Source organism: Streptomyces sp. NPDC030798 (assembly GCF_055572275.1).
This window is the reverse complement of the sequence record NZ_JBVIDR010000009.1, coordinates 204,138-260,557: the sequence shown is the minus strand read 5'-3', so window position 1 is coordinate 260,557 and position 56,420 is coordinate 204,138. Positions and strand designations below refer to the sequence as shown.

At 73.0% G+C, this 56,420-nt stretch carries 51 protein-coding genes and 1 riboswitch (2 of these 52 cut by a window edge); of the genes, 19 read left to right on the top strand and 32 right to left on the bottom strand.

The features are described from left to right. A protein-coding gene (locus ACZ404_RS22220; protein ID WP_468442431.1) for an FG-GAP-like repeat-containing protein crosses the window boundary here: on the top strand, window positions 1–1,214 show its 3' end. It extends 1,459 nt beyond the left edge of the window; 1,214 of the gene's 2,673 nt are visible here — the last part of the coding sequence; its start codon lies off the left edge, out of view; its stop codon occupies window positions 1,212–1,214. 63 nt (window positions 1,215–1,277) lie between these two features. Here the strand turns inward: ACZ404_RS22220 and ACZ404_RS22215 are convergent, their stop codons facing one another. The 4 genes from ACZ404_RS22215 to ACZ404_RS22200 form a co-directional block, all read right to left on the bottom strand. Beyond that, entirely contained in the window at window positions 1,278–1,664 is a 387-nt protein-coding gene (locus ACZ404_RS22215; RefSeq protein ID WP_468442647.1) for a hypothetical protein, read from the bottom strand. Window positions 1,665–1,810: 146 nt separating this feature from the next. Beyond that, window positions 1,811–2,377, bottom strand: a complete 567-nt coding sequence (locus tag ACZ404_RS22210; RefSeq protein WP_468442429.1) for a hypothetical protein — start codon at window positions 2,375–2,377, stop codon at window positions 1,811–1,813. An 89-nt stretch (window positions 2,378–2,466) separates the two neighbouring features. Then, window positions 2,467–3,141 (bottom strand): DUF4328 domain-containing protein, encoded by a 675-nt coding sequence (locus ACZ404_RS22205; protein WP_468442427.1) that lies wholly within the window; start codon window positions 3,139–3,141, stop codon window positions 2,467–2,469. A 60-nt stretch (window positions 3,142–3,201) separates the two neighbouring features. Then, a complete protein-coding gene (locus ACZ404_RS22200; RefSeq protein ID WP_468442425.1) occupies window positions 3,202–4,863 on the bottom strand; it encodes a beta-N-acetylhexosaminidase in 1,662 nt (553 codons plus the stop codon). A gap of 154 nt (window positions 4,864–5,017) precedes the next feature. On the opposite strand from ACZ404_RS22200, the gene ACZ404_RS22195 reads away from it, so the two are divergent. The 9 genes from ACZ404_RS22195 (at window position 5,018) to ACZ404_RS22155 (ending at window position 11,474) form a co-directional block, all read left to right on the top strand. Next, window positions 5,018–5,605 carry a 2-oxo-4-hydroxy-4-carboxy-5-ureidoimidazoline decarboxylase gene (locus ACZ404_RS22195; RefSeq protein ID WP_468442423.1) on the top strand — a complete coding sequence of 196 codons (588 nt, stop codon included), beginning with the start codon at window positions 5,018–5,020 and terminating at the stop codon, window positions 5,603–5,605. 157 nt (window positions 5,606–5,762) lie between these two features. After that, window positions 5,763–6,143, top strand: coding sequence for a succinate dehydrogenase, cytochrome b556 subunit (gene sdhC / locus ACZ404_RS22190; RefSeq protein ID WP_468442421.1), 381 nt, complete (start codon window positions 5,763–5,765; stop codon window positions 6,141–6,143). A gap of 5 nt (window positions 6,144–6,148) precedes the next feature. After that, window positions 6,149–6,631, top strand: coding sequence for a succinate dehydrogenase hydrophobic membrane anchor subunit (locus tag ACZ404_RS22185; protein ID WP_468442419.1), 483 nt, complete (start codon window positions 6,149–6,151; stop codon window positions 6,629–6,631). A gap of 19 nt (window positions 6,632–6,650) precedes the next feature. After that, window positions 6,651–8,405: a succinate dehydrogenase flavoprotein subunit gene (gene sdhA, locus ACZ404_RS22180; protein WP_468442417.1), complete on the top strand. Its 1,755-nt coding sequence runs from the start codon at window positions 6,651–6,653 to the stop codon at window positions 8,403–8,405. Beyond that, the gene (locus ACZ404_RS22175; RefSeq protein WP_468442415.1) at window positions 8,405–9,184 is read left to right on the top strand and encodes a succinate dehydrogenase iron-sulfur subunit; all 780 of its coding nucleotides are present in this window, start codon (window positions 8,405–8,407) and stop codon (window positions 9,182–9,184) included. The genes sdhA and ACZ404_RS22175 overlap by 1 nt, the downstream gene beginning before the upstream one ends. 125 nt (window positions 9,185–9,309) lie before the next feature. Beyond that, window positions 9,310–9,720, top strand: a complete 411-nt coding sequence (locus ACZ404_RS22170; protein ID WP_468442413.1) for a VOC family protein — start codon at window positions 9,310–9,312, stop codon at window positions 9,718–9,720. A gap of 88 nt (window positions 9,721–9,808) precedes the next feature. Beyond that, on the top strand, window positions 9,809–10,216 hold the full coding sequence (locus ACZ404_RS22165; RefSeq protein ID WP_468442411.1) for a hypothetical protein: 408 nt from the start codon (window positions 9,809–9,811) through the stop codon (window positions 10,214–10,216). Then, window positions 10,213–10,722: a thiol-disulfide oxidoreductase DCC family protein gene (locus tag ACZ404_RS22160; RefSeq protein ID WP_468442409.1), complete on the top strand. Its 510-nt coding sequence runs from the start codon at window positions 10,213–10,215 to the stop codon at window positions 10,720–10,722. The genes ACZ404_RS22165 and ACZ404_RS22160 overlap by 4 nt, the downstream gene beginning before the upstream one ends. Before the next feature lie 11 nt (window positions 10,723–10,733). After that, on the top strand, window positions 10,734–11,474 hold the full coding sequence (locus ACZ404_RS22155; protein WP_468442407.1) for a TetR/AcrR family transcriptional regulator: 741 nt from the start codon (window positions 10,734–10,736) through the stop codon (window positions 11,472–11,474). Between the two features lie 31 nt (window positions 11,475–11,505). Here the strand turns inward: ACZ404_RS22155 and ACZ404_RS22150 are convergent, their stop codons facing one another. The 3 genes from ACZ404_RS22150 to ACZ404_RS22140 form a co-directional block, all read right to left on the bottom strand. Then, a complete protein-coding gene (locus ACZ404_RS22150; RefSeq protein WP_468442405.1) occupies window positions 11,506–13,065 on the bottom strand; it encodes an ABC transporter substrate-binding protein in 1,560 nt (519 codons plus the stop codon). 200 nt (window positions 13,066–13,265) lie between these two features. Then, the gene (locus ACZ404_RS22145; protein ID WP_468442403.1) at window positions 13,266–14,720 is read right to left on the bottom strand and encodes a metallophosphoesterase; all 1,455 of its coding nucleotides are present in this window, start codon (window positions 14,718–14,720) and stop codon (window positions 13,266–13,268) included. Between the two features lie 15 nt (window positions 14,721–14,735). Further along, the gene (locus tag ACZ404_RS22140) at window positions 14,736–14,975 is read right to left on the bottom strand and encodes an SCO4848 family membrane protein (protein WP_468442401.1); all 240 of its coding nucleotides are present in this window, start codon (window positions 14,973–14,975) and stop codon (window positions 14,736–14,738) included. 88 nt (window positions 14,976–15,063) lie between these two features. Here ACZ404_RS22140 and ACZ404_RS22135 point away from each other — a divergent pair, with 88 nt between their 5' ends. Beyond that, window positions 15,064–16,320 (top strand): D-alanyl-D-alanine carboxypeptidase family protein, encoded by a 1,257-nt coding sequence (locus tag ACZ404_RS22135; RefSeq protein ID WP_468442399.1) that lies wholly within the window; start codon window positions 15,064–15,066, stop codon window positions 16,318–16,320. Here ACZ404_RS22135 and ACZ404_RS22130 read toward each other — a convergent pair. Beyond that, entirely contained in the window at window positions 16,268–17,191 is a 924-nt protein-coding gene (locus ACZ404_RS22130; RefSeq protein ID WP_468442397.1) for a YihY/virulence factor BrkB family protein, read from the bottom strand. The genes ACZ404_RS22135 and ACZ404_RS22130 overlap by 53 nt on opposite strands. An 85-nt stretch (window positions 17,192–17,276) precedes the next feature. Between ACZ404_RS22130 and ACZ404_RS22125 the strand changes: the two genes are divergently transcribed. Beyond that, window positions 17,277–18,032, top strand: coding sequence for a decaprenylphospho-beta-D-erythro-pentofuranosid-2-ulose 2-reductase (locus tag ACZ404_RS22125; protein WP_468442395.1), 756 nt, complete (start codon window positions 17,277–17,279; stop codon window positions 18,030–18,032). Window positions 18,033–18,036: 4 nt separating this feature from the next. Here the strand turns inward: ACZ404_RS22125 and ACZ404_RS22120 are convergent, their stop codons facing one another. The 3 genes from ACZ404_RS22120 to ACZ404_RS22110 all read right to left on the bottom strand — a co-directional run bounded on the left by ACZ404_RS22120 (window position 18,037) and on the right by ACZ404_RS22110 (window position 21,917). Further along, on the bottom strand, window positions 18,037–18,615 hold the full coding sequence (locus tag ACZ404_RS22120; protein ID WP_468442393.1) for a 2'-5' RNA ligase family protein: 579 nt from the start codon (window positions 18,613–18,615) through the stop codon (window positions 18,037–18,039). Between the two features lie 150 nt (window positions 18,616–18,765). Further along, the gene (trpS, locus tag ACZ404_RS22115) at window positions 18,766–19,779 is read right to left on the bottom strand and encodes a tryptophan--tRNA ligase (RefSeq protein ID WP_468442391.1); all 1,014 of its coding nucleotides are present in this window, start codon (window positions 19,777–19,779) and stop codon (window positions 18,766–18,768) included. A 689-nt stretch (window positions 19,780–20,468) separates the two neighbouring features. Continuing rightward, entirely contained in the window at window positions 20,469–21,917 is a 1,449-nt protein-coding gene (locus ACZ404_RS22110; RefSeq protein WP_468442389.1) for a glycine hydroxymethyltransferase, read from the bottom strand. Window positions 21,918–21,950: 33 nt separating this feature from the next. After that, window positions 21,951–22,040, bottom strand: a riboswitch (ZMP/ZTP riboswitch). A 223-nt stretch (window positions 22,041–22,263) separates the two neighbouring features. Between ACZ404_RS22110 and ACZ404_RS22105 the strand changes: the two genes are divergently transcribed. Then, window positions 22,264–23,088 carry a DMT family transporter gene (locus ACZ404_RS22105; RefSeq protein ID WP_468442645.1) on the top strand — a complete coding sequence of 275 codons (825 nt, stop codon included), beginning with the start codon at window positions 22,264–22,266 and terminating at the stop codon, window positions 23,086–23,088. Window positions 23,089–23,121: 33 nt separating this feature from the next. Here ACZ404_RS22105 and pdxR read toward each other — a convergent pair whose 3' ends face one another. Beyond that, complete coding sequence (gene pdxR / locus ACZ404_RS22100; RefSeq protein ID WP_468442387.1) at window positions 23,122–24,687, bottom strand: MocR-like pyridoxine biosynthesis transcription factor PdxR; 1,566 nt, start codon at window positions 24,685–24,687, stop codon at window positions 23,122–23,124. Between the two features lie 47 nt (window positions 24,688–24,734). On the opposite strand from pdxR, the gene ACZ404_RS22095 reads away from it, so the two are divergent. Genes ACZ404_RS22095 through ACZ404_RS22085 form a run of 3 tightly spaced genes read left to right on the top strand, consistent with a single transcriptional unit; the run spans window position 24,735 to window position 26,391 of the window. Then, window positions 24,735–25,235, top strand: a complete 501-nt coding sequence (locus tag ACZ404_RS22095) for a carboxymuconolactone decarboxylase family protein (RefSeq protein ID WP_468442385.1) — start codon at window positions 24,735–24,737, stop codon at window positions 25,233–25,235. An 11-nt stretch (window positions 25,236–25,246) separates the two neighbouring features. Next, window positions 25,247–25,675, top strand: coding sequence for a carboxymuconolactone decarboxylase family protein (locus ACZ404_RS22090; protein ID WP_468442643.1), 429 nt, complete (start codon window positions 25,247–25,249; stop codon window positions 25,673–25,675). Continuing rightward, entirely contained in the window at window positions 25,672–26,391 is a 720-nt protein-coding gene (locus tag ACZ404_RS22085; protein ID WP_468442383.1) for an isocitrate lyase/PEP mutase family protein, read from the top strand. The genes ACZ404_RS22090 and ACZ404_RS22085 overlap by 4 nt, the downstream gene beginning before the upstream one ends. A 6-nt stretch (window positions 26,392–26,397) precedes the next feature. On the opposite strand, the gene ACZ404_RS22080 is transcribed toward ACZ404_RS22085, so the two are convergent. From ACZ404_RS22080 to ACZ404_RS22035, 10 genes are all read right to left on the bottom strand, one after another. After that, the gene (locus ACZ404_RS22080) at window positions 26,398–27,345 is read right to left on the bottom strand and encodes an ABC transporter substrate-binding protein (protein ID WP_468442381.1); all 948 of its coding nucleotides are present in this window, start codon (window positions 27,343–27,345) and stop codon (window positions 26,398–26,400) included. Between the two features lies 1 nt (window position 27,346). Then, entirely contained in the window at window positions 27,347–29,302 is a 1,956-nt protein-coding gene (locus tag ACZ404_RS22075) for an ABC transporter permease (RefSeq protein WP_468442380.1), read from the bottom strand. Then, window positions 29,302–30,555: a quaternary amine ABC transporter ATP-binding protein gene (locus tag ACZ404_RS22070; protein ID WP_468442379.1), complete on the bottom strand. Its 1,254-nt coding sequence runs from the start codon at window positions 30,553–30,555 to the stop codon at window positions 29,302–29,304. Before ACZ404_RS22070 ends, ACZ404_RS22075 begins: the two co-directional genes overlap by 1 nt. Next, window positions 30,552–32,084, bottom strand: a complete 1,533-nt coding sequence (locus ACZ404_RS22065; RefSeq protein ID WP_468442377.1) for a GMC family oxidoreductase — start codon at window positions 32,082–32,084, stop codon at window positions 30,552–30,554. The genes ACZ404_RS22070 and ACZ404_RS22065 overlap by 4 nt, the downstream gene beginning before the upstream one ends. Before the next feature lie 164 nt (window positions 32,085–32,248). Then, window positions 32,249–33,769, bottom strand: a complete 1,521-nt coding sequence (locus ACZ404_RS22060; RefSeq protein WP_468442375.1) for an aldehyde dehydrogenase family protein — start codon at window positions 33,767–33,769, stop codon at window positions 32,249–32,251. Window positions 33,770–34,036: 267 nt separating this feature from the next. Further along, window positions 34,037–35,035 carry a hypothetical protein gene (locus ACZ404_RS22055; protein ID WP_468442373.1) on the bottom strand — a complete coding sequence of 333 codons (999 nt, stop codon included), beginning with the start codon at window positions 35,033–35,035 and terminating at the stop codon, window positions 34,037–34,039. A 137-nt stretch (window positions 35,036–35,172) separates the two neighbouring features. Further along, window positions 35,173–36,162, bottom strand: coding sequence for a malate dehydrogenase (locus ACZ404_RS22050; protein WP_468442371.1), 990 nt, complete (start codon window positions 36,160–36,162; stop codon window positions 35,173–35,175). 366 nt (window positions 36,163–36,528) lie between these two features. Continuing rightward, window positions 36,529–37,716, bottom strand: a complete 1,188-nt coding sequence (locus tag ACZ404_RS22045; RefSeq protein ID WP_468442369.1) for a helix-turn-helix domain-containing protein — start codon at window positions 37,714–37,716, stop codon at window positions 36,529–36,531. Window positions 37,717–38,157: 441 nt separating this feature from the next. Then, entirely contained in the window at window positions 38,158–38,634 is a 477-nt protein-coding gene (locus ACZ404_RS22040; protein WP_468442367.1) for a DUF3017 domain-containing protein, read from the bottom strand. Continuing rightward, window positions 38,624–39,478, bottom strand: a complete 855-nt coding sequence (locus tag ACZ404_RS22035; RefSeq protein WP_468442365.1) for a bifunctional methylenetetrahydrofolate dehydrogenase/methenyltetrahydrofolate cyclohydrolase — start codon at window positions 39,476–39,478, stop codon at window positions 38,624–38,626. The genes ACZ404_RS22040 and ACZ404_RS22035 overlap by 11 nt, the downstream gene beginning before the upstream one ends. 263 nt (window positions 39,479–39,741) lie before the next feature. Here ACZ404_RS22035 and ACZ404_RS22030 point away from each other — a divergent pair, with 263 nt between their 5' ends. After that, window positions 39,742–40,335: an RDD family protein gene (locus tag ACZ404_RS22030; RefSeq protein ID WP_468442363.1), complete on the top strand. Its 594-nt coding sequence runs from the start codon at window positions 39,742–39,744 to the stop codon at window positions 40,333–40,335. Window positions 40,336–40,465: 130 nt separating this feature from the next. On the opposite strand, the gene purH is transcribed toward ACZ404_RS22030, so the two are convergent. Further along, window positions 40,466–42,067, bottom strand: coding sequence for a bifunctional phosphoribosylaminoimidazolecarboxamide formyltransferase/IMP cyclohydrolase (gene purH / locus ACZ404_RS22025; protein ID WP_468442361.1), 1,602 nt, complete (start codon window positions 42,065–42,067; stop codon window positions 40,466–40,468). Next, window positions 42,064–42,702: a phosphoribosylglycinamide formyltransferase gene (gene purN / locus ACZ404_RS22020; RefSeq protein WP_468442359.1), complete on the bottom strand. Its 639-nt coding sequence runs from the start codon at window positions 42,700–42,702 to the stop codon at window positions 42,064–42,066. The genes purH and purN overlap by 4 nt, the downstream gene beginning before the upstream one ends. 287 nt (window positions 42,703–42,989) lie before the next feature. On the opposite strand from purN, the gene ACZ404_RS22015 reads away from it, so the two are divergent. After that, a complete protein-coding gene (locus ACZ404_RS22015) occupies window positions 42,990–43,865 on the top strand; it encodes a hypothetical protein (protein ID WP_468442357.1) in 876 nt (291 codons plus the stop codon). Between the two features lie 15 nt (window positions 43,866–43,880). On the opposite strand, the gene ACZ404_RS22010 is transcribed toward ACZ404_RS22015, so the two are convergent. Then, window positions 43,881–45,569, bottom strand: a complete 1,689-nt coding sequence (locus ACZ404_RS22010) for a cell division protein PerM (RefSeq protein WP_468442641.1) — start codon at window positions 45,567–45,569, stop codon at window positions 43,881–43,883. Between the two features lie 116 nt (window positions 45,570–45,685). Here ACZ404_RS22010 and ACZ404_RS22005 point away from each other — a divergent pair, with 116 nt between their 5' ends. After that, window positions 45,686–46,549, top strand: coding sequence for an RNA polymerase sigma factor (locus tag ACZ404_RS22005; protein WP_468442355.1), 864 nt, complete (start codon window positions 45,686–45,688; stop codon window positions 46,547–46,549). Between the two features lie 83 nt (window positions 46,550–46,632). Here the strand turns inward: ACZ404_RS22005 and sucD are convergent, their stop codons facing one another. The 7 genes from sucD to ACZ404_RS21970 form a co-directional block, all read right to left on the bottom strand. Then, entirely contained in the window at window positions 46,633–47,517 is an 885-nt protein-coding gene (gene sucD, locus ACZ404_RS22000; RefSeq protein WP_468442353.1) for a succinate--CoA ligase subunit alpha, read from the bottom strand. 28 nt (window positions 47,518–47,545) lie between these two features. Next, entirely contained in the window at window positions 47,546–48,727 is a 1,182-nt protein-coding gene (gene sucC / locus ACZ404_RS21995; RefSeq protein WP_468442351.1) for an ADP-forming succinate--CoA ligase subunit beta, read from the bottom strand. A 447-nt stretch (window positions 48,728–49,174) separates the two neighbouring features. Beyond that, the gene (locus ACZ404_RS21990) at window positions 49,175–51,298 is read right to left on the bottom strand and encodes a hypothetical protein (protein ID WP_468442349.1); all 2,124 of its coding nucleotides are present in this window, start codon (window positions 51,296–51,298) and stop codon (window positions 49,175–49,177) included. A 134-nt stretch (window positions 51,299–51,432) separates the two neighbouring features. After that, a complete protein-coding gene (locus ACZ404_RS21985; RefSeq protein WP_468442347.1) occupies window positions 51,433–52,278 on the bottom strand; it encodes a hypothetical protein in 846 nt (281 codons plus the stop codon). A 130-nt stretch (window positions 52,279–52,408) separates the two neighbouring features. Then, on the bottom strand, window positions 52,409–53,629 hold the full coding sequence (locus ACZ404_RS21980) for a VWA domain-containing protein (RefSeq protein WP_468442639.1): 1,221 nt from the start codon (window positions 53,627–53,629) through the stop codon (window positions 52,409–52,411). Window positions 53,630–53,640: 11 nt separating this feature from the next. After that, window positions 53,641–56,067, bottom strand: a complete 2,427-nt coding sequence (locus ACZ404_RS21975) for a DUF5682 family protein (RefSeq protein WP_468442345.1) — start codon at window positions 56,065–56,067, stop codon at window positions 53,641–53,643. Beyond that, window positions 56,064–56,420, bottom strand: partial view of an ATP-binding protein gene (locus ACZ404_RS21970; protein WP_468442343.1) — the final stretch only. It continues 762 nt past the right edge of the window; 357 of the gene's 1,119 nt are visible here — the last part of the coding sequence; its start codon lies beyond the right edge, outside the window — the gene reads right to left on this strand; its stop codon occupies window positions 56,064–56,066. The genes ACZ404_RS21975 and ACZ404_RS21970 overlap by 4 nt, the downstream gene beginning before the upstream one ends.

The following is a 56,420-nucleotide window of genomic DNA, read 5'->3' as shown; positions in this document are numbered from 1 at the left end:
TCGACGGGCCGGTGAGCGCGAAGAAGGTGACGCTCACCCAGAGCAGCCCGGGCGTGCCCGGTTCCAACGAGTCCGGTGACCAGTTCGGTGCCGCGACCGCCTGGGGCGACGTCAACGGCGACGGCTACGCCGACCTCGCGATCGGCGCGCCCGGCGAGGACGACACCAGCGGCCACGCCGACCGGGGCGCGGTGACGGTCCTGTACGGGCCGGGCCTGGACTCCGGGTACTCGTACACCACGTCCGGCAGCGTGACGGCGACCGGCGCCAAGCTCGGCTCGGCGGTCGCGGTCGGCGACTTCGACGGCGACGGCAGGGCGGACGTCTTCTCGGCCGGTACCGGCCGCGGCGGCAACTGGAACGCGCGGCTGACCGGCGGCGCCACCACCTCCGGCACGCTGACCTCGTCCACCGGTTCCGTGGCCCACCTGGACGCGGCGACCGGTGACTTCAACCGGGACGGCTACACCGACGTGGCCCTGAACTACCGGGACAGCGGCGGCATCGGGCGCGTCGTGCGGTTCGCGGGCTCGGCGAGCGGGCTGACCAAGGCGGGCGTCATCTCGGTCAAGGGCGGCCGGTCGGTGGCCGCGGGCGACTTCGACGCCGACGGCTACGACGACATCGCGATCGGGCAGCCGTACACCGCCGAGTCGGGCGCCCACGCGGGCGGCCAGGTCACTCTGGTCCGCGGCTCGTCCACCGGGTTCACCACCACCGGCATGCGGACGATCCACCAGGACACCAGCGGGGTCCCGGGCGCCGCCGAGTCCGGCGACGCCATGGGCGCCTCGGTCTCCGTGGGCGACTACGACGGCGACGGCTACCCGGACCTGCTCACGGGTCTGCCGGGCGAGGACATCACCCGGGACGGGGTGAGCCGCGGCAACGCGGGCTCGGCGCTGCTGATCAAGGGCAGCTCGACCGGCCCGACCGGCAGCGGTGCCGTGGCCGTCTCGCAGGACACCTCGGGCGTGCCGGGCGGCACCGAGAGCGGCGACGCGTTCGGTACGTCGGTGTCGCTGACCGACCTGTCCGGGTACGGCCGGGCCGACCTGACGTTCGGCGTGGCCGGCGAGGACGGCGGCGACGGCATCCTGATGTACCTGCCGAGCAACAGCTCGGGGCTGGGGTACTCCCAGACGACGGTGCTCAGCAGGAGCGCCCTCGGCACGCCGACGGACGCGGGCCTGGGCACCACCCTGACGCCGTGACCCCGTAGGTCGGTCCGCCCTCCGGCCGGGGCCCGCTCGTGCGGGTCCCGGCCGGTTCGCGTGTCAGCGGCCGGCGCTCGCGTCCCGGCACAGCAGGCGCAGCGAGCCGTGGCCGGCGAAGCACCGGCGGGCCTCGTCGATGGGGTCCCACAGGCGGCCGTCGGGGGTGCGGACCCAGTGGTCGCCGCCGGTCGCCCACCACTCGGCGCCGGTCTGGCGGACGACGACCTCGCCGGCGTAGGCCCCGAGGCCGCGCAGCACGCTCTCGACGGCCGCGAGCGGCGGCTCCTCGCGCCGTATCTCGTCGATCATCCGGTCCACCCGCCACAGGCTCTGCGCCGAGTAGTCGAGCCGCACCCGCGCGCCCTCGCGCAGGGTCGCCACCGCGTCGGCGGCCCACCGCACGGGCTTGGTGGCGGCGTGCGGCCTGGTCTCCTGCTGTGCTGTCAGGTAGTGCGCTGTCACATAGGGAAAAGCGGACCGGGCGGAGCTCGCGTCACGCCGATCCGGGCCGTTTCCGCAACCCGCGCAGGACCGCCCCACCGCCCCCGCAGGACGGTCACCGTACCCGCCCAGGACAACGGGTTTGACTCCGGTCAGCCCCGTCCGCGGGCCCGGCGGGAGACCACCGCGCGCAGCACCCGGCGACCCTCGACCGAGACGTCCAGGGCGCGGCGCAGGCCGTTCGCGCCGTGCTCGGCGAGGAGTTCCAGGACGACGCTCTGGCGCCGCAGTTCGGCGGCGACGAGCGGGGGGAGGTGCGCGGTGCCGCCCGTCCGCCCGGCCTCGAGGTCGTCCTCGGGTGAGGCGGCCGGGTCGAGGAGGCGGTGGACCCGCAGGGAGGCGAGGGAGCAGGCGTCGGCCCAGGCGCGCACGGCGTCGGCGGTGCGCTCGGCCGGGGCCTCGTCCAGCATGCGGCGGGCCAGCAGGGCGGCCTCGTCCTCACCGGACTCGCCCGGCTCACCGGACTGCGCCGGGCCGAGAGCGCCGCGCGCCTTCTCCAGACCGGCGCTCCAGTCGGTGCCGTCGGCCAGGCTCGCCCACAGGGGGCGCAGCACCTCGTCGTCACCGCCCAGCAGTGGCACGCACCGATCCAAACAAGCCAGCCCACCGGCGGCCAGCGCACGTTCGTCGGCCTGCGCGATCCGTTCCACCAGGCTCATCGAACCCTCCCTCGCCGGGCACACCTTTACGGAGCCCGCACTTCCCCTTACTGCGTGCAACGGGCCGAGGGTGTCACAGCAGTGGGTTTTCAGCCAAGGCCCGGGGCGAGAACGGGCTGGGTGAGTGCCTTCTGCTCCTGCATGCGGGTCAGCCGGACGACGAGGCGGATCGCCAGGCCGGCGGCCGCGAGGTCGACCGCGTCCGCGGCCATCACCTGCACCGCCGCCTGACGGAACTCCGCGGCGGTGGTCGCCGAGTCGTAGAGCTCCGTCATGAGCCGGCCCACGCCCGTGGAGACGAGCCACAGCGCCCACCAGAGGTTGATCAGCCCGTGCCGCGGGCGGGTACCGTCGGGGCCGCTGGCGTCCCAGATGTCCAGGACCACCCGGCGCGGGTACCAGAAGTTCGCGAGCGGCACCACCCACCCGGCGACCACCCAGGCGCGCGCCTTGCTGTGCCCGTCCGGGCGGAAGACCTCGGCGTTGACCCGCACCCGGTAGAGCCAGAGCACGAACACCACCGCGCAGCCCAGCCCCATCACGCCCTGGCCCACTCCGGCCGCCGAGTACAGGAAGTCGGCCCGGGAGGCGCGCCCGGAGCGTTCCGCGCCGAAGGCGCCGGCGCTCGCCGCGAGGTCGTCCGCCACGCGGTGGACACCGAGGCCCGCCCCGATCGCGAGCAGATCCATGACCGCGACCAGTCCCAGCACCGCGACGGTGATCTGCCCGAGCAGAAGCGGTGAGCGCAAGCGTGTGCCGGACATGACAGTCCCCCCGTGACCCGTGTGATGTGGCACGCGGAAGATACCGTGCCCCGCGAGGACTCAGCCCAGCCGGGCCGCCAGCGCCGTGAACCGGTCCCAGGACAGCGCCGGGGCGCCCGGGTCCCACAGCTTCTGCACGGTGGCCCGCAGCGGCATCCGGATGCCGGCCGCGACCTGGGCCTCGGTCTGCGCGTTCGGGAAGTCGCACCACACCGCGAACGAACCGCCGAGGATCTGGCTGTCGTAGCGGGCCGGGACGGCGGTCGTGCCGCGCAGCACGCGCGGGGTCCACTGCTCGTAGATCCGCTGTCCTGTCGGGTAGACGAAGGTCTGCGGCTGCCCGAGCACGTAGTACAGGAACTCGTCGTTGTAGTTGAGCACCTTGCGCCCCGCGCTCAGGTACTCCACCGGCTGCCGGGCGCCGATCTCCTTGCCGGTCCAGTAGGCGACCTGGAGATCCTTGGCGGGCTGCACGGACGTGCCCCGGAAGAAGCCGTCGTTCCACGCCCGCAGGGTCCTGCCGTGGGCGCGGACGGTGGCGGCGCGGTCGTTCAGCCAGCCGGTGGCGAGGTCGGCGACGGTGCCGCCGGAGCCGTACTTCTGCCGGGCGGCGGCCGCGAGCTGGGGATAGGAGGCCTGCGGGTCGCGCACGGTGAGTGCCTGGTACTCGTCGCCGCCCAGATGCCACTGACTGCCGGTGAAGAGCCCGGCGTACTCGTTCAGCAGGTCGTCGAGCAGCTTGGCGGAGGCCGGCTCGGAGATGTCGATCGCGCCGCGGGTGGCGACCCCGCTCGCGTTGCGCAGCTGCAGCTCGGGGTGGGCGGCGAGGACCGCGCCGAGGTGGCCGGGCGAGTCGATCTCGGGCACGACGGTGATGTGCCGGCTCGCGGCGAGGTCCACGATCTGCTTGACCTGGGCCTTGGACAGATGGTCCTTGGAGACGATCTCGGGGTGGCTGCTGGACTCGATGCGGAACGCCTGGTCGTCGGAGAAGTGCAGCCCCAGCTCGTTGAACTTCAGGTCCCCCAGTTCGCGTATCCGGTCCTCGATCCAGGACGCGCTGAACGGCTTGCGGGCGATGTCCAGCATGAAGCCGCGCACCGGCTTGGCGGGCTGGTCGCGCACGACGCCCTCCGGTGCCGTGCCGCCGCCGTGGACCTCCTGCTTGAGGGTCCGGGTGCCGTAGAACACCCCCGCGTCGGCCGGCCCGCTGATGTCCACCCGGCCGCCGCGCACGGTCATGGTGTACGACTCCGGGTTGCCGCCCCCGCCGAGCGCGAGCCGCACGTCCCCGGCCCGCGTGTCGTTCTTCCGGCCCGCGTAGGCGAGCCCCAGCTCGCCGGCCACCAGCCGCCCCTCGTCGGCCAGCCGCGGATCGCTCACCACCACCCGCTCGCCGTGCCGCGGCCGCCAGCCGGGACCGCGCGCCGCGGTGTGGGAGCGCACCGCGGGTATCGTGCGCGGCGCCTGTGAGAGCGGATACGACCGGCTCGGAGCGGGGCTGCTCGAGGCGGCGGCGGGGCGGGACGCGGCCCTGGACGCCTCGGCGGGGGGCGAGGACGCCCGCGCCGCACTCCCGGCCGGTCTCGAGCCGCCACCGTCCGCCGAGGCCCACACGCCGACGCCCACGCCGAGCGCGACGGTCCCCACGAACGCGGTGGCGACCACCGCCTGCTTCCGCCTCAGGTGCTGCGCCGAGGCCCGGCGCCTGTGCTGGCTCACCCAGCCAACGTACGTCCGATCGGCGGTGCATTCGTCACCGAGGCATCCTCAAACTCTCCCGTCCGAGTGAAATTCGGGCATCCGTCGGACACACAGTGACCACTCTCGATAACGTGACGACACACTTTTCACAGGACCCCCTGCCACGCCCCATGTGACGCGAGGACCCACGCTGCCCGCCCATCGTCTGCCCTGCCTCCCCAAGCCGCTGGACGCCTTCAACGCCGCACCCGCCGACGAGGCCGGCGCGCTCCTCCTGCACTGCCTGCGCAGCCCGCGCTGGTCGCGCCGCGTCGCCGCGCACCGCCCCTACCCGGACGTCGAGTCCGTCCTGGCGGCGGCGGACGAGGCGGCGTACGACCTGTCGGTCCCCGATCTGGCCGATGCCCTGGCGGGTGAGCCCCTTCCGGAGCTGCCCGCGGACACCTACTCGGCGGCCCACATGGCCCTGAGCGCGGCCCTCGCGGCCTACGAGTCCCGATTCGGACACACGTTCGTCATCTATCTGGGCGACACTCCGCCGGGCGAGTCCATCGACCGCATCCTGGAGGCGATCCGGTCACGATTGGCAAACGATCCGGAGGAGGAGCGGGTCATAGCGGCGGAGGAACTCCGGCGCCTTGCGAAGAGGCGACTCGCAGACGCCCTGGGGGGCGCGGAGCAGTGCCCATCTGCGGCACCGCCGCGGAGCGCGGCCGGCCCCCACGCGCCCGCACCCGGCGCCCGGCAGGACCCTCGTTAGCCCACCCCGGTGCCACTTTGATCACACAAGTAGGCCCCCCGTAAGCCTCGCCGAACCGCACGGATACGATGCTGGGGGCCGGTGGACCGTACCCGGCCGGGCCCGACCGACACCGAAGCCGGCGCGGCCCTAGTCCCCGCTCCCGGAGGGTTCTTCCGTGCCGGCTGGAACGCTGTACCGCGGCCGGGAAGGAATGTGGTCCTGGGTGGCTCACCGAGTCACCGGCGTCCTCATCTTCTTCTTCCTGTTCGTTCACGTGCTGGACACCGCACTCGTCCGTGTCTCCCCCGAGGACTACGACAAGGTCGTAGCCACGTACAAGACGCCGATCGTCGCCGTGCTGGAATACGGCCTCGTCGCCGCCATCCTCTTCCACGCCCTCAACGGCCTGCGCGTCATCGCCGTCGACTTCTGGTCGAAGGGCCCGCGCTACCAGAAGCAGATGTTCTGGACCGTGATGGGTGTCTGGGTCGTCCTGATGGCTGGGGCGGTCTACCCGGTCCTCGGCCACGCCTTCCGTGTCGTCTTTGGGAGCTGACGCCGATGTCGACCACTGAAACCACCGCCTCCGGAGTCGGCCCCGTCGAGGGCGCTCCGGTCTACGGCGCCGACAACCCGGCCCCGCTGATCGAGGCGCCGCGCAAGCGCACCAAGAAGACCCCGCGGTCGACCCGGGGCAACTTCGAGCTGGCGGCGTGGCTGTTCATGCGGCTGTCCGGCATCGTGCTGGTGCTCCTGGTCATCGGCCACCTGCTGATCCAGCTCGTGCTGGACGGCGGCGTGTCCAAGATCGGCTTCGCCTTCGTGGCCGGCCGCTGGGCGTCCCCCTGGTGGCAGGTCTGGGACCTGCTGATGCTGTGGCTCGCCATGCTGCACGGCGCCAACGGCCTGCGCACGGTCATCAACGACTACGCGGAGCGTCCCGCCTCGCGTATGTGGCTGAAGGCCCTGCTGTACACCGCCACGGTGTGGACCATCCTGCTGGGCACGCTGGTGATCTTCACCTTCGACCCGAACATCCGCTAGGCACGGGGCTGCGAGAACTATGAAGATCCACAAGTACGACACCGTCATTGTCGGCGCCGGTGGCGCGGGCATGCGCGCGGCCATCGAGGCGACGAAGCGCAGCCGCACCGCCGTGCTGACCAAGCTCTACCCCACCCGCTCCCACACGGGCGCCGCGCAGGGCGGCATGGCCGCCGCGCTGGCGAACGTGGAGGAGGACAACTGGGAGTGGCACACCTTCGACACGGTCAAGGGCGGTGACTACCTGGTCGACCAGGACGCCGCCGAGATCCTGGCGAAGGAGGCCATCGACGCGGTCCTCGACCTGGAGAAGATGGGCCTGCCGTTCAACCGGACCCCGAACGGCACCATCGACCAGCGCCGCTTCGGCGGTCACAGCCGCAACCACGGCGAGGCCCCGGTCCGCCGGTCCTGCTACGCCGCGGACCGCACCGGCCACATGATCCTCCAGACGCTGTACCAGAACTGCGTCAAGGAGGGCGTGGAGTTCTTCAACGAGTTCTACGTCCTGGACCAGCTGATCACCGAGGTCGACGGCGTCAAGAAGTCGGCCGGTGTGGTGGCGTACGAGCTGGCCACCGGTGAGATCCACGTCTTCCAGGCGAAGGCCGTCATCTACGCCTCCGGCGGCTGCGGCAAGTTCTTCAAGGTGACCTCCAACGCGCACACCCTCACCGGTGACGGCCAGGCCGCCGTCTACCGCCGGGGCCTGCCGCTGGAGGACATGGAGTTCTTCCAGTTCCACCCGACCGGCATCTGGCGCATGGGCATCCTGCTCACCGAGGGCGCCCGCGGCGAGGGCGGCATCCTGCGCAACAAGGACGGCGAGCGCTTCATGGAGAAGTACGCTCCCGTCATGAAGGACCTGGCGTCCCGTGACGTCGTGTCCCGGTCCATCTACACGGAGATCCGCGAGGGCCGCGGCTGCGGTCCCGAGGGCGACCACGTCTACCTGGACCTCACCCACCTGCCGCCGGAGCAGCTCGACGCCAAGCTGCCGGACATCACCGAGTTCGCGCGGACCTACCTCGGCATCGAGCCGTACACGGACCCGATCCCGATCCAGCCGACCGCGCACTACGCGATGGGCGGCATCCCGACGAACGTCGAGGGTGAGGTCCTGGCGGACAACACCACCGTCGTCCCGGGCCTGTACGCGGCCGGCGAGGTCGCCTGTGTCTCCGTGCACGGCGCCAACCGCCTGGGCACCAACTCGCTGCTGGACATCAACGTCTTCGGCCGCCGGGCCGGCATCGCCGCCGCCGAGTACTCCCACAAGGCGGACTTCGTCGAGCTGCCGGAGAACCCGGCGTCGTTCGTCGTCGAGCAGATCGAGCGGCTGCGCGAGTCCACCGGCAGCGAGCGGGTGGCGACCCTGCGGCGCGAGCTGCAGGAGACCATGGACGCCAACGTCATGGTGTTCCGCACCGAGCAGACGATCAAGACGGCCGTCGAGAAGATCGCCGAGCTGCGCGAGCGCTACAAGAACGTGGCGATCCAGGACAAGGGCAAGCGGTTCAACACGGACCTCCTCGAGGCGATCGAGCTGGGCAACCTGCTCGACCTGGCCGAGGTCATGGCCGTCTCGGCCCTGGCCCGCAAGGAGTCCCGCGGCGGTCACTACCGCGAGGACTACCCGAACCGCGACGACGTCAACTTCATGCGCCACACCATGGCGTACCGCGAGGTGGGCGCCGACGGCTCGGAAACCGTCCGTCTCGACTACAAGCCGGTCGTCCAGACCCGCTACCAGCCGATGGAGCGTAAGTACTGATGGCTACCCCCGTTCTGGACAAGGAAGAGGCGGCCGGCCAGCCCGAGCCCGGCTTCGCCGACTCCCCCTACATCACCGTCACCTTCCGGGTCCGCCGGTTCAACCCGGAGGTCTCGGCCGAGGCGACCTGGGAAGACTTCCAGCTGGAGATCGACCCGAAGGAGCGTGTCCTCGACGGCCTCCACAAGATCAAGTGGGACATCGACGGCACCCTCACCTTCCGCCGCTCGTGCGCCCACGGCATCTGCGGCTCGGACGCGATGCGGATCAACGGCAAGAACCGCCTTGCCTGCAAGACGCTGATCAAGGACATCAACCCCGAGAAGCCGATCACGGTCGAGCCCATCAAGGGCCTGACGGTCCTGAAGGACCTGGTCGTGGACATGGAGCCGTTCTTCCAGGCGTACCGGGACGTCATGCCGTTCCTGGTCACCAAGGACACCAACGAGCCGACGCGGGAGCGGCTGCAGTCCGCCGAGGACCGCGAGCGCTTCGACGACACCACCAAGTGCATCCTGTGCGCCGCGTGCACGTCGTCCTGCCCGGTGTTCTGGAACGACGGCCAGTACTTCGGTCCGGCCGCGATCGTGAACGCCCACCGCTTCATCTTCGACAGCCGTGACGAGGCGGGCGAGCAGCGCCTGGAGATCCTCAACGACCGCGACGGCGTGTGGCGCTGCCGCACGACCTTCAACTGCACGGACGCCTGCCCGCGCGGTATCGAGGTCACCAAGGCGATCCAGGAAGTGAAGCGTGCGCTGATCACGCGCCGCTACTGAGGTCCGTCCCGCGGCACCTCTTCGAGGGCCCCGTTCCCCCTGGGAACGGGGCCCTCGGGCGTTGTCGGGGGCGTGTTGCGGCGCGCTTGAGCCGCCCCGGCGCGACCCCGCTCTAATCTGACGACATGTCAGACGAAGAGTCGTACGAGCTGCTCGGATTCGACAACGTACTGCTCCCCGTCGGCGACCTCGCGGAGGCCGTCGGCTTCTACGAGCGCGCCGGGTTCACGGTCGGGTTCCGGCTGGACGAGCTCGGTATCGCGCTGCTGAAGGTCGGGGGCGAGACACCCGGGATCCTGCTGCGGGTGGAGGAGCAGCTGGGGCACCGGAGTCCCCCCTGGCCCTCGCCGCGGGTCTGGCTGGAGGTGCCGGACGCGCGGGTGGCGGCGCGCGAGCTGGCCGCCGCCGGGATCCCACCGCTCGACGAGGTGTCCCCCGGGGCGACCGGCTGGACCGTGGAGATCGCCGACCCCTGGGGGAACGTGCTCGGCTTCACGGACTACGGCAAGCGGCCGGAGCTGGGCCGCAGAAGCTGACCCCGGACCCTTGAGTTGAACATGTTCAAAAGCAGCGCTACAGTCATCCCTGTCAGCGTTTTTGAACGCGTTCAAGGAGGGGTGGGGCATGGACCGTACCGTCATCGCCTACGTCATCTACCTGGTGGTCAGCATCGCGCTGACCATCTGGGTGGCCCGCACGCTCAGCCGCAACGGCCGGATCTTCCTCGCCGACGTGCTGCACGGCAACGAGAAGCTCGCCGACGCCGTCAACCACCTGCTGGTGGTCGGCTTCTACCTCGTCAACCTCGGATTCGTGGCCCTCTACCTGAGCGGTGACGACACGATCACCGACACCCGCGGGATCTTCGAGGCACTGTCGACCAAGCTCGGTGTGGTCCTGCTGGTGCTGGGCGTGATGCACCTGGGCAACGTGTACGTGCTCAACAAGATCCGGCGGCGCGGGATCATGGAGCAGGAGCAGCAGCCCCCGGTGGCCCCGCAGGGCTGGATGCCGCCGACGGTCGGGGCGTGAGCGCCGTGACAGCCACCGAGGACCGGGGCGCCGTGAGCGCTCCGGTCCGCCGGCTCACCGTCCTCTACGACGCAGAGTGCTCCCTCTGCACCCACCTGCGCGACTGGCTCGTACGGCAGCGACAGCTGGTGCCGCTGGAGCTGGTGCCCGCGGGGTCGCCCGAGGCCCGGGCCCGGTTCCCCGGACTCGATCACGGGGCCACGCTGGACGAGGTCACCGTGGTCGGTGACGCCGGGCAGGTCTACCAGGGCTCGCGTGCCTGGATCGTCGTCCTGTGGGCCCTGCGCGAACACCGTCCGCTCGCCCATCGGTTGAGCACCCCGGCCGGGGCCCGGCTGGCCCGGGGCGCGGTATTGGCGGCGGCGAAGTGGCGCGGGACGCAGTGGCGCGGGACGCAGTGGGGCGGGCAGGCCTATCGGCGGGGCGACGGGTGGGTCTATCACCCGGCCCAGGGCTGGCGTTACGAACCGCCCTCCTGCGCCGACGGGACCTGTGGCACTCGTTAGGCTTTTCTACCGTGCCCGTGAAGAACGACGGCCCCGAAGCGGCCGGCCCCCAGACCAAGTCGGAGCAGACCCGCGCGCTGATCCTGGAGACCGCGATGCGGCTGTTCCAGGAGCGCGGCTACGACAAGACCACCATGCGGGCCATCGCCAAGGAGGCCGGGGTCTCCGTCGGCAACGCCTACTACTACTTCGAGGGCAAGGAGCACCTGATCCAGGGCTTCTACGACCGGATCGCCGCCGAGCACCAGGTGGCGGTCCGGGAGGTCCTGGAGCGGGAGACGGACCTGGAGGCACGGATCGCCGGGGTGCTCACGGCGTGGCTGGACATCGCGCGGCCGTACCACGAGTTCGCGGTGCAGTTCTTCAAGAACGCCGCCGACCCGGACAGCCCGCTCAGCCCCTTCTCGCCGGAGAGCGAGCACGCCCGGGAGCAGGCCATCAGCGTGCACCGGGAGGTGCTGGCCGGCTCGAAGTCCAAGGTGGCGCCCGAACTGCGGGAGGTGCTGCCGGAGTTGATGTGGCTGTCCCAGATGGGGCTGGTGCTGTACTGGATCTTCGACCGGACCGAGGGACGCGAGCGCAGCTACCGGCTCGCGCGGCGCGGCGCCCGGCTGACCGCACGCGGTGTGGCGCTGGCCCGGTTCCGGGTGCTCCGGCCCCTGGTGCTGGAGGTCCACGAGCTGTTCACGGACTTCCTGCCCGGCATGACGAAGGCCCTGCCCGACCCGGGCAAGCGGGCGGCCGGGGACTGATCGCCCGGCCGCGCCGGTCGCGTCGCGCCGGTCAGATCCACTCCAGACGCCACAGGCGGAACACGCCCGTGCCGTCCGTCAGGTACTGGCCGCCGCCGACGTCCTCGGTGCTGACCACGTACTCCTTGCGCTGCCACAGCGGGAGCAGCGGCACGTCGGCGGCCACGTCCCCCTGGATCGCACGGAAGTCGTTGGCGGCGCGGGAGCGGTCGGCATAGTGCCGGCTGTCCTGGATGAGGTGGTCGACGGCCTTGTTGCTGTAGCCGGTGCTCATGGTGGAGCCGGTGCCGACGAGCGGGGAGCCGAAGGTGTCCGGGTCCGGGTAGTCGGCCACCCAGCCGACCGCCCAGGCGTCCATCTTCCCGGCGGCCCAGCGCTTCTGGAAGTCGGTCCACTCGTAGCCCCGGACGTCCACCTTGAACAGGCCGCCCGCCTCCAGCTGCTGCTTCAGCGCCGCGGCCTCCTGCTCACCGGCGCCCCGGTTCCTGCCGTAGCCGAAGGTGAAGCGCACGGGCAGGGTCACCCCGGCCTGGGTGAGCAGCTCCCGGGCCTTGCTGGTGCTCTGCGTCGGGTAGCTGTCGAAGAAGGACGTGGTGTGGCCGGTGATGCCGGCCGGGATCAGCGAGTACAGCGGGTCGACCGTGCCGTCGTACACCGTGGCGGCCAGCTTCTCGCGGTTGATCAGCCAGGCCATCGCGCGGCGCACGCGCACGTCGTGCAGCGGGGAGCCGGCGCGGGTGTTGAGGTAGAGGTTGCGGGTCTCGGAGCTGTCGGACTCGGTGACCCGCTCGTTGGGGTCGCTCGGGTTGAGCTGCGCGAGCACGTCCGGCGGCAGCGTGCGGGTGGCCACGTCGACCTGCTTGGCCTTCCAGGCGTCGTCGAGCTTCTGCGAGTCGGCGTAGTAGCGCAGCTCGACGGGGCGGCCGGTCTCCTTGAGGTAGCCCTTGTACGCCGTGTTGGGCGCGAGGACGGCCTTCTGGTCCTTGGTGTACGTGCTCAGCGTGTACGGGCCGGTGCCGTCGGCGCCGGTGCCGGTGCGCAGGGCGGTGGCCGGGTACTTGTCCTTGTCGACGATCGACCCGGCGCCGGTGGCGACCTTCTGCGGGAAGGTGGCGTCCGGGGACGACAGATGGAAGGTCACCGTCGTGGCGTTGTCGGCGGTCACCGAGCCGAGGGTGGAGAGCAGGGACGCCGGACCGACCGGAGAGTTGATCTTCTTGACCCGGTCGAAGGAGAACTTCACGTCCTGTGCGGTCATCCTGCGGCCGCTCGGGAACGTGATGTCGTCGCGGAGCGTGCACTGGTACGTGCGCAGGCCGGCGCCCTCGAAGGAGCAGCTCTTCGCCGCGTCCGGGACCGGTTCGACACCGGACGGCTCGAAGGTGAGCAGTGTCTGGAACACGTTGCTGAACAGGGCCCAGGAACCGGCGTCATAGGCGCCGGCCGGGTCCAGTGAGGTGACGGCGTCCGTCGTACCGACCGTGATGGTCCGGTTCTTGTCGTCCTTCGACGGCAGCAACTGCCAGCCGCCGATTCCGACGACGGCGAGTACGAGCAGCGTCACAAGAATGCGCATGCGAACAGATCGCATGGTGGTGCCCTCCCCAGGCCCGCCAAGGCCCTACCCCTGGCCCAGCACAAAAAAGCGGCCACTCCCCTAGTGGCAGCGGCTCACCTAATCACACTGGTTTCACCCGGGGGAAGAGGAATCCGACCGAATGGGAAAGAACTTACCGAGGCGTTGTTCCGGAGAGTTTCACAACCGCTTCACAGGGGAAGAGCGGGGCCGCCTCAGGCGCGCGTGGCGGCCAACTGGATCACCGTCACGTCCGACGGCGCGCCTACGCGCGTGGGCGGGCCCCAGGCGCCGGCGCCCCGGGTGACGTAGAGCTGGGTGTCGCCGTAGCGGTCGAGACCGGCCACGGTGGGGTTGGCGGCGGCCGCGACGAGGTTCCCGGGCCAGAGCTGGCCGCCGTGGGTGTGGCCGGAGAGCTGCAGGTCGACTCCGTGGCGCACCGCCTCGTGGATCTGCACGGGCTGGTGGGCGAGGAGCACACAGGCGCGCCTCGGATCCCGGTCGCCGAGCGCCCGCCCGAAGTCCGGTCCCTGGCCCTCGCTCTCGCCCTGCAGGTCGTTGACCCCGGCGAGGTCGAAGTACGGCAGTTCGGTGCGGGCGTTCTCCAGCGGGTGCAGGCCGAGGGTGCGGACCTCCTCGACCCACTGCTCGGCGCCGGAGAAGTACTCGTGGTTGCCGGTGACGAAGTACGCCCCGTGCCGCGCCCTGAGCTGTGCGAGCGGCTCCGCGGCCGGCCCGAGGTCCTTGACGCTTCCGTCCACCAGATCGCCCACGACCGCGATCAGGTCCGGCTGCGTGGCATTGACGGTGTCGACGACCCGCTGCGCGAAGCCCCTTCCGAGGACCGGCCCCAGGTGGATGTCGCTGACGACGGCGATCCGAAATCCGTGCGCGGCGCGCGGCAGCTTCGACAGCGCCACGGTGACCCGCTTCACTTCGGGGCCGCGCAGCACCCCGTAGGTCCCCTGCCCGACGGTGGCCACAGCGGCGGCGGCAGCAGCACCCCCGACGACCCGGGAGACGAAGAGACGGCGGGTGGGGGCCGGGCGTGGGGCGGGCGGGTTCCCGGTCGGGGACGCCTGGCCGGCGGCCGGTGCCGCGGCGGAGCCGGTGCCGTGGGCGGGGATTCCGGCCGGAGGCGTGGGGGCGGCCGGGACCGGTGCGGCGGACCCGGGCCGGCCCTGCGGTGCCGCTGCCGCGGGAGCGGCGGGCGCCGGCCCGGCGGGCTCACCGGTGGCGGCGGAGTCCGCGGCGGTGGCCGGCCCGGCGGCTTCGGCGGGTTCGCTCGTCGGGGCGGTCCGGCCGGCCGGGGGCGGTCCGGCGGGCGCGTCGGCCGGCCGTGACCTGGCGCGGCGCTCGAGGGCGCGGTGCAGCAGGGGGCGTACGACTTCGCCGGCCGCCACTGCCAGGAAGAGGTACAGGACCAGGGCCATCCAGAGGTAGCCCGGCCAGGCCAGGGTGCGCTGCAGCCAGAAGGGGGCGCCCGCGCGTTCGGCCGCCAGGGCCGCGATCATCAGGACGGGGGCGGCGACGAAGAGGGCGGTGCCGGCGCGGCGGGCCGGGCCGGGGTTCCGGGTGGTGTCACGGACCAGGCGGCGCCACAGGTACCAGTGCCCGAGCGCGAGCACGGCGAGTACGGCCAGTGCGACGAGAAGGAGGACGACGCCCACGCGCCCGGGCCCCCGCTATGACGTCCGGCGCAGTGCGCGCAGTCCGCGCAACCCGATGACCCCGATGACCGTCCCCAATACGAAGGAAACGACCGCCAGCGCCAGGTGCACCCAGAAGTACGCGGTCGGGTGGCCGTTGTCGAAGGCCAGTCCGCTGCCGTCCTTGATCAGGTTCTTGACGAAAGTGACCCAGATGAACCAGCTCCACACCCCGAAGGCGAGCAGGAACCAGGAGACCGGGCGGCTGAGCTTCATACGGTCAGTATCGCCCGTCGGTACCGGCTTCCGCGTCCGGGGTGGGGGTCGCGGGACTTCGCGCCGCGTGGCAGGTACGTTTCCGACCGTGCCCGCGCCCCAGAAGACCGTCCGGCGATCCCTGCTGGTCACCTCCGCCACCCTGCTGACCCTGTCCGCCCTCGCCCCCGCGGCCCTCGCCGCCCCCACCGCGTCGACGAGCCCGAGCCCGACTCCGACCGCCACGCCCCCGGTGCGGATGTCGCAGATCGGCGGTGCCCGGCTCGGGCAGCCCGGGACGCAGGTGAACCTGGCGGCCGGTGTCCCCGTGCTGCCCGAGGGCCTGACCGCCCGCTCCTGGATCGTCTCGGACGCCGAGAGCGGCGACATCCTCGCCGCGCACAACGCCCACTGGCCGCTGCCCCCGGCGAGCACCCTGAAGATGCTGTTCGCGGACACCCTGCTGCCGAGGTTCCCGAAGGCGACCGAGCACAAGGTGGTGCCGACCGACCTCGCGGGCATGGGCGCCGGCTCCAGCGTGGTCGGGGTCAAGGCGGGCCACACCTACTCCGTCCACGACCTGTGGCTCGGCGTCTTCCTGCGCTCCGGCAACGACGCCGTGCACGTGCTGTCCTCGATGAACGGCGGTGTCGACCAGACCGTCAAGGACATGCAGGCCCACGCCGAGGAGCTGCAGGCCCTGGACACGCAGGTGGTCAGCCCCGACGGCTACGACGCGCCGAAACAGGTGTCGTCGGCGTACGACCTGACGCTGTTCGCCCGCTCGGGGCTGCAGAAGAAGGACTTCCGCGACTACTGCTCGACGGTGACCGCCACGTTCGGCTCCCGCGAGATCCGCAACACCAACCGGCTGCTCAGTGGCGACACCGACGTGCCCGTCTACCAGGGCATCGCCGGGGTGAAGAACGGCAACACCACGAACGCGGGCGCCACCTTCACCGGGGTCGCCGAACGGGGTGGCAAGGTGCTGCTGGTCACGGTGATGAACCCGGAGAACCACGCGCACAACGAGGTCTACAAGGAGACCGCGAAGCTGTTCGACTGGGGGTTCCAGGCGGCCGGCAAGGTCACGCCGGTCGGTGAGCTGGTCCCGCCGAAGAACGCGGCGGCCCCCAGTGCGCAGCCCAGCCCCACGCCCTCGTCGTCCCAGGTCCAGGCGGCGCAGGGGACCGGCGGGTCGGGGTCGAAGCCGGTGGCGAGCGCGACCGCCGGACGCGGGTCCGGCGGCATGGGGACCGCGCTGGCCGTCTCCGGGGGGCTGCTGGTGCTGCTCGCGGGCGCGGCCTTCCTGGTCAACCGCCGTTGGCCGCTGCCGGATCTGATGCGCCGTCGGACGCGTCCCTGACACCGGCCTCGCCCAGCTCCGTCAGCTTGCTTCCCGTCGCCGTCCAGGAGGCGCAGAACAGCACGAGTTTCGTGGTGAAGTTGATCCACAGCAGCAGCGCCACGGGGACGCCGAACGCGCCGTACATGCTTTTCGCGGCGACTCCCTGGATGTAGCCGCTGAGCAGCAGCTTCAGCAGTTCGAAGCCGACCGCGCCGGTCAGCGCGGCCACCAGCAGGCGGTGGCGCGGCGGTTCGACGCCGGGCAGCAGCGTGAGCACGTAGAGCAGGACCAGGAAGTCGGCGAGCACGGCGACGGCGAACGCGGCGACCTGCAGCAGCGCGCTGCCCCAGCCGTGCTCGGCCAGACCCAGCAGCCGGGACAGCCGGCCCACGGCGGCCGAGGCGAGGGTGGAGGCGGCGAGCGTCACCAGCAGGGCGCCGCCGAGGCCGAGCAGGATGCCGGCGTCCTTGGCCTTGGTGAGGAGCGGGTTCTCCTCCCGGTCGGGCAGCTCCCAGACCGCGCGCAGACAGTCCCGCACCTGGCCGACCCAGCCGATGCCGGTGAACAGCAGCACGGCGCCGGCGATGACCCCGACGGTGCCGGCGTTCTGCACCAGGGAGCTGATGTCCAACTGGTCGGACAGGCCCGGGAACTGCGCGGCGATCTTCTGCTCGACGGTCTTCTGCCGGGCGGGGCTGAGGGTGGCGGCGGCGGTGGCGGCGCCGACGGTCAGCAGCGGGAAGAGCGCCACGAAGCTGACGAAGGTCATCGCGGCGGCCAGCCTGGTCCACTTCACCCGGTCCAGCCGCTCGTACGACCGCCACGCGTGCGTCAGCATCAGCCGGGTGACGATCGGTCCGATCCCGGGCAGTCTCTTCAGCCAGTCCATGATCGGTCTCTGCCCGCTCCCGGAGAGCGTCAACACCGCGTTTCTCCGCCAAGACGGACATATTAGGGCGATACGGTCGGCTGTCATGAAGGATGCCACCGCACTCCCCCGGTCCCTGCTCGTCCTCGGCGGCACGTCCGAGATCGCGCTGGCCACCGCCCGCCGGCTGATCGCCCGCCGCGCCCGCACCGTCTGGCTGGCCGGCCGCCCCTCCCCCGCCCTGGAACGGGCCGCCGGGCAACTGCGCGCCCTCGGCGCGGAGGTGCGCACCGTCGCCTTCGACGCACTGGACGTGGACTCCCACGAGACGGTGCTGGAGAAGGTGTTCGCCGAGGGCGCCGTCGACATGGTGCTGCTCGCCTTCGGCATCCTCGGTGACCAGGCCCACGACGAGCGCGACCCGGCGCGCGCGGTCCGGGTCGCCCAGACCAACTACACGGGAGCGGTGTCGGCGGGGCTGGTGGCCGCGCGCTGTCTGCAGTCCCAGGGGCACGGCTCGCTGGTGGTGCTCTCCTCCGTCGCGGGGGAACGGGCCCGCCGCGCCGACTTCATCTACGGCTCCAGCAAGGCGGGGCTCGACGCCTTCGCCCAGGGCCTCGGCGACGCGCTGTACGGCACCGGCGTGCACGTGATGGTCGTACGCCCCGGATTCGTGCGGACGCGCCGGACGGCCGGCCTGCCGCCCGGCCCGCTCGCCACCACGCCCGAGGCGGTCGCCACGGCCGTCGAACTCGGCCTGCGCCGGGGCTCGGAGACGGTGTGGGTGCCGGGCGCCCTGCGTCTGGTGATGGCGGCCCTGCGGCACACCCCGCGCGCCCTGTTCCGCCGGCTGCCGCTGTGAGCGCCTACCGGCTGGCGATGGTGCCGCGCTCCACGTGGGTACCCTGCGGCGGCACCACGGATCCGCCGAAGGGGTACTCGCGCAGCTTGCGCCACACCCCGTCGGCGCCCTGCTCGTAGAGCGCGAAGCCGGTGCACGGCCACTGGGCTTCGAAGCCGGCCAGCTCCTCGAACGCGCGGTCCATCGCCGCCTCGTCGATGCCGTGCGCGACCGTGACATGCGGGTGGTACGGGAACTGCAGCTCGCGCGCCAGCGGCCCGGAGGCGTCGCGGACCCGCTGCTGCAGCCACGTGCACGCGTCGGCACCCTGCACGACACGGACGTAGACGACCGGCGACAGCGGGCGGAAGGTGCCGGTCCCGCACAGCCGCATCGGGAACGGCCGGCCGGCCGCGGCGACCTCGGTGAGGTGCGCCTCCACGGCCGGCAGGTCGCCCTGCTCCACCTCGGTCGGCGGCAGCAGCGTGACGTGCGTGGGGATGCCGTGAGCCGCGGCGTCGCCGAAGCCCGCGCGCCGCTCCTGGAGCAGGCTGCCGTGGGGCTCCGGGACCGCGATCGACACGCCGATCGTTACGGTCCCCACGTCGTCTCCTGTCGTCGTGCCGGTGTTTCGTCTGTGGTGTTCTGGCGTCGACTGTCGACTTCGACTGTACGACCACGGGTGTCCTGTGGGCAGGCGCGCCGGAAGTGATGTGCAGCGCTCTGCCCGGCGGACGTGTGTGCGGTCGTACGCTCAGTGCTTGGCCGGCAGGAAACCCACGCGGTCGTACGCCTGCGCGAGCGTCTCCGCAGCGACCGCACGCGCCTTCTCCGCGCCCTTGGCCAGGACCGAGTCGAGCGTCTCCGGGTCGTCCAGGTACTGGTGGGTGCGCTCCTGGAACGGGGTCACGAACTCGACCATGACCTCGGCGAGATCCGTCTTGAGCGCGCCGTACATCTTGCCCTCGTACTCCTGCTCGAGCTCGGCGATCGGCTTGCCGGTGAGCGTGGAGTAGATGGTGAGCAGGTTGGACACGCCCGGCTTGTTCTCCGCGTCGTAGCGGATCACGGTGTCGGTGTCGGTGACGGCGCTCTTGACCTTCTTCGCGGTGGCCTTCGGCTCGTCGAGCAGATTGATCAGACCCTTCGGCGTGGACGCCGACTTGCTCATCTTGACCGACGGGTCCTGCAGGTCGTAGATCTTCGCCGTCTCCTTGAGGATGTACGGCTTCGGGATCGTGAAGGTCTGGCCGAAGCGGCCGTTGAACCGCTCGGCGAGGTCGCGGGTCAGCTCGATGTGCTGGCGCTGGTCCTCACCCACCGGCACCTCGTGGGCCTGGTAGAGCAGGATGTCGGCGACCTGGAGGATCGGGTACGTGAACAGGCCGACGGAGGCCCGGTCGGCGCCCTGCTTGGCGGACTTGTCCTTGAACTGGGTCATGCGGCCGGCCTCGCCGAAGCCGGTGAGGCAGTTCATGATCCAGGCGAGCTGGGCGTGCTCGGGGACGTGGCTCTGCACGAAGAGGGTGCAGCGGTCCGGGTCCAGTCCGGCCGCGAGGAGCTGGGCGGCGGCCAGCCGGGTGTTGGCGCGCAGTTCCTTCGGGTCCTGCGGGATCGTGATCGCGTGCAGGTCGACGACCATGTAGAACGCGTCGTGGGACTCCTGCAGGGCCACCCACTGGCGGACGGCGCCGAGGTAGTTGCCGAGGTGGAACGAGCCTGCCGTGGGCTGGATTCCGGAGAGCACGCGAGGTCGGTCGTTGGCCATGTTCACCATTCTCTCAGGTGTCGGGGGCCGATCCGGAACTGGTGGGAAACAGGTGGGACGCGGTCTCTTCCGTGCCGTGTCACAGTGCGGGGGCGGGCACGGCTCGCGTGGCCGGTGGGTGTGGCGGGGGCCGCGGTGCTCGCCGGGGGCGGGGCGCCCGGGGCGTGGGCGGCGGGCCGGTCCCCCTCCGACGTGGCGATGGTCGTTCCGGGGGGCGGCGGTGCCCCGCGGGGCGGGGCGCTCCGGCGACCCCGCCTTCGACCGGCTCCGGGATCTGCTGGGGACCGTCTTCGACGGGACCGAGCCGGTGCCCGGGGTCGGCGGCCGGCCGCAGACCAGCAGGGCGCCGGGCGGCGACGTGGCCGTCGAGCGACAGGACCAGCTCTTCCTGGCCGAGGACGGCACGCCCTGGGTGCGCACGGACCCGGCGCCGGCCGTGGAGGACGACGACGTCCGCCGGCACCGGGCGTCGCGGGAGCTCTACGACCGCGCCGACCGGGGGGCTGCTGGGGGCCGCGCCGCCCGGATCCGATCGGTCCGGCGGGTGGTGGGCGGCCGGCGGGCTCGCCGCGGGGGTCGGCGGGACCCTGCGGGTGCGGGGCGCGGCGGACCGGCGTCGTACCGGGCCGCCGCGCGAGGAGCCGCGTCAGGAACTGATCGAGCTGTGAGGCGTGTCCGCCGGGGCGGGGTCAGCCCAGGTCGACCTGCGGGTAGAGCGGGAAGCCGGCCACCAGGTCGGTCGCCCGGTGGGAGATCTCGTCGGCGATCTTCGCGTCGAGCACATGCTGGGCCTTGGAGGGCGCGCCCTTGCTCGTGGTGCCGGGCTCGGTGGCCGTCAGGACGCGGTGGATGAGGCCGGCGACCTCGTCCATCTCGGCGGTGCCGAGGCCCCGGGTGGTCAGGGCGGGGGTGCCGACGCGGATGCCGGAGGTGTACCAGGCGCCGTTCGGGTCGGCCGGGATGGCATTGCGGTTGGTGACGATGCCCGACTCCAGCAGGGCCGCCTCGGCCTGGCGGCCGGTGAGGCCGTAGGAGGACGCCACGTCGATCAGGTTGAGGTGGTTGTCGGTGCCGCCGGTGACCAGGGTGGCGCCGCGCCGCATCAGGCCCTCGGCGAGGGCGCGCGAGTTGTCGACGATGCGCCGGGCGTAGTCCTGGAAGGCGGGCTGCCGGGCCTCGGCGAGGGCGACGGCCTTGGCCGCCATGACGTGCGGGAGGGGCCCGCCGAGCACCATCGGGCAGCCGCGGTCGACCTGGTCCTTGAGGGAGTCGTCGCACAGCACCATGCCGCCGCGCGGGCCGCGCAGGGACTTGTGGGTGGTGGTCGTGACGATCTGTGCGTGCGGCACCGGGTCGAAGTCGCCGGTCAGCACCTTGCCGGCGACCAGGCCCGCGAAGTGCGCCATGTCGACCATGAGGGTGGCGCCGACCTCGTCGGCGATCTCGCGCATGATCCGGAAGTTCACCAGGCGGGGGTAGGCGGAGTAGCCGGCGACGATGATCAGGGGCTTGAACTCGCGGGCCTGGGCGCGCAGCGCCTCGTAGTCGATCAGGCCGGTCGCCGGGTCGGTGCCGTAGGAGCGCTGGTCGAACATCTTGCCGGAGATGTTCGGGCGGAAGCCGTGGGTGAGGTGGCCGCCCGCGTCCAGGGACATGCCGAGCATGCGCTGGTTGCCGAAGGCCTGGCGCAGCTCGGCCCAGTCCCCGTCGGAGAGGTCGTTGATCTGCCGGACGCCGGTCTTCTCCAGGAAGGGCGCCTCGACGCGGTCGGCGAGGACGGCCCAGAAGGCGACGAGGTTCGCGTCGATGCCGGAGTGCGGCTGGACATAGGCGTGCCGGGCGCCGAAGAGCTCCTTGGCGTGCTCGGCCGCGAGCGACTCGACGGTGTCGACGTTGCGGCAGCCGGCGTAGAAGCGGCGGCCGACGGTGCCCTCGGCGTACTTGTCGCTGAACCAGTTGCCCATCGCCAGCAGGGTGGCCGGGGAGGCGTAGTTCTCGGAGGCGATCAGCTTGAGCATCGCGCGCTGGTCGGTCACCTCCTGTCCGATGGCGTCGGCGACCCGGGGCTCGACCGCGCGGATGACGTCGAGGGCGGCGCGGAAGGCGGTGGACTCGGTGGAAAGGGACTTCTCGTGCATGGGGACCTCCGGACGACAGGCGTTCAGCGTTCACGGTTCGGCCCAGGCGCACGGCACACGGTCTCGCCAGGACCGCTCCCCGATGGTCCATCCCATCCCAGCGCGCCAGTCACGGCCCGTCGGCCAGCCTACCGGGGACGCGGGAGCGGGGTGATCTCGCGTCCACCATGCGAGCGAGCCGGCACGGGCCCACCGGAACGCGTGGGGCACGAAGCGGGCGTACTCCTCGGGGATCGGGCTGTGCGCGTGCCCGCCCTGTGGTGACCGGCCCGGAGATCGGTGTGAGGGCAGACGCGCCGGTCCCGCGGAACCGGCGTTCGCCTACAGTCGCCCCGTGTTGTTCGGAATGGTGTGCGCCCTCGGCGCGGCGGTCTGCTTCGGTACGGCGACGGTGTTGCAGGCGATGGCCGCGCGGGAGGCGGGCACGGACGGGGGTGGCGGCGATGCCGCGCTGCTGCTGCGGGCGCTGCGGCAGTGGCGGTACCTCGCCGGGCTCGCACTGGACGGGCTCGGCTTCCTGCTGCAGATCGCCGCGCTGCGCTCGGTGCCGATCTACGCGGTCGGCGCGGCGCTGGCGGCGAGCCTGGCGGTGACGGCGGTGGTGGCGGCGCGGCTGCTGCGGGTACGGCTGAGCGGGCCGGAGTGGGGCGCGGTGGGCGTGGTCTGCGCCGGGCTGGCGATGCTGGGGCTGGCCTCGGGCACCGAGGGGGAGGCGAGCGGGCCGCCCTGGCTGAAGTACGCCATGGTCGCGGCGGCCGTGGGCGTGCTGCTGCTCGGCGGGTTCGGCGGTCGCCTGTCGGGGCGGGCACGGGCCCTGGTGCTGGGGCTGGGCGCCCCGTTCGGCTTCGGCGTGGTGGAGGTGACGGTCCGGCTCATCGACTCCCTGCGCCCGGGCGCCCTGCTGACCAACCCGGCGAGCTACGCCCTGCTCATCGGCGGCGGCGCGGCGTTCCTGCTCCTGACCTCGGCGCTGCAGCGCGGCTCGGTGACCACGGCCACGGCCGGCATGGTGATCGGCGAGACGATCGGCCCGGCGGCCGTCGGCGTGGTGTGGCTGGGCGACCGCACACGGGAGGGGATGACCTGGCCGGCGGTGCTGGGGTTCGCGGTGGCGGTGGCGGGGGCCCTGGCGCTGGCGCGGTTCGGGGAGGCACCGGTGGAGGAGGGCTGACGGCCCGCCCGCCTCGGCCTCGGCCTCTCCTTGTCAGAAGGTCCGGCTGTCCGGTTCACGCGGTCCGGCTGTCCGGTTCACGCGGTCCGGTCGTCCGGACAGCGCGGCGCACAACGCGTCCAGGGCCCCGGACCACGCGTGGTCCGGCGGTGTGCCGTACCCCACGACCAGCGCGTCCCGCTGCTCGGCGGCCGACTCCGGATGCCGGTAGGCGCGCAGACCGTGCACCGCGACACCGTGCCAGGCCGCCGCCCGCAGCGCCTCGTCCTCGGTGCCCGGCGGGAGGCGCAGCACCACGTGCAGGCCCGCCGCGATCCCGGTGGCGCTGACGGCCGGTGCCCTCCGGGCCAGTTCGGCCACCAGGGCGTCCCGGCGGCGCCGGTAGCGCAGGCGCGAGGAGCGCACGTGCCGGTCGTAGGCGCCCGAGGTGAGGAACTCGGCGAGGGTCAGCTGCTCCAGCACCCCGCAGGTGTCGTGGCGTCCCTTGGCCGCGGTGACCTCGGCGGCCAGCGCCGGCGGCACCACCATCCAGGCCAGCCGGAGTCCGGGGGCGAGGGACTTGCTGGCGGTGCCGAGGTGGACGACGCGGTCGGGGTCGAGTCCCTGGAGGGCGCCGACCGGCTGGCGGTCGTAGCGGAACTCCCCGTCGTAGTCGTCCTCCAGGATCAGCCCGCCGGTGCGCCGGGCCCAGTCCACGACGGCCGCCCGCCGGTCGGGGTGCAGCGCGACGCCGGTCGGGAACTGGTGGGCGGGGGTGAGCAGGACGGCCTCGGCGGGCCCCGGCGCGCGGGTGTCCGTGCCGAGTTCGTCGGCCGGCAGGGGGTGCGTGGTCAGGCCGGCGTCGGTCAGCAGCTTCCAGTGGCTGTCGAGGCCGTACGACTCCACCGCCACCGTCCGTGCGCCGCGTGCCCGCAGCACCGCGGCGAGGATCCGCAGACCGTGCGAGAAGCCGGAGCAGACGACGACGGCCTCCGGGTCGGCGCGTACGCCCCGGGAGCGGGAGAGGTAGGCGGCGAGGGCCGCGCGCAGCTCGGGGCGGCCCCGTGGATCGCCGTAGTCGAGGGCGTGGCTGGGTGCGGCCGACAGAGCCCGGCGGGCGGCCTTGAGCCACTCGGCGCGGGGGAAGGCGGCGAGGTCGGGGGTGCCGGGGACGAGGCTGTAGGCCGGCCGGGGTGCCCGGCGAGGGGACGCCTGTGCCGACTGGCCGGGGGCGGGGTGGCCGGGTGCGGGGTGGCGGGACGCCGGGGCCGGGGTGGGCGGTTCGGGACGGCGGGACGCCGGGCCTGCCGGCCGGGTCATGGCCCTGCCCGGCTGTCCGAGCGGCGGGGCCGGCAGCCCCCTCGCGACGCGCGTGCCCGAGCCCTGGCGGGCGGTGAGCCAACCCTCGGCGACCAGGTCGCCGTACGCCTCGGCCACGGTGTTGCGGGCGATGCCCAGGTCGGCGGCCAAGGAGCGCGAGGAGGGCAGGCGGGTGCCGGGAGCGAGCCGGCCGGTGCGCACGGCGTCCCGCAGCGCGTCGGTCAGCCCCCGGCGCAGACCGCCCGAGCGGACGGGTTCCAGATGCAGGTCGATGCCCGAAGTGGCCCACTGTTTCACCATGGAAATGGACCATACTCCTGGGCTGCCCTGCTCCTAGGGTCGTAGTCATGACCACCGCAGAGGACACCGTCGAGTACGCCACCGAACACGCCCCGCGCCTGCAGTGGGCGAAGCACGCCCCCGAGGTCTACAAGGCGATGATCCAGCTGGACGCCGCGGCCCGGCAGGGCCTGGACGCCAAGCTGTACGAGCTGGTGAAGATCCGCGCCTCGCAGATCAACCACTGCGCGTTCTGCCTGGACATGCACACCAAGGACGCCCTCGCGGCCGGCGAGAGCGTGGAGCGGATCGTGCAGCTCAGCGCCTGGGAGGAGTCCCGGCACTTCTACACGGAGAAGGAGCTGGCGGCGATCGAGCTGACCGAGGCGATCACCGTGCTGACCGACGGCTTCGTACCCGACGAGGTGTACGAGAGGGCCGCCGCCCACTTCGAGGAACCCGAGCTGGCCGGGCTGATCGCCGCGATCACGGTGATCAACGCCTGGAACCGGTTCGGCGTGACCGCCCGGATGACTCCGGGCCACTACCGGCCGGGGCAGCACAAGTGAGCCGTACACGGATGCTGGACCGGGAGGTCGGCACGGCGATGTCCGCGCTCAGCGCCGCCGCGAAGAAGGGGCTCGGCGATCCGGTCCTCGCCGAGCTGGTGATGATCCGCGCCTCGCAGATCAACCACTGCGCCTTCTGTCTGGACATGCACCTTGGAGTGGCCCGGAAGAACGGCGAGTCGGAGGACCGCATCCAGCTGCTGAACGCCTGGGAGGAGGCGGAGCACCTCTACAGCGCGCGGGAGCGCGCGGCGCTGGCGCTGACCGAGGCGGTGACCGTGCTGACCGAGGGCTTCGTACCCGACGAGGTGTGGGCCACCGCCGCCCGGCACTTCGACGAGGGTGAACTCGCGCATCTCGTCGGGCTGATCACCGCGATCAACAGCTGGAACCGGGTCATGGTGAGCCGGCGCGTCCCGCCCGGGGGGTACCCGTCATGAGCAGGGTGGAGATCTTCCGCGCGCTGCACCACCGGCGCGCCCACGGCGAGCCGCTGGTCCTGCCCGGCCCCTGGGACGCGGCCGGCGCCCGGGTGTGCGTGGAGGCCGGGTATCCGGCCCTCGCCACGCCGAGCGCCGGGATCGCCGCCTCCCTCGGGTACGCGGACGGGGCGGTGCCGGCCGACGAGATGTTCGCCGCGGTGGCGCGCGTCGCGCGGGCGGTGGACGTGCCGGTGTCGGCGGACGTCGAGGCCGGGTACGGGCTGCCGGCGAAGGAGCTGGTGGAGCGGCTGCTGGAGGCGGGGGCCGTGGGCTGCAACCTGGAGGACTCCCGCGGGGGTGTCCTCCAGGATGCGCGCGCGCAGGCCGAGTTCCTCGCCGAGGTCCGCTCGGCCGCCGGCGGAGGGCTGTTCCTCAACGCCCGGATCGACACCTTCGTGCACGGCGGCAAAGACCCCGAGGACGCCATCGAGCGGGCCGCGCTGTACGTGGCGGCGGGCGCCGACTGCGTGTATCCGATCCTCGCCCCGGCTCACGTCCTGCCGCTGCTGCGCTCCGGCATCCAGGGGCCGCTGAACGCATTGGCCCGGCTGGACGGCGAGGGCCCCTCGCCCGCCGCGCTCGGCGAACTCGGGGCCACTCGCGTCACGTTCGGGCCGGGACTCCAGCGGCGCGCCACGGCCGCGCTGCGGGAGATCGTCGCCCACCTGGGCTGAGCCGGGTCAGGACAGCCACTTCTTCCAGACGGCAGGGTGGCTGTCCACCCACTTCTTCGCCGCCTCCTGAGGGCTCAGCTTCTGGTCGGCGATCATCAGGGAGACCTCGTTCTGGTCCTCGGTCGTCCACTTGAACTTCTTCAGGAAGGCCGCCGCCCTGCCGCCGGACTTCGCGAAGCCGGCGTTGAGGTACTTCTGCAGCGGGGTGTGCGGGTAGGCGCAGGCGACCTTGGCGGCGTCCGCGTCACAGCCCTCCTTGTACGGCGGCAGCTTCACCTCCGTCATGGGGACCTTCTTGAACAGCCACTGCGGCGCGTACCAGTACGTCAGGAACGGCTTCTTCTCCTTGGCGAACTGCTTGATCTGGGTGATCTGCGCGGCCTCGGAACCGGCGAAGACGACCTGGTAGTTCAGCTTCAGGTTCTTCACCAGGGCCTTGTCGTTGGTGACGTAGGACGGGGAGCCGTCCATGAGCTGGCCCTTGCCGCCGCTCTCCGCGGTGCGGAAGAGCGAGGCGTACTTGTTCAGGTTCTTCCAGTCGGTGATGTCGGGGTGCTGCTGGGCGAAGTAGGTGGGGACGTACCAGCCGATGTGCCCGGTGACCCCGAGGCCGCCGGCGCGCCGGATGGTCTTCTTGTCCTCGACGTACCGCTTCTCCTGGTCGGGGTGGCCCCAGTCCTCCAGGATCGCGTCGACCCGGCCCTGGCTGAGCGCGTCCCAGGCGGGGACCTCGTCCACCTGGACGGTGTCGACGCGGTAGCCGAGCTTGTGCTCGAGCAGGTACTGGGCCACGGCCACGTTGGACTGGGCCCCCACCCAGGACTGCACGGACAGGGTGACCGTCTTCGCCCCCTGCGCGCCCGCGAACGGGCTGGCCTGCTTGGTCATGTCGGCGGCGCCGCAGCCGGTGAGCAGCAGCAGCGAGCTCGCCACGGCGATCGTACGAAGGCGCATGTCAGGCTCCCTTCCTCGCGCGCCGCTCGGTGGGCTGGGTGACCCGGTCCAGCATCAGGCCCAGGCAGACGATGGCGGCACCGGCGACCAGGCCGGTCGCCAGGTCGCCCTGGGCGAGGCCGAAGGCCACGTCGTAGCCGAGGGCCCCGCCGCCGACCAGGCCGCCGATGATGACGACGGCGAGGACCAGGACCACGCCCTGGTTGACGGCGAGCAGCAGCGCGCGCCGGGCGAGCGGGAGCTGCACCTGCCACAGCTGCTGGCGGCCGGTCGCGCCGAGCGAGCGCGCCGACTCCAGCGCGGCCGCGTCGACCTGGCGCAGGCCCTGCGCGGTGATCCGGACGACGGCCGGCAGCGCGTAGACGACGGCGGCGGCGACGGCCGGCGCCCGGCCCACGCCGAAGAGGGCGACGACCGGGATCAGGTACACGAACTGCGGCATGGTCTGGAAGACGTCCAGGACGGGCCGCAGCGCGCGCTCGACGCGGTCGCTGCGGGCGGCCGCGATGCCGGTGGCGAACCCCAGGACGAGGGTCACGGCGACGGCGGCGAGCACCTGCGAGAGCGTGTCGAGCGCCGGCGACCACACACCGAGCACCCCGATCGCGGCCATGGCGAGGACGGCGGTCAGCGCGGTGCGCCAGGTGCCGATCAGCCAGGCCAGGGCGGCGACGACGAGCAGCACCGACCACCAGGGCAGCCACTGCAGGCCGCCGCGGACGGGGTCGAGGACCCAGGTGGTGAAGTGCCCGGCCCAGTCGGCGGTGCCGCCGACGACCGGGACGCCGGAGTAGAGGTGGGCGGTCATCCAGTCGACGGCGCGGTTGACCGGTTCGGCGATGTCCAGGGTCCAGGAGTCCGGCCAGTCCAGGCGGCCGAGCAGCCGGGCGGCCAGGGCCACGGCCACGGTGGCGGCGAGGGCGAGGAGGTACGCACGGCCGGCCGGCCCGGGGCGGTCGGCCGCGTCGCCGGCCTGGCCCGCCGCGGCGGTGACGCGGTCCAGGACGACCGCCAGCAGCACGATCGGGATGCCGGCGGCGAGGGCCGCGCCGACGTCGACGGAGGCGAGCGCCTGGTAGACGCGGTCGCCGAGGCCGCCGGCGCCGATGACCGAGGCGATGACGGCCATGGACAGCGCCATCATGATCGTCTGGTTGAGACCGAGCAGGAGTTCCTTGCGGGCCAGCGGGATGCGGGCGGTCAGCAGCCGCTGGCGGCGGGTGGCGCCGAGCGACGCCACGGCCTCCAGGACCTCGGGGTCGGCGCCGCGCAGACCGAGCGCGGTGAGACGGGCCATCGGCGGGGCGGCGTACACGACGGTGGCGAGGACGGCTGCGGGCACGCCGATGCCGAAGACCAGGACGACGGGGAGGAGGTAGGCGAACGCCGGGAGCACCTGCATGGTGTCCAGCACCGGGCGCAGGGCGCGGTCCAGTCGGTCGGACAGACCTGCGGCGAGGCCGAGGAGGGCGCCGACGAGCACGGAAGCGAGGACGGCCACGACCATGAGCGCGAGGGTCTGCATGGTCGGCACCCACATGCCGAGGGCGCCGCAGGCGAGGAACGCGGCCGCGGTGCCCGCGGCCAGGCGGACACCGGCGAAGCGCCAGGCGAGGAGCGCGCCGAAGGCGGTGACGCCGGCCCAGCCCGCGGCGAGGAGGGTGAGGTAGACGGCGCGGACGGAGAGGACGACGGCGTTGCTGATGTAGCCGAAGAAGTAGAGGAAGAGGGGGTGGCTGTCGCGGTTGTCGATGACCCAGTTGCTGGCGCCGGCCAGGGGTTTGTCCAGGCCGACGGTGAGGGTGTGCGGCCAGGTGCCGTTGCCCCAGCGGGTGCTGAGCAGGGGGACGAGGACCGCGGCGGCCAGGGCGAGGAGGGCCAGCTTGGCGGTGGCGCGGTGCCGGAGGATGCCGGGCAGGGCCCTGGCGCGGGAGGTCGGGACGGTGATCGTTGCCATCAGACGCCCTCCGGGGTGGTGCGCGGACCCTCCGGGCCGGTACGGAGGGCGGGTGCGGTTGCTTGCCCACGCGTGCGGGGGACCTCCCCCGCGCTCGACTTCGCCCGCGCCGGGGTGTCCCCAGCGGCACGACTGCCCGCAGCCAGGTCGGCCACCTCTGCTGCGTCCGCTGCATCGGCTGCATCGGCCGCGGTGGGTACTCCCGCCACGACGCCCAGCAGGTGCTCGTGGTCGACCACTCCCAGGCACTTGCCCTCGTCCATCACGCGGGCCGGGGTGCCGGCGCGGGCCACCGCCTCGATGGCCTCGGCCACCGTGGCCTCGGGGCGTACGGCGGGGCCGGCGCCCGTTTCGGCCGACGTCGCCGGGCGCATGGCCGTGCGGGCCGTCAGCACCTGCTCCCGCGGTACGTCGCGGACGAACTCGCGGACGTAGTCGTCCGCCGGGGTGGCGACGATCTGCTCGGGGGTGCCGAGCTGGACGATGCGGCCGTCGCGCATGAGGGCGATGCGGTCGCCGAGTTTGAGGGCCTCGGAGAGGTCATGGGTGATGAACACCATGGTGCGGCCCTCCTCGCTGTGCAGCCGGGCCACCTCGTCCTGCATGTCGCGCCGGATGAGCGGGTCGAGGGCGCTGAACGGCTCGTCGAAGAGCAGCACCTCGGGGTCGACGGCGAGCGCGCGGGCGAGGCCCACCCGCTGGCGCTGGCCGCCGGAGAGCTGCCCGGGGCGCCGCTTCTCCATGCCTTCGAGGCCGACCTTGGCGACGAAATCGGCGGCGCGCTCGCGGCGTTCCGATTTGCCTACGCCCTGGATCTCCAGGCCGTAGGCGACATTGTCGAGGACCGTGCGGTGCGGGAGCAGGCCGAAGTGCTGGAAGACCATCGCGGCCCGGTGCCGGCGCAGCTCGCGCAGCCGCCCCTTGTCCATCGCGCGGACGTCCTCGCCGTCGATGGCGATCGTGCCGGCGGTGGGCTCGATGAGGCGGGTGAGGCAGCGCACCAGCGTGGACTTGCCGGAGCCGGACAGGCCCATGACGACGAAGACCTCGCCCTTGCGGACGTCGAAGGAGACGTCCCGGACGGCGGCCGTACAGCCGGTGCGGGAGCGGAGTTCGGCGGGGTCGAGCGCGCTGAGCTCCGGGTCGGCCGGGACGCGGTCCGGCTTCGGGCCGAAGACCTTCCACAGGCCGTCGACGGAGAAGACGGGCGTGTCGGTGGTGGGCGGCTTGCGGGTGGGGACGGTGAGGGTCATCGGCTCTCGCCTCCGATCAGGTCGACGGCCTTCTCCCCGACCATGAGCACCCCGATCATCGGGTTGACCGCGGTCATGGTCGGGAAGACGGACGCGTCGGCGATGCGGATGCCGTCGAGGCCGCGGAGGCGCAGCTCCGGGTCCACTACGGCGAGTTCGTCGTCGGCGGCGCCCATCCTGCAGGTGCCGGCCGGGTGGTAGACGGTGTGCGCGACCTTGCGGGCGTACTCGCTCAGCTCGGCGTCGCCGAGGATCTCCGGCCCCGGGCACACCTCGCGCTTCAGCCAGCTCGCCAGCGGCTCGGTCTTCGCGATCTCGCGGGCGACGCGGATGCCGTCGACCAGGGTCTGGGCGTCGTAGTCGTCCGCGTCGGTGAAGTAGCGGAAGTCCAGCGCGGGCTTGACGGACGGGTCGGCGCTGGTGAGGTACAGCCGGCCGCGGGACCGCGGCTTGGGGATGTTGGGGGTCATCGAGACGCCGTACGGCGGGCGTTCGTAGCCCAGGCGCTCGGGGTTGTCGGTGAACGGGATCTGGTAGAAGTGGAACATCAGGTCCGGGCCCGCGCTCGCCGGGTCGCGGCGGACGAACAGGCCCGCGTCGGAGTCCATCGCGGAGTTCTCCGGGATGGGTCCGTGGGTCTCCCAGACGATGACCGACTCGGGGTGGTCGAGCAGGTTCTCGCCGACGCCCGGCAGGTCGTGGACGACGGGGATGCCGAGCGCCTCGAGGTCCCGGCGCGGGCCGATGCCCGAGTGCAGCAGCAGCCGCGGGGAGTCGACGGCGCCGGCGCACAGCACGACCTCCCGGCGGGCCCGTATCAGCAGTTCCTCGCCGTGCTGGGTGCGCACGTGGACGCCCTCGGCGCGGGTGCCGTTCAGCTCCAGCCTGTGGGCCCAGGTCTCCAGGAAGAGGTGCAGGTTGGGCCGCTCGTCCATCACCGGGTGCAGGTACGCCACGGAGGCGGAGGAGCGCTTGTTGTCCTCCGGGTGGTAGGCGAGGTCGAAGAAGCCGACGCCCTCGGTGAACGGCTTCTTGTTGAAGCCCTCGACGCGGGGCACCCCGAGCGCGGCCTGGGCGGCGTCGACGAAGTCGCGCGCGATGGCGTTCCGGTCCTTCTCGTCCACCGAGACGATGTTGTTCAGCAGGCGGGCGTAGTAGGCCTCCATGGGCACCGCGCCCCAGCCCTTGGCGCCGGCCGCCTCCCACTCGTCCCAGTCGGACGGGAGCGGCTTGAAGGAGATGAGGGTGTTGTGCGAGGAGCAGCCGCCGAGGACGCGGGCGCGGCTGTGCCGGATGTGGGAGTTGCCGCGGGGCTGCTCGGTGATCGGGTAGTCGTAGTCCAGCTCGCCGCCGAGCAGACCCATCCAGCGGCGCAGGGTGAGCACGTCGTCGCGGCCGGCGTCGCTGGGGCCGCCCTCGATGACGGCGACGGTGACGTCCGGGTTCTCCGTCAGCCGGGAGGCGATGACGGAACCGGCAGTTCCGCCTCCGATGACGACATAGTCGAAGTCGTGGGTGTGATCGGGCATCGGGTGGTTACTCCTGTGGGGTGGGAGGACGTACGGGGTGCGGCAGCGGGTCCGCCGGCGGGGTCTGTGGGGGTTCCGCCGGCGGGCCCGCGTCCCGGGCTCCGGGGGGTGGCCGGTGACCGGGCACGGGGAGGCCCGAGGGCCGGTGCCCGGCTCCGGGTTGCTCAGCCGGCGAACCAGCGCACCGGTTCGGGCGCGAGGTTCTGGTAGACGTGCTTGGTCTCCCGGTACTCGGCGAGCCCGGCCGGCCCCAGCTCGCGGCCCGTGCCGCTCCGGCCGAAGCCTCCCCACTCCGCCTGCGGCAGATAGGGGTGGAAGTCGTTGATCCAGACGGTGCCGTGGCGCAGGCGCCCGGCGACCCGCCGGGCCCGGCCCGGGTCGGCGGTCCAGACGGCGCCGGCGAGGCCGTACTCGGTGTCGTTGGCGAGGAACACCGCCTCGTCCTCGGTGGTGAACGTCTCCACGGTGAGGACGGGCCCGAAGATCTCCTCGCGCACGACCTTCATCTCGCGGTGGCAGCCGTCGAGGACGGTCGGCTCGTAGAAGTAGCCGGACTCCGGCCGCGTCCGGCTCGGTTCGGGCCGCTTGCCGCCGCAGCGCAGCACCGCACCCTCGGCGAGGGCGGAGGCGACGTACGCCTCGGTCTTGGCGCGCTGCTGCTCGGAGACGAGCGGGCCGCACTCGACGCCGGCCTCGGTGCCCCGGCCGAGCCTGATCCGCTGGGCCCGGCGGGCGAGTTCGGCGACGAAGCGGTCCCGGACGGACTCCTCGACGATGAGCCGGGAGCCGGCCGAGCAGACCTGGCCGCTGTGGATGAAGGCGGCGTTGAGGGCCTGGTCGACGGCGGTGTCGAAGCCCTCCTCGGTGGCACAGGCGTCGGCGAAGACCACGTTGGGGTTCTTGCCGCCGAGTTCGAGGGCCACCTTCTTCACGGTGGGGGCGGCGGCCTGGGCGACCTTGGTGCCGCTGACCAGGCCACCGGTGAAGGAGACCAGATCGACGCCGGGGTGCTCGGCGAGCCGGGCGCCGACGGTGTGGCCGGGCCCGGTGACGAGGTTAGCGACCCCGTCGGGCAGGCCGGCCTCCGCCAGCAGCTCGATCAGTGCGACGGTGGTCATCGGGGTGATCTCGCTGGGCTTGACGACGAAGGTGTTGCCGGCGGCGAGCGCCGGGGCGATCTTCCAACTCGCTTGGAGCAGGGGGTAGTTCCAGGGGGTGATCAGCGCGCAGACGCCGACCGGCTCGTGCACGACCACGCTGTGGATGTCGGGTGAGCCCGCGTCCACGACCCGGCCCGGCGCCTCGGCGGCGACCAGGTCGGCGAAGTAGCGGAAGGCGTCGGCGACACAGTCGATGTCGACGCGGCCCTCCTCGACGGTCTTGCCCGCGTCCCGGCTCTCCAGCAGGCCGAGTTCCTCGCGGTCGCGTACGAGGAGGTCGGCGACGCGGCGCAGCAGGGCGGCGCGTTCGGCGGCCGGGGTGCGGGGCCAGGGGCCGTGGTCGAACGCCTGCCGGGCGGCGGCCACCGCGCGTTCCGCGTCCTTCTCGTCACCCTCCGCGACCACGGCGAACGGCCGGGCGTCCGCGGGGTCGAGGATCTCGCGCGTCGCGCCGGAGATCGCTTCCAGCCACTCCCCTCCCGCGTGAATGGTCGCCTGGTCCTGTCGTTCCGCTCTGTCCGCCATGATCGGTATTGCCTTCCGTTCCTGTTCCGTACCCCTGCGTCACAGGTGCGCCACGCTCGGGGACCGTCACCGCCTGCCCGCCCCCGCCCGATCGCATGCGCAATCGATGGCCGAAAGTGCGGCGGGTCACTGAAATTGAGGTGGAAAACGGACAAAACCGGGCAACGAAATGGCCGGTGAGCGGTTTCCAGTGCCCCGTGAGGCCCTCGATCATCAACTCCCGTACGCAGGTGCGCAGCCAAACGTGGGCCGGGTCGGCGCCGGGCCTCAGGCGCAGGACGCGTCCGTCGGGCAGAACGTGGTCAGGGCCGTGGTGAGCGGGGCCCGGACCCTGGTGTCGGACAGGTGCTCGGGGCCGCTGGCACGGATCGCGTAGAGGGTGCCGTCGGCGGCCCGGAAGCGGTGGTCGACCACCCGGCGGGCGCCCTTGCCGGGGTCGTCGTAGCGGTACGACAGCTCGGTCCAGGTGTCGCCGGAGCGGCGGGAGAGGGCCTGGTAGCCGGGCTCGTGGGAGTAGCCGTAGCCCGGGTCGTTCTCGGCGAGGTCCAGGGACTCCGCCACGGTGGCCTCGGACAGTTCGAAGATCTGCAACTGGCGGCCGTCGGACGGGGAGTCGTAGAACACCACGGTCGCCTTCTCGCCCTTCTTCGCGCGCCGGGTCCAGCCCTCGGGGACGGCGATCGCATAGCCGACGGGGTCGTGGACGAGACGGTAGCCCGCGGGAGTCCCCTGCGACGGGGACAGCGACGGGGAGGAGGGCGGGGACACCGGCGGGGTGTCCTGGGACCCGGCCGAGACGGTGACGCCGGTGGGCGTGGCGGAGGCGGCCGGGGTGCCGTGGGGCGAGCGGTCCCGGCCCACGTACCAGACCCCGAAACCGGCACCGGCGCCCACCAGGAACATCGCGAGCACCAGCGCGATCAGCCGGCCGCCGCGCGAGGACCGCCGGGCCGGGGCGCGCCCGTAGGAGGGCGCGGGAGCGGGGCCGTACGACGGTGACCGCGGTTGCGGCTGCGGCTGCGGCTGCGGCTGCGGCTCCTGGGACGGTACGAGCCGTTCGCCCGCCCGGGTCGGGGCCGTGGCCCACGGTGGCGGCGGGGGCGGCGGCACCTCGGCGGCGCCGGGAGCCGGAGCCGTCCGGGTCTCCTCGTACGCCCAGGGCGGCGGGGCGCCCGGCGACCAGGCCGCCCGGCCTCTCTCCTCACCGGGCCCGGAACCGGAGCCCTCCTCGCCGTTGCCTCCGCTCCAGCCGCTCCAGCCGCTCATTCCGACCCCCCGAGACCGAATCACCCGTCCCTGCACTGCATTTGACACTAGCGGCGAAAACGGGCGCGGGCCCCGTTCCGGACAGAACCGGAACGGGGCCCGTGCGGGTCGGCCGGCGAACGGCCGTGCCGGCAGGCTCAGATGAGGCCGAGGGAGCGGACCGCCTCGCGCTCCTCCTCGAGCTCCTTGACGGAGGCGTCGATACGGGCGCGGGAGAACTCGTTGATGTCCAGGCCCTGGACGATCTCGTACTTGCCGTCCTTGGTGGTGACCGGGAAGGAGGAGATCAGGCCCTCGGGTACGCCGTAGGAGCCGTCCGACGGGATGCCCATCGACGTCCAGTCGCCGTCCGCCGTGCCGTTGACCCAGGTGTGGACGTGGTCGATGGCCGCGTTGGCGGCGGAGGCGGCCGACGAGGCGCCGCGGGCCTCGATGATGGCGGCACCGCGCTTGGCGACGGTCGGGATGAAGTCCTCGGCCAGCCACTTCTCGTCGTTCACGACCTCGGCGGCGTTCTTGCCGGCGACGGTCGCGTGGAAGATGTCCGGGTACTGCGTGGCGGAGTGGTTGCCCCAGATGGTCAGGCGCTTGATGTCGGCGACCGTCGAGCCCGTCTTCTTCGCGAGCTGCGTCAGCGCGCGGTTGTGGTCCAGGCGGGTCATCGCGGTGAAGCGCTCGGCCGGGACGTCCGGCGCGGCGGCCTGCGCGATGAGCGCGTTGGTGTTGGCCGGGTTGCCGACGACGAGGACCTTGATGTCGTCCGCGGCGTGGTCGTTGATGGCCTTGCCCTGGGGCTTGAAGATGCCGCCGTTGGCCTCGAGCAGGTCGCCGCGCTCCATGCCCTTGGTGCGCGGGCGGGCGCCGACGAGGAGGGCCACGTTGGTGCCGTCGAAGGCGACGTTCGGGTCGTCCGTGATGTCGATGCCCTGCAGGAGCGGGAACGCGCAGTCGTCCAGCTCCATGGCCGTGCCCTCGGCGGCCTTCAGCGCCGGGGTGATCTCGAGCAGACGCAGGCGGACCGGCACGTCCGCGCCGAGCAGCTGGCCGGAGGCGATGCGGAAGAGCAGGGCGTAACCGATCTGGCCGGCCGCGCCGGTGACGGTGACGTTCACGGGAGTGCGGGTCATGGCGTTCTCCGTATGACAGCTGGCGGTGGGGCGTCACTGCCCCGGCGGATGATCGATCTCTTGGCGTCAAGAGAATCCAGCGGTCAGGCTATCGCGCATCCGGCAGGCGAGCCGTCCGGGGCCATGTGGCTCAGCCCACAAGTCGGCCACAAGTCGCCGCCGGGCGCACGATTCAGGATGTCGGGAGACGGGAGAGGCGGCCGCCCGTCCGGGAGAGGAGGGACGAGGACGGCCGCCGATGGGGGGTACCGGTTCTCCGGACTCCCGTGGGGGTACGGTTCGCGTGCCCAGGACGGGGCCACCCATGCGTCCGGCACCGGAATTACACCCGAACGGGTTGCCCGGGGTGCGTTCCGCCGCGTCCGGCTACTTCGTGCACCCCGTCTGCCCGGAGGCGAGGGTCGCGCACGCCGTGGCCCCGGCCGCGCTCTTCACGGCGACCATCGGGGTGTAGGCGATGGTGTCCCCGGGGGTGGTGATGTCCCCCGTCTGGCGAGCCTTGCCGCCCGCGCTGACCTGGACCTTGTCGCCCTGGGCGCCCCCGGTGATCCGCCCCCAGGCCGCGCCGCACGTCTTGCTGTAGCGGACCTCCAGGGTGACGGTGCCGACGGTGACGGTCTTCGCGGTGGTCACCAGGTCGCCGCTGCACCCCATGGCCTCGGCGTCCTTGCCGGTGCAGGCGGAGCCGCCGCACTTGACGCCCGCGGGCGGACTGGGGTCGGCGCTGGCCGTCGGGGAGGGGGAGCGGGCGGTGTCGCCGTGCTTGCCGTCGCCCCGCTGCTGGGTGAAGAAGTAGACGGCTCCCACGACGACCAGCACGCCGACGAGGCCCGCGAGGAACATCGTCAGCCGCTGCCTGCCCGCGGAGCTCTTGGCGGCCGGCCGCGGCGGCTGTGCCGGGGGCTGCGCGCCGTACGGGTTCGGGGCACCGGGGGTCCAGCCGGGGCCGTCCGGCGGGATCGAGGGCCGCGCGCCGGCGCCGGGGCGTCCAGTCGCCCGCGAGGGGCCCTCGTAGCCCGCAAGACCCCAGGAGTTGGCCGCCGCGGCCGCCTCGCGCTCCGCGTTCTCACGGCGGTCGGCGTCGGACGCCGTCGGCTGGGCCGGGAGGGTGGGTGCGACGCCGGCGGGTCCGGCGACACCGGTGGTGGCGGTGGCCCCGCTGCCCGTGGCGTTCGCCGCGCCGCTCTTTCCGGCCTTCGCCGTGCCGCCTGCCTGCTCGGCCTCGGCGGCGCCGAACTCGCCGAGCGCGGCCCGCGCCTGGGCGATGCGGATCTGCTCCATGGTCCGGTCGTGCCGCATCTCCGCCCGGCTCCAGGCACGTTCGGCCAGCTCCCACATGGTGGTGAGATGGACCGGGCTGGTGCCGGTGACCTCGGCGAGCGCGACGACCGCTCCCTTGGGCGCGAGCAGACGGCCGCTCAGATAACGCTCCCAGGACGTCTTGCTGTAGCCGGTCCGGTCGGCCAGCGCCGCGATGCTCAGGCCGCTGCGGTCCACGAGTCCGCGCAGCTGGCTGGTGAACTCCTTGATCTGCGGATCCAGCTCATCCGGCAAGGCTTTCCAACGAGGCATTGCTTCCCCCCACTTCCCCCCGGTTGGTGCTGTTGGTTCCCCGCGCCCTTCCCCGTGTGCGGCCCGCCGGCCGGTCCGGTCGGCGGCACCCGTTCTGGCTACCCACAGGGATGCGCTGACTAAGGATCCCAGTTCCCGGAGCGGGGGCGCACGGGAGCACCGGTCCGCACGGCCGTGCCCCCGCTTGCACGGACTCTCCGTCCCGCGTCCCCGGTTCCGCCCGAACGCCGTGGGCCTCGTGTGGCAGTGCGCGGACACGGTAGCGGAACGGTCACTTCCGTGCCACAGCGGGCGGACAGCCGTTGAACAGCCGGTTCCCGGGGGGAAGGCTGGTTTCCGACGGCGGCCCGTCCTTGCTCGGGGGAGGGGACGGGCCGCCGGTCGGAGCCGGCCGACGCCGGTCGAAGCAGGCTGCCGGGGCCGCTACTTGGTCAGCGTGAAGTGCAGGGTGTCCTTCAGGAACGGGATCTTCAGGAGCGGATTGGGCTGGGCCATCAGCGCCAGCAGGACGATCGCGAGGCCCAGGACGCCGTAGGTGACGATGTCGGTGAAGCGCGAGCGGACCGCGAGCATGCCGACCCTCGGCAGGATCCAGCGCATGCCCGCCCCGGCCAGCAGGCCCGCCCCGACCAGCACGGCGCCCCAGCGGAACACGTCGAGCGCGGTGAGCAGCAGACCGAGCGCGACCGCGGACAGCACCACGAGCATCGGCCACTGGCGGGCCGGGGCCGGTGCGTCACCGGGCGCGGCCCGGCCGCCGCCCTCGGGCCGGGCGGTGTCCTTGGTGAACAGCGGGAAGCGGCGCGTGGCGCGCCGCGGGCGCCCCTCGGCGTCGGGGGCGCTGATCGCGTCGCGGACCGTCGGCTCCGGCTCGGTGGTCCGGTGCTCCTCAGCCGGCACTGCGCTCCGCCGCCTCGACCACGTTGACCAGCAGCTGCGCCCGGGTCATCGGGCCCACGCCGCCGGGGTTCGGGGAGATCCAGCCGGCCACCTCGGTCACGTCCGGGTGGACGTCGCCGACGATCTTCCCCTCGGCGTTGCGGGAGACGCCGACGTCCAGGACGGCCGCGCCCGGCTTGACGTCCTCGGCGCGGATCAGGTGCGGGAATCCGGCCGCGGCGATGATGATGTCGGCCCGCTTGAGGTGGGCGGCGAGGTCCCGGGTGCCGGTGTGGCACTGGGTCACGGTGGCGTTCTCGCTGCGCCGGGTGAGCAGCAGCGGCATCGGGCGGCCGATGGTCACCCCGCGGCCGACGACCACGACCTCGGCGCCCTTGATCTCCACGCCGTGGGCCCGCAGCAGGGTGATGATGCCGTTCGGGGTGCAGGGCAGCGGCGCGGGCTCGTTGAGGACCAGCCGGCCGAGGTTCATCGGGTGCAGGCCGTCGGCGTCCTTGGCCGGGTCCATCAGCTCCAGGACGCGGTTCTCGTCGATGCCCTTGGGCAGCGGGAGCTGGACGATGTAGCCGGTGCAGGCCGGGTCCTCGTTCAGCTCGCGGACGACCGCCTCGATCTCCTCCTGGGTGGCGGTGGCGGGCAGTTCACGCTGGATGGAGGCGATGCCGACCTGCGCGCAGTCGCGGTGCTTGCCGGCGACGTACTTCTGGCTGCCGGGGTCGTCCCCGACCAGGATCGTGCCGAGGCCGGGCGTGACGCCCTTCTCCTTCAGCGCCGCCACGCGGGCGGTCAGATCGGACTTGATCGCGGCTGCGGTGGCCTTGCCATCGAGAATCTGGGCGGTCATGACACCATCCTTGCCGATGACCCGCTCCGGGTTCCAATCCGGGTGCCTCCCGGCCGGGGTGCCGGGTACGGCCGGGATGTGCGTCCTTGATCGATGATGTTGCACTTGCACAACACCTGGTGAATCCGGCTGGACAAGAATCGGCCTTTCCCACGACGATGACGGCGCAGCATCGCGGTCCGGTTGGGGGGCAAACCGCTCAGATTCTGACGTTCCTCCGCTCTTCCGCGTCGTCCCCGCAGTGTCAACGGAGGAAATCCGCCATGAGTTTCGGCTCGCCCAACCCCTACGGTCAGCCCCCGCAGAACCCGCAGAACCCGCAGCAGCCCTACGGCTACCCGCAGGGCCAGCCCGGCTACCCGCAGGCACCGCAGGGCGTGCCGCCGCAGCAGGGGTACGGCTACCCGCAGGCACCGCAGGGCGGATACCCGGGTTACCCGCAGCAGGCCGGGTACGGCATGCAGCCGACGTACGCGAACTGGGGCCAGCGCTTCCTGAGCCGCCTGCTGGACACGCTGCTGTACGCGGTGCCGTACGCGCTCGTCATCGCCGGCGCCAAGAACACCCCGATCCTTTCGGTCATCGGCTTCCTCGGCCTGATCGCCCTGTTCGTCTGGCAGGTGATCCAGGAGGGCCGCACCGGCCAGACCGTCGGCAAGAAGGCGGTCGGCATCCGCACCCTCAAGGAGGACACCGGGCAGCCGCTCGGCGGCGGCATGGCGTTCGTGCGCCAGCTCGCCCACATCCTGGACGGCCTGCCCTGCTACCTCGGCTACCTGTGGCCGGCCTGGGACGCCAAGCGCCAGTGCTTCGCCGACAAGGTGTGCGGCTCGATCGTGATCCGCAACAACCCGTGAGCTGAGCGGCTCGGGCAGGAGCACAGCGGCCTCCGGCTCCCTTCGCGGGAACCGGAGGCCGCTTTGCGTGTGCGTGCGGGGAAACCCGGGCGAACGCTCGGCGACAGCTCGGCGAACGCCCGGCGGACCGTCAGTGGAAGAAGTGCCGCGTGCCGGTGAAGTACATGGTCACGCCGGCCTTCTGAGCGGCCTGAACGACGAGTTCGTCGCGGATCGAGCCGCCGGGCTGGACGATGGCCTTCACGCCGGCCGCGATGAGGATCTCGGGGCCGTCGGGGAAGGGGAAGAAGGCGTCGGAGGCCGCGTAGGAGCCGCGCGCCCGCTCCTCGCCGGCCCGCTCGACGGCGAGCTTGCAGGAGTCGACGCGGTTGACCTGGCCCATGCCGACGCCGACCGAGGCGCCGTCCTTGGCGAGCAGGATGGCGTTGGACTTCACCGCGCGGCACGCCTTCCAGGCGAAGGCCAGCTCGGCCAGCTCCGCCTCGGACAGGGCCTCGCCGCTGGCCAGGGTCCAGGTGGCCGGATCGTCGCCCTCGGCCTGCAGCCGGTCGGCGACCTGGAGCAGCGCGCCGCCGTCGATCGGCTTGACCTCGACCGGGTGGGCCGGGGCGCCGGGGCAGCGCAGCACACGGATGTTCTTCTTCTTGGCGAGGGCCTCGAGCGCGCCCTCCTCGTAGTCCGGCGCCACGACGACCTCGGTGAAGATCTCCGCGACCTGCTCTGCCATCTCCTTGCTCACCGGCCGGTTCACCGCGATGACACCGCCGTAGGCGGACACCGGGTCGCAGGCGTGCGCCTTGCGGTGCGCCTCGGCGACGTCCGCGCCGATCGCGATGCCGCACGGGTTGGCGTGCTTGATGATCGCCACGCAGGGCTCGTCGTGGTCGTACGCGGCACGGCGGGCGGCGTCCGTGTCCGTGTAGTTGTTGTACGACATCTCCTTGCCGTGCAGCTGCTCCGCCGCCGCGAGCCCGCCCTCGCCGGAGGTGTAGAGGGCCGCGGGCTGGTGCGGGTTCTCGCCGTAGCGCAGGGTGTGCACGCGCTCCAGGGTGGCGCCGAGGAAGTCGGGGAACGTCGCCGCGGCCGAGTCGCCGCCGGGTGCGGTGTCGGGGGCGTACGACGAGGCGAACCAGGAGGCCACGGCGATGTCGTACTCCGCCGTGTGCCGGAAGGCCTCGGCGGCGAGCCGCTTGCGGGCGGTGAGGTCGAAGCCGCCGCTCCTGGCGGCCGCGAGGACGTCGGCGTACCGCTGCGGGCTGGTGACGACGGCGACGGAGGGGTGGTTCTTGGCGGCAGCGCGGACCATGGAGGGGCCGCCGATGTCGATCTGCTCCACGCACTCGTCGTCCGAGGCACCGGAGGCGACCGTCTCGCGGAACGGGTAGAGGTTGACGACGACCAGGTCGAACGGCTCCACGCCCAGCTCGGCGAGCTGCTCGCGGTGGCTGTCCAGGCGCAGGTCGGCGAGGATGCCGGCGTGCACCCTCGGGTGCAGGGTCTTGACCCGGCCGTCCAGGCACTCGGGGAAGCCGGTCAGCTCCTCGACCTTGGTGACGGGGACGCCGGCGGCGGCGATCCGGGAGGCCGTGGAGCCGGTGGACACCAGCTGGACGCCGGCCTCGTGCAGCCCGCGGGCCAGCTCTTCCAGCCCGGTCTTGTCGTAGACGCTGACGAGCGCGCGGCGGATGGCCCGCTTCGTGCTCCCGGCCGTGACTGTGCTCTCGGCGGTCACTGGATAACTACCTTTCGTCCCTCGATGCGATAGCCGTTGCGGGCGAGGCGCCCCACGACCTCGACGAGCAGTCTTCGCTCGACTTCCTTGATGCGCTCGTGCAGCGCGCTCTCGTCGTCCTCGTCCCGGACCTCGACCACGCCCTGGGCGATGATCGGGCCGGTGTCGACGCCGTCGTCGACGAAGTGGACGGTGCAGCCGGTGACCCTGGCGCCGTACGCGAGCGCGTCGCGGACGCCGTGGGCCCCGGGAAAACTGGGCAGCAGGGCGGGGTGCGTGTTGACGAACCGCCCGCCGAAACGGCCGAGGAATTCCTTCCCGACGATCTTCATGAACCCGGCGGAGACCACCAGGTCGGGCTCGTACGCGGCCACGGCCTCGGTGAGGGCGGCGTCCCACTCGTCCCGGGTGGCGTAGTCCTTGACCTTCCGCACGAAGGTCGGCAGCCCGGCCCGCTCGGCGCGGGTGAGCCCCTCGATGCCGGCGCGGTCGGCCCCGACGGCGACGATCCGCGCGCCGTACTCCTCGGCTCCGGTGCGCTCGATCTCGTCCAGGAGCGCCTGCAGGTTGGTGCCGGATCCGGAGACCAGCACGACGAGACGCTTGACCGCTGGGCCAGCGGGGGTGGCGGCCACGGTGGGGCCCTTTCTCGGGGAAGCGGTGTGGTGTCCGGCCGGCGGTTTGTACAGTCGTACGAATGCTTCGCGCCCCGATATACGGGGAAGTCTACGAAGCGGCCGACCGTCAGCAACGATACCGGCACCTCCGGGCGGCCCCCACGGGACGGGGGCGTGGCCGGAAGGTAGCGTTCGCAGGGAATCAAGAAGGGGCTGCCTCGGGAACGCGGTCGTGGTGCGGTGCGTTCACGGGGTGGAAGCTCACCTCGGACAGCCGTATCCACCTAGGGGAAGACGCTCTTTTGATGCCCGACCGCAGCCTGCGACTCCTCACGTTCCCGCCGCTCCCGGCCCAGGGAGGCGAGCGTGCCGCCGCGCTGCTGCGGGAGCGCCCGTCCTCACCGCCGGAGGCGGCGCCTCCCGGGGGACGGGACGGGGAGGGTCGCGGCGGCGAGGGCCGCGACGGCCGGGGCCGGGGCGACGGAGACCGGAACGGCGGGCGCCGTGGCGGCGAAGGCCACGACGACGGTCGCGGTGGCGACGGTCGCGGTGGCGAGCGCCGGGACGGTGGCCGGGACGACGACAACCCCTTCGCGCCGCCGCCGGAGGGCGCTCCCGACCGGCCGTGGCAGCCCCGGCACCCGGAGGGGTCCGGCGGCCGGTCGCCCTGGGGCAGCCAGTGGAGCGGGCAGCAGCCCGGGCGCGGGTCCGGCGGTTTCGGCGAGCGCCCCGGCCGCGGCCCCGAGAACGCGGGCGGGCCGGGCGGCTCCAACATGCGCTGGGACCCGACGGATCCGGCGCAGCGCCGGGCGCGCTATGCCCTGCTGGCCGGCATGTGGGCCGTCTTCTTCGCCCTGTTCACCTGGACCTACGTGGCGCTGCTGCTGGGCGCCCTGGCCCTGTACTGGGGCATCAGCGCGCTGCGGGCCAAGCCGCGCACGCCCGGCCCCGACAGCCCGGCCGCGCAGCCCGGCACCCGCCCCCAGAGCACGGCGGCCATCGGCGGCCTGGTCACGGCGTCCCTCGCCCTCGCCCTGGTCGGCACGAACTTCGCCGTCCAGGTCGTCTACCGCGACTACTACACCTGCGTCTCGGACGCCCTCACCCACGAGGCCAAGCAGTCCTGCGACCAGCTGCTGCCGAAGGAGCTGCGAGGAGTGCTGGGGACGGGCGACAGCTAGCCCCCCCCCATCGTGTCAGCCGGTGTGCTCCGGCGGGGTGGGCTCGTCGGGCTGAGCCGGAGGTCCGGGCGGCGGGGGCGTCCAGTCGGGGGGTGTGGGTGACTCGGGACCGACGGCACCCTCGGTGCGGGCCGCCCGGCGGGAGGTGCGGGAGAGGTCGTCGTGCTGCCAGGCCGGGGGGAATGGGTCGGTGGCGGGCAGGATGTCGTAGCGCTCGTCCTCGGTCGGGTCGGCGGCGCTTCCCCTGCTCATGACGGCCTTGGCGTCCTTCGCCTCCCTCCCCTCCTTCGAGTCCCGTGCGTCCTGCGGGACCTTGCCGTCCCTGCGGGGGCCGGCCGGGGCGGATGTGGGCGGTGTCTGCGTCGTGGTCCTGGACGCGCCGTTCGTGCCTGGTTCCGGATCGGCACCCTGCGTCCGTCGCCGTCTCCACAGCCTCCACAGCCGTACCACCAGCGCCGCCGGCATCCCCGTCACCGTGGTCCAGAGGGACGTCATCGCGCCGGTCTGCCGGCCCAGCGGGCCGAAGTGGGCCAGGGCGGCGACGCCGAGGCGGCCGCCGGCGAACTGGGCGAGCAGCGCGAGCAGCGCTCCGCACAGCAGGGCCGCCAGGAGCAGCGCCCCGGCGGTGCGGAGGGCCGGCCAGGGTTCCGCCTGCCCCCGCCCCACCGCTCCCCGCGCCACGAACCACCCCACCGTCACCCCGGCCACCAGAGGAACCAGGCCGGCCGCCCAGTTCAGCGGAGCGCCGGCGCCCGCGTCCGGTACCGCCGCGAGCAGCGGGAACGGGGGCAGCAGCGGGGCGGGGTCGGAGGCGAGGGGGTGGACCAGGTGCCCGGTGCCCAGGGTGAAGCCGGGGCCGAGGGCGTAGGAGGCCGCCCAGACCGCCGCGTTGGGGATCAGCGCGACGCCGAGCAGCAGCACGGCGAACCGCCCGGTCCACCCCGCCGTCAGCTGCAGGAACGACGCCCGCGCCGCGTCCCCGTGCAGCACCAGCGAGACCCCGACCAGCAGCGCCCCGCCCCCGCACAGCACCGTCGCCCCGGCACCGGCCGCCCGTACGGCCGTACTCAGCCGCGCCCACGCGTCGGCCCCGAGCAGCAGCCGCCGCACCGGCCCCGGCAGCACCCGCAGCAGGCCGAGCACGGGCTCGGGCGGACGGCCGTACCCCGACCACACCCCGACCCCCGCCGCCGAGGCCGCCACGACCGGCAGGCACACCGTCACCCAGACCCAGTGCGGCCGCAGTTCGCCGCCGGAGCAGTAGAGGGCGGCCGCGGCGCCGACGCCGACGTAGCCGACGACCACCCCCGTCCACGCCGTGCGGGCCGGGACGGGGGGCGGGCCGTCGGGGTCGCCGGACGCGTCCGTGGCGTCCCGCGCCGCTCGGTACACCAGCCACACGGGCAGCGCGAGGAGCAGCAGCGGGGTCACGCCCACCGGCTGGGGGGCGCCGGAGAGCGTCTCGGTGCGGACCAGTTCGACGCCGTGCCCGAGCAACCAGAGCGCGGCGGCGACGTGCAGCGCGCCGCCCGGCCCGCTGTCGGGGTACGGCGAGCTGACCCACAGGGCCAGCACCAGCACGGCGAGCGAGCCGAGCCCGAGTCCGGCGGCCACCGCGCCGCCGAGCAGACTCGCGCCCAGCCCGGGCGGGCGGTCGCGCATCCGGTGCAGCAGGGGTGACAGCGACGGTCGGCGAACGGTCATCAGGGTCACGCCGCCATGCTCCCAACGACACGCCCTTTCCCGTCGTAACGGGGGAAACCCGGATGTGTCGCTCAATATATGATTATCTACTTTTTCGTACGGAAGGGTGATGTCCCGTGCCGCAGAGCCCCGCCAGCCCCCTCCCCCCGCCGAAAGAACACCGGCGCCCGGACGAGCCCGCCCCGCTGACGCCCGCTCAGGCCTTCGACGCGCTGTACGCGTTCTGCGCCCCCGCCCTCGTACGGCAGACGTATCTGCTCACCGGACGCCGCGAACTGGCCCGGGAGGCGGTCGAGCGGGCGTTCCAACTGGCTTGGCAGCGTTGGCCGGAGGTGGCGCGGGACCGGGACCCGGGGGGATGGGTGCGGGCGGTGGCGTACGAGTGCGCCCTCTCCCCCTGGCACCGGTTCCGCCCCCGGCACCGGCACCCCGACCCCCCTCCGGCCGACCCCGCCGACCGGGCGCTGCTGGACGCCCTGCTCACGCTGCCGCCGTCGTACCGGCGCACGCTCGTCCTGTACGACGGCGTCGGCCTCGACCTGCCGGAGACGGCGGCGGAGACGGAGGCGAGCACGCCGGCGGCGGCCGGCCGGCTCTGCCGCGCACGCGAGGCCGTGGCCGCGCGCGTCCCGGAACTCGCCGACCCCGCCGCGCTGCACCGGCGCCTGGAGCACCTGGGCACCACGGAGCGGCTGCCGCCCGCCAAGCCGACGGCGGTACGGACGTGCGGCGAGCGCCGGAACGTGTTCTGGACCCGGGCGGCCATCGCCTTCACCTGCACGATCATCGGCGCGACGACGCTGACGCTGCGGACGGCGCCGACCCGCTACGAGGCGCCGATCGCCCCGGCCCAGGCGGTCCAGGGCGTGCCGCCGCCCGCCGCCATGGGCCCCCTGTCCCGCGAGCAGCAGGCCCTGCGGGCGAAGCTGCGCGCGGAGACGGCGAGCGGACCCGAGCGACTGGTGCCGGACACGCGCTGAGGCACCCGCCGGGGGCGGGCGCAGACGCCGGTGGGCCCGCCCCAGCCAACGGGGCGGGCCCACCGAGGTGCGGTCGGGAAAGGTCAGCCGGCCAGGATCTCCCGCGCCAGCTTCGCCGTCTCGGTCGGGGTCTTGCCGACCTTGACGCCCGCGGCCTCCAGGGCCTCCTTCTTCGCCTGGGCGGTGCCCGACGAACCGGAGACGATGGCGCCCGCGTGGCCCATCGTCTTGCCCTCGGGCGCGGTGAAGCCCGCGACGTAACCGACGACCGGCTTGGTCACGTTCTCCTTGATGAACGCCGCGGCACGCTCCTCGGCGTCACCACCGATCTCACCGATCATCACGATCAGGTCGGTCTCGGGGTCGTTCTGGAACGCGGCCAGCGCGTCGATGTGCGTGGTGCCGATGATCGGGTCGCCACCGATGCCGACGGCCGTCGAGAAGCCGATGTCGCGCAGCTCGTACATCATCTGGTACGTCAGCGTGCCCGACTTCGACACCAGGCCGATGCGGCCCGGCTTGGTGATGTCGCCCGGGATGATGCCGACGTTCGACTGGCCCGGGGTGATGATGCCGGGGCAGTTCGGGCCGATGATGCGGGTCTTGTTGCCCTTCTTGCCGGCGTACGCCCAGAAGGCGGCCGTGTCGTGCACGGCGATGCCCTCGGTGATCACGACGGCCAGCGGGATCTCGGCGTCGATGGCCTCGACGACCGCGTCCTTGGTGAACTTCTCCGGCACGAAGATGACGGAGACGTTGGCGCCGGTCTTCTCAATGGCCTCCTTGACGGTGCCGAAGACGGGTACCTCGGTGCCGTCGAAGTCCACGGTCTGACCCGCCTTGCGCGGGTTCACGCCGCCCACGACGTTCGTGCCGTCACCGAGCATGAGCTTCGTGTGCTTCATGCCGGTGGCGCCGGTCATGCCCTGGACGATGACCTTGCTGTCCTTGTTGAGCCAGATAGCCATGGTGTGTTGGTGTCCTCGTCCTGAGTGCTTACTTGGCGGCGTGGGCCAGCTCGGCGGCCTTGTCGGCCGCGCCGTCCATGGTGTCGACGCGCTGCACCAGCGGGTGGTTGGCGTCGGTGAGGATCTGCCGGCCCAGCTCGGCGTTGTTGCCGTCGAGGCGGACGACGAGCGGCTTGGAGACGTTCTCGCCGCGGTCCTCCAGGAGCTTCAGGGCCTGCACGATGCCGTTGGCGACCTCGTCGCAGGCCGTGATGCCACCGAAGACGTTCACGAAGACGGACTTGACGTCCGGGTCGCCCAGGATGATCTCCAGGCCGTTCGCCATGACCTGGGCGGAGGCGCCACCGCCGATGTCCAGGAAGTTGGCGGGCTTGACGCCACCGTGGTTCTCACCGGCGTACGCGACGACGTCCAGGGTCGACATGACCAGACCCGCGCCGTTGCCGATGATGCCGACCTCACCGTCGAGCTTGACGTAGTTGAGGTTCTTCTCCTTGGCGGCGGCCTCGAGCGGGTTGGCCGCGGCCTTGTCGTGGAGCTCCTCGTACTCGGGGTGACGGAACTCGGCGTTGTCGTCCAGCGACACCTTGCCGTCGAGCGCGATGACCTCGCCGGAGGCGACCTTCGCGAGCGGGTTGACCTCGACCAGGAGGGCGTCCGACTTGATGAAGGTGTCCCACAGCTTGACCAGGACGTTCACGACCTTGTCCGCGACCTCGGCCGGGAACTTGGCGGCCTCGACGATCTCGCGGGCCTTGGCCTCGTCCACACCGTCGATCGGGTCGATCGCGGTCTTGGCGACGGCCTCCGGACGGGTGGCCGCCACCTCCTCGATCTCCATGCCGCCCTCGACGGAGGCGATGGAGAGGAAGGTGCGGTTGGCGCGGTCGAGGAGGAAGGAGACGTAGTACTCCTCGAGGATCTCCGGAGCGGTCTCGGCGATCATGACCTTGTGGACCGTGTGGCCCTTGATGTCCATGCCGAGGATGTCCGTCGCCCGGGCGACGGCCTCGTCCGCGGAGGCGGCCAGCTTGACGCCACCGGCCTTGCCGCGACCACCGACCTTCACCTGCGCCTTGACGACAGACTTGCCGCCCAGACGCTCGGTGATCTCGCGCGCCGCCTCAGGCGTGTCGATGACTTCACCGGCCAGCACCGGTACATCGTGCTTGGCGAAGAGGTCCCTCGCCTGGTACTCGAACAGGTCCACGCGCTTCCGTCCCTATCAGTGATCTCGCGGTTCGTTGGATGCGTGGGCGTGCCGCGAAGGGCAACGTGACGTCCGCATGTGTCACAGGGGAGGCGCACACGGTGTCCGAGCGCGCGGCATGTCCGTCTCGCAGGTTATCGCCGCTTGCGGGAGCTCCCTAAATCGAGGGTCACACGTGAGCGGTGATACCTGTCACATGATGCCGGGTTTGCTGACACGGCGTGCCGCGTCTTGGTGGCATCCGGGGCATGTGCGAGGCCTCACCGGGCTGGGGTCGACCCGGTGAGGCCTCTGGGCGGGCCCTGAGGCCCCGGGCGGTTGATCCCCACCCCAATGGGGACCACCCGCCCCTTCCCGCGGGGGTCGGGCCGGACGGGCCGACGGTGTTCGGCCGTCCGGGTCCGCTCGCCCCCCGCGGAGTCGGTCAGGGGCTGAGCCGTGCTGCTGTCAGCCCTGCAGCTGCCACCCCTGCTGCGGTGCGCCGTACGGGTGGGCCACGCCGTGCATGTACCCCGGAGTGACGGACTCCGCGACCCCTTCGGCGCCGGCCGAGGCGTGCCCGGCCAGCGGACCGCCGGTGGCCCGCGCGGTCCCGGCGAGATCGTGGGCGAAGGGCCCGGCCTGCTGCGTGACGGGCGCGGTCTCCCCCACGACACCGCCCGCGTACGGCCCGGCGGCACCGGCCACGCCGTACGCCAGCCCGGCCGCGCTCCCGCCGATGCCGTCCACGGCCGGGCGGACGGTTCCGTCGACGGTGCCGGACACGGTGGCGGTGACGGTGCCGGCCACTGGCCGCACGGTCGTGGTGACCGTGTCCGCGACCGCGTGGACCGTGCCGGTGGCGGTGTCCGTGACCCCGTGCACCGTCCCGGTGGCCGTGTCCGTGACCGGCTGGACGGCGTGGGTGACCCCCGCCGCGAACGGCGGCACCTGTCCGGTCACGCCTTCCGCGAAGGCGCCGGTCTGCCCGGTCACTCCGTGGGCGGCCGGCGCAACGGCGCCCACGACGCCGCCCGCGAAGGGCTGTACGTCGCCGACGACGCCGTACGCGAGGGTCCCCGCGTCCGTCACGGCCTGCCCGGCGACCGGCACGACCCCGTGCACGGCGGTCCCGGCGACGGGCGGCAGCACGGCGTCGGTCGTGTCGTGCGCGACCTGCCCGGCCAGGCCGGTGGCGTACGGCGGTACGCCGGTGAGGGCGCCGGAGGCGATCCCGTGCGCGTCGGCGCTCGCGTGCCCGGCGACTCCGTACACGCCGGTGACGGCGGCCGTGGCCGCGCCGTGGACGCCGTCACCGGCGCCGGTGGCCAGGTGGTGCACGCCGGTCGTGGCGTCTGCGCCCACGCCGTGCACGTCGCCGATCGCGCCCGTGGTGACTCCGTGCACGTCGGTGACGGTGCCCGCCGCGAGCCCCTGCACCCGGGCGACGGTGTCCGCGGCGGTGCCCTGCACGCCCGCCGCCGTGCCCGAGGCGCTGCCCTGGACGCCCTGCACCGCGCCCGAGGCGGTGCCCTGGACGCCCACGACGGCGTACCCGGCCGTCGGCAGCACGTGCCCCACGGCGCCCGAAGCGGTGCCGTGGACGCCGGTCACCGCGTCCTGCGCCGTCGGCAGGACGCCCACGACCGCCTGGTCCGCGACCGGCAGGGCGCCGCCCACGGCGGCGGAGGCCACCGGCGGGACGGCCGCCTCGGTCGTGCCGTCCACGACCGGCGTGACCATGCCCGGCACCGACCGCACCGTGCCGAGCACCCGCTGCTCGGCGCCGGCGGCCGTGCCGGAGACGTGCGCGGGCACGGAGGCGACGGTGGCCTCGGCGGCGCCGCTCACCCGGTCCGCCTCGCCGCGCGCGACGGCCGCCGCACCGGCGGTACGGCCCTGCGCGGCGGCAACGGTGCGCCGGGCCGTCGTCCGTACGGCGCCCTCGGCGGCGGCGCGGGCCGCCTGCTGGGTGGCCTGCAGCTTGGTCTGGGCGGCGGCCAGAGCCTCCTCCACCTCGGGGGCGAAGGAGGCGAGAGGACCGAACAGGTAGTCGATCTCGTCCTGCGGGGAGGGCGTGGAGAGATGTGCGGCGCGGTGCGCGAGGTGATCCGCGGTGCGCGCGGCCTCGGCCCCGGCATCGGCTGCGTGGCCCCGCACCTGCGTCTCGGCCTGCGTACGGGCCGCACGGGCACCCTGGATCGCCTGGGCACCGCGGATCTTCGCGGCGGCCGGCACCTCGGCGTCGACGTAGCGGCGGGCCCGGTCGGCGGTGGAGCTCACGGTGCTCCGCGCCTTCTGCTGCACCGCGGTCGAGGTGGCCGGGACGGTGGAGGTGGCGGTGGACGTGGTGGCCGAGGCTTCCGAGGTGGCCGTGCCGGTCAGGCCGGAGACGGTGGAGACGGTGGTGTCCCGGAGGTCGCCGACGACGCCGTCGACGGTGCCGGTGAGCGTACCGGTGGTGCTGTCGGTGTCCGGGACGGAGACCGCCGGGGTGGACAGCTCGTCGGCGCTGGCCACGGCCGAGCCGAGCGCCCAGGCGCCGGTGACGCCGGCGGCTATCACGATCGAGCGGCGGATGTTCTTGTTCATGCGTGCGTCAGTCCTTAGGAAACGGCTGGGGATCTCCGTCCGGAGAGCGCCGGGTTGGCCGGCGGGTCGGGCGGAGCGGGCAGACCTGTGACGCCCCCGCGCCACGTCCGTGGCGGGGAGGCCGGCCCGGGGTCCTAGCCGGGAAAGACGGGGATGTCGCGGTGCCGTTCGCGGGTCCGGGGCACGTCGGCGCGCGCGGCCGTGCCGGGCAGCAGCCGCAGGGGCGTGCGGCCGTCGGGCGTGACCGCATGCGGGTCGCCGTGCCGGGACGCGGCGGCGTCGGCCGCCTGCTTGCCGAGCACGCCGTCCGGGTCACCGGAGGGCGCGGGCGCGGCGGGGGCGTCGACGGGCGCGGCGGCGTGCCGCACCGCCGGGGCCGGGGAGACCAGGGCGCCGGGGACGAGCCGCGGCCCGTACCCGGTGGCCGAGGAGTGCGCGGGTGCGGCGGTGCCGGATCCGGAGCGGGTCTGGTCGCCCTTGACCGGTGCCGGTGCGGTGGCCGTGCCGCCGGCCCCGTGGGGCCGGGGCCGGGGCTGCGGTGTGACCGGCGTGGGCAGCGGGTCCACGGGCAGCGGGTCGACCGGCAACGGCTTGGTGGTGCCGGGGAGGCCCGGCAGGTCCACGGAAGGCGGCTGTGCCGGCACCTGCGTCCGCAGAGTGCGGGTGGCCCCGTCCACCACATCCCGTACGGGCGTGACGACCCGCTCGGCGACGTGCCGTACCGCGTGCTCCTGTCCGTCCGGCACCAGCCCGGCCGGGGCCGTCGGGCGGCCCACGGTCGTCGGCCCGTCCGAGGTCACCGACCCCTTGGAGCTCACCGGAACCGCCGGTGTCCGCTCGGCCGCGTGCGCCTGCTCACCGCAGACGAACCCGAGCACGAACAAGCCACCGACCAGCAGCCCCAGTTGCAGCGCACGCCGTCCCGCCGCCGTACGCAGCACGCGCACGGTGGTACCGAACAGGGCGGCAGGCGGGGTCAAGAGGCGAAGGCTTCCTCAGGTCGGTACGACTCGGGCGCCGCCGATCCTCGCACGGTACGCCCGCGGTAGCGCAAGTCCCGCGTTACCGATGGGTAGTCATGTCCCTTTTGCAGCCCCTTCTGTTCGGGCGTCACGCGGTGTCCGGTATCGGCAGCGGCCGTTTCTCGATGGCCGCCGCCATCACGTCCGGGAACAGGTCGGGCGTGCAGGCGAAGGCCGGTGCGCCGAGGGCGGCGAGCGCCGCCGCATGCTCCCGGTCGTACGCGGGCGCCCCCTCGTCCGACAGCGCGAGCAGCGTCACGAACTGCACCCCGGACGCCTTCATCGCCGCCACCCGCTTGAGCATCTCGTCGCGTATGCCGCCCTCGTACAGGTCGCTGATCAGCACGACCACCGTCTCGGCGGGCCGGGTGATCCGCGCCTGGCAGTGGGCGAGGGCCCGGTTGATGTCCGTGCCGCCGCCCAGCTGGGTGCCGAAAAGCACGTCGACCGGGTCGTCGAGCTGGTCGGTGAGGTCCACGACCGCCGTGTCGAAGACGACCAGCCGGGTGCTGATCGACCGCATCGAGGCGAGCACCGCCCCGAACACGGACGCGTAGACCACCGACGCCGCCATCGATCCCGACTGGTCGATGCAGAGGATCACCTCCTTCTTCACGGACCGCGCCGCGCGGCCGTAGCCGATGAGCCGCTCCGGGACGACCGTGCGGTACTCGGGCAGGTAGTGCTTGAGGTTGGCCGCGATCGTGCGGTTCCAGTCGATGTCGTGGTGGCGGGGCCGGCTGATGCGGGCGCTGCGGTCGAGGGCACCGGTGAGTGTGGCCCGCGTGCGCGTGGCGAGCCGCTTCTCCAGGTCCTCGACGACCTTGCGCACGACGGCCCGTGCCGTCTCCTTCGTCGTCTCCGGCATCGCCCGGTGCAGCGAGAGCAGCGTGCCGACCAGGTGCACGTCGGCCTCGACCGCTTCCAGCATCTCCGGCTCCAGCAGCAGCGAGGCGAGCCCCAGCCGGTCGATGGCGTCGCGCTGCATGACCTGGACGACGGAGGTGGGGAAGTAGGTGCGGATGTCCCCGAGCCAGCGCGCCACCGACGGCGCCGAGGCACCGAGGCCCGCCGAACGGTCCCGTCCCGTCTGCGGTCTGTCCCCCTTGCCGTACAGCGCGGCGAGCGTGCCGTCCATCGCCGCGTCCCGGCCGGACAGCGCGCATGCGGTGCCGTCGGCCTGGTCGCCGCCGAGCACCAGCCGCCAGCGCCGCAGCCGCTCGCGCGCGGCGTCGGTGGGGTCGGTGGGGTCGGTGGGGCTGGAGGATCCGACCGTGCCGGCGGTCCCGGTGCCGGCGTCCTGCGTCATCCGCTCGGTTGTCATGTGCCCACCCCCGCAGGGCAGTTGTCGTCGCTTGTCAGCCGTTGCCCGGTGTCCGGGCCGAGCAGCAGCCGCAGCACCGGGAGAACGGCGTCCGCGCGCTCCTGGTCCGTGTCCGCGGCGAAGCCGGGTGGGCCGCCCGTCCGGCGAGCCGGGCCATGGGTGCCGCCCGGGCCGCGCCGCACCAGTTCGCCGAGGGTCCTGCGCACCCCGGGCTCGTACGCCGCGAACGTGCGCCGCAGCAGCGGCAGTACGTCCGTGAACGCCTCCGCGGGCACCCCGGTCAGCCACGCGTCGACCAGGCCGAGCAGCCGCTCGTCGTGGACCAGCAGCATGCCGCCCCCGCCGCCGACGAAGCCCTCGATCCAGGCGGCCGCGTCGGCGGGCGGCGTCCCCGGCGACAGCACGAGCCCCATCAGCCGTGCCGCTTCGGCCGATTCCAGGGCGCCGTCGTCCAGCAGCAGCCGCACGGCCCGGCCCCGGACGACACCCGGCACGGTGTCCCGCAGCGCCAGGGTGCGCAGCACGGAGCGCCAGCGGCCGCGCAGGTCCCCGTCCGCGCCGGCCGCGGTGCCGGTCGGGGTCTGCGCGAGCAGTCCCACCGCCGTGTGCACGGCGTCGACATGGCCGCGCATCTCTTGCGCCGCGTCCGTGTCCAGGGCGGCGCAGGCCGGCGGCAGGCCCACGAAGATCCGCTCGGCGAGGCCCGCGGCCACCTCGGCCAGCGCGCCGGTGTCCGTGCCGCGCACGTCGCCGTAGCGCAGGGAGCGGACCAGCGCGGGCAGCGCCTGGGCGAGATGGCCCACGTCCGTGTCCAGCGCCGCCCGGTCGGCGAGCACCCGCATCACCACCGGCAGGGCGTCCGGCAGCCCGGCGAGCAGGCAGTGCTCGGCGAGCGCGGTGACGTCGGCGAGCGCGCTCGCGGTGGTCGCGTCGGCCTCGGTCCGGGCCGTCGCCGCCGCCAGCACGGTCGTCCCCCACACGCCCGCCTCGGCGACCCGCACGGAGAGCTCGGGCTCCCAGCGCAGCCGCCAGGTCTCCCGGAAGGTGCCCGTGCTCCCCCGCGACTCGGCCGGCTCGCCCCAGCCGACTCCCAGCAGCCGCAGCCGGTGCAGCAGTCTGCTGCGGCCGGCGTCGGTGTCCCCCCGCAGGTCCAGCTCCAGCTCGCGCTCCGGCGCCTCCGGCCTCAGCCGCAGCCTGCGCTGCTCACGTGCCAAATCCCGCTGCAGCGGCACCGCCGGCGCCGACTCCGGCACCTCCCCCAGCACGTCCCCGACCACCAGCCGGTCCTGCACCAGCGCCAGCGGCACGTCCGAGCCGTCGCACATCACCGCGCGCACGGCCTCCGTGGTCTCGCTCAGGCCCGGCAGCGGACGGCCGCGCAGGGCGGCCAGGGTCCCGGCGAGCCGTACCGCCTCGATGACGTGCGCGGAGGACACGATCCGGTCCTCCTCGCGCAGCAGTTCCGCGACCTTGGTCAGCCACCGCTCGACCGGCCGGTCCGGCGCCCGGAACAGGTGCGCGTACCAACCCGGGGAGTCGATCCCCGCGCCGTAACCGCTCGCCCGGGCCAGTCTGCGGTGCGTCCATGGCACCCACGTCAGATCGGCCTTGACCCTGGGCAGCCCCTTCAGCAGGGCCCGGTCGGCGGTGACGGGGGCCTTCTGCCGCAGCGCGGGCACGTGCCAGGCTCCGCACACCACGGCCACGGCGTCCCCGAACTCCCGCCGCGCGGAGCGCACCTGAAGCCGCATGTGGGCCTCGCGCACCAGGTCCCGGGGGCGCCCGCCGACGCCGTACCGCTCCCGCAGCGCACCCATCGCCTCCTCCAGCGCGGCGAACGGCGCGAACGGGTCCCCGGCGCCCAGCCCCCGGTGCTCGACGACGTCCTCCCACCAGCGCTCCGGATCGTCGTACCCGGCGGTTTCGGCGAGCACGGCAAGGGGGTCCACCCGAACCGGATCCACCCGGGCCCGGTCACCGGAGCCGGCCCCCTCGGAGCCGTTCTCGCTCTCCGCCGCCCCCTCGATGCCCTCGTCGCCGGGCCCCGGCCCGGACGGTGCCTCCTCGCCATGCCAGGCCAGGGTGTGCGTGGCCGGCAGGTCGATGAAGCGGGCCGGGACCCCGTGCGCCAGGGCCCAGCGGATCGCCACCCACTCGGGGCTGAACTCGGCGAGCGGCCAGAAGGCCGAGCGGCCGGGCTCGTCCACGGCGTGTGCGAGCAGGGCGACCGGGGGCCGCAGGTCCGGGTCGGCGGCCAGCGGGATCAGCGGATCGGCCTCGGGCGGGCCCTCGATCAGCACGACCTCGGGCCGGGCCGCGTCCAGGGCGGCCCGCACCGCGCGCGCCGAGCCGGGCCCGTGGTGCCGCACCCCGAGCAGCAGCGGTCCGGCGGCGAACGCCGCTCCCCCGGCGGAGTCGCTCATGCGCTCACCTCCCGGCAGGCGCGGTAGAAGTCCTTCCAGCCGTCCCGCTCGCGGACGACCGTCTCCAGGTACTCCTGCCAGATCACACGGTCCGCCGCCGGGTCGCGGACGACGGCGCCCAGGATGCCGGCGGCGACGTCGCCGGGGCGCAGCACGCCGTCGCCGAAGTGGGCGGCCAGGGCGAGCCCGCCCGTGACGACGGAGATCGCCTCGGCGGTGGAGAGCGTGCCGCTGGGCGACTTCAGCTTCGTGCGCCCGTCGGCCGTGACGCCGTCGCGCAGTTCGCGGAAGACGGTCACGACACGGTGGATCTCCTCGATGCCGTCGGGCACGGCGGGCAGGTCGAGGGAGCG

Bases quoted from the DNA above. Each gene is read 5' to 3' on its own strand.
- ACZ404_RS22060 (WP_468442375.1), bottom strand. From the start codon at position 33,769: ATGGCGGACAGAGCGGAACGACAGGACCAGGCGACCATTCACGCGGGA.
- ACZ404_RS22170 (WP_468442413.1), top strand. From the start codon at position 9,310: ATGTCAGACGAAGAGTCGTACGAGCTGCTCGGATTCGACAACGTACTG.
- ACZ404_RS22105 (WP_468442645.1), top strand. From the start codon at position 22,264: ATGGTGTGCGCCCTCGGCGCGGCGGTCTGCTTCGGTACGGCGACGGTG.
- ACZ404_RS22150 (WP_468442405.1), bottom strand. From the start codon at position 13,065: ATGCGATCTGTTCGCATGCGCATTCTTGTGACGCTGCTCGTACTCGCC.
- ACZ404_RS22090 (WP_468442643.1), top strand. From the start codon at position 25,247: ATGCTGGACCGGGAGGTCGGCACGGCGATGTCCGCGCTCAGCGCCGCC.
- ACZ404_RS22140 (WP_468442401.1), bottom strand. From the start codon at position 14,975: ATGAAGCTCAGCCGCCCGGTCTCCTGGTTCCTGCTCGCCTTCGGGGTG.
- ACZ404_RS22165 (WP_468442411.1), top strand. From the start codon at position 9,809: ATGGACCGTACCGTCATCGCCTACGTCATCTACCTGGTGGTCAGCATC.
- ACZ404_RS21980 (WP_468442639.1), bottom strand. From the start codon at position 53,629: ATGACGCAGGACGCCGGCACCGGGACCGCCGGCACGGTCGGATCCTCC.
- ACZ404_RS22110 (WP_468442389.1), bottom strand. From the start codon at position 21,917: ATGCACGAGAAGTCCCTTTCCACCGAGTCCACCGCCTTCCGCGCCGCC.
- ACZ404_RS22070 (WP_468442379.1), bottom strand. From the start codon at position 30,555: ATGACCCTCACCGTCCCCACCCGCAAGCCGCCCACCACCGACACGCCC.
- ACZ404_RS22075 (WP_468442380.1), bottom strand. From the start codon at position 29,302: ATGGCAACGATCACCGTCCCGACCTCCCGCGCCAGGGCCCTGCCCGGC.
- ACZ404_RS22125 (WP_468442395.1), top strand. From the start codon at position 17,277: ATGAAGGATGCCACCGCACTCCCCCGGTCCCTGCTCGTCCTCGGCGGC.
- ACZ404_RS22210 (WP_468442429.1), bottom strand. From the start codon at position 2,377: ATGAGCCTGGTGGAACGGATCGCGCAGGCCGACGAACGTGCGCTGGCC.
- ACZ404_RS22065 (WP_468442377.1), bottom strand. From the start codon at position 32,084: ATGCCCGATCACACCCACGACTTCGACTATGTCGTCATCGGAGGCGGA.
- sdhA (WP_468442417.1), top strand. From the start codon at position 6,651: ATGAAGATCCACAAGTACGACACCGTCATTGTCGGCGCCGGTGGCGCG.
- ACZ404_RS22085 (WP_468442383.1), top strand. From the start codon at position 25,672: ATGAGCAGGGTGGAGATCTTCCGCGCGCTGCACCACCGGCGCGCCCAC.
- sucD (WP_468442353.1), bottom strand. From the start codon at position 47,517: ATGGCTATCTGGCTCAACAAGGACAGCAAGGTCATCGTCCAGGGCATG.
- ACZ404_RS22185 (WP_468442419.1), top strand. From the start codon at position 6,149: ATGTCGACCACTGAAACCACCGCCTCCGGAGTCGGCCCCGTCGAGGGC.
- ACZ404_RS22175 (WP_468442415.1), top strand. From the start codon at position 8,405: ATGGCTACCCCCGTTCTGGACAAGGAAGAGGCGGCCGGCCAGCCCGAG.
- trpS (WP_468442391.1), bottom strand. From the start codon at position 19,779: ATGGCCAACGACCGACCTCGCGTGCTCTCCGGAATCCAGCCCACGGCA.
- ACZ404_RS21990 (WP_468442349.1), bottom strand. From the start codon at position 51,298: ATGAACAAGAACATCCGCCGCTCGATCGTGATAGCCGCCGGCGTCACC.
- ACZ404_RS22050 (WP_468442371.1), bottom strand. From the start codon at position 36,162: ATGACCCGCACTCCCGTGAACGTCACCGTCACCGGCGCGGCCGGCCAG.
- ACZ404_RS22055 (WP_468442373.1), bottom strand. From the start codon at position 35,035: ATGAGCGGCTGGAGCGGCTGGAGCGGAGGCAACGGCGAGGAGGGCTCC.
- ACZ404_RS22130 (WP_468442397.1), bottom strand. From the start codon at position 17,191: ATGGACTGGCTGAAGAGACTGCCCGGGATCGGACCGATCGTCACCCGG.
- ACZ404_RS22035 (WP_468442365.1), bottom strand. From the start codon at position 39,478: ATGACCGCCCAGATTCTCGATGGCAAGGCCACCGCAGCCGCGATCAAG.
- ACZ404_RS21975 (WP_468442345.1), bottom strand. From the start codon at position 56,067: ATGAGCGACTCCGCCGGGGGAGCGGCGTTCGCCGCCGGACCGCTGCTG.
- ACZ404_RS22095 (WP_468442385.1), top strand. From the start codon at position 24,735: ATGACCACCGCAGAGGACACCGTCGAGTACGCCACCGAACACGCCCCG.
- pdxR (WP_468442387.1), bottom strand. From the start codon at position 24,687: ATGGTGAAACAGTGGGCCACTTCGGGCATCGACCTGCATCTGGAACCC.
- ACZ404_RS22205 (WP_468442427.1), bottom strand. From the start codon at position 3,141: ATGTCCGGCACACGCTTGCGCTCACCGCTTCTGCTCGGGCAGATCACC.
- ACZ404_RS22080 (WP_468442381.1), bottom strand. From the start codon at position 27,345: ATGCGCCTTCGTACGATCGCCGTGGCGAGCTCGCTGCTGCTGCTCACC.
- ACZ404_RS22015 (WP_468442357.1), top strand. From the start codon at position 42,990: ATGCCCGACCGCAGCCTGCGACTCCTCACGTTCCCGCCGCTCCCGGCC.
- ACZ404_RS22030 (WP_468442363.1), top strand. From the start codon at position 39,742: ATGAGTTTCGGCTCGCCCAACCCCTACGGTCAGCCCCCGCAGAACCCG.
- ACZ404_RS22010 (WP_468442641.1), bottom strand. From the start codon at position 45,569: ATGACCGTTCGCCGACCGTCGCTGTCACCCCTGCTGCACCGGATGCGC.